41 protein-coding genes (1 of these 41 running past the window's edge) are annotated in these 57671 nt (G+C 52.5%); 22 read left to right on the top strand and 19 right to left on the bottom strand.

Annotation, left to right across the window (positions count from 1 at the left end; translation table 11 throughout):
• The first annotated feature begins 44 nt into the window (after positions 1 to 44).
• The 10 genes from G604_RS0102925 to G604_RS0102970 all read left to right on the top strand — a co-directional run bounded on the left by G604_RS0102925 (position 45) and on the right by G604_RS0102970 (position 18683).
• A complete protein-coding gene (locus G604_RS0102925) occupies positions 45 to 3107 on the top strand; it encodes a SusC/RagA family TonB-linked outer membrane protein (RefSeq protein ID WP_028909243.1) in 3063 nt (1020 codons plus the stop codon).
• 18 nt (positions 3108 to 3125) lie between these two features.
• The gene (locus G604_RS0102930) at positions 3126 to 4790 is read left to right on the top strand and encodes a RagB/SusD family nutrient uptake outer membrane protein (RefSeq protein WP_028909244.1); all 1665 of its coding nucleotides are present in this window, start codon (positions 3126 to 3128) and stop codon (positions 4788 to 4790) included.
• Between the two features lie 117 nt (positions 4791 to 4907).
• Positions 4908 to 6092 carry a SusE domain-containing protein gene (locus G604_RS0102935; RefSeq protein WP_028909245.1) on the top strand — a complete coding sequence of 395 codons (1185 nt, stop codon included), beginning with the start codon at positions 4908 to 4910 and terminating at the stop codon, positions 6090 to 6092.
• Positions 6093 to 6104: 12 nt separating this feature from the next.
• The gene (locus G604_RS0102940) at positions 6105 to 7073 is read left to right on the top strand and encodes a hypothetical protein (RefSeq protein ID WP_028909246.1); all 969 of its coding nucleotides are present in this window, start codon (positions 6105 to 6107) and stop codon (positions 7071 to 7073) included.
• A 194-nt stretch (positions 7074 to 7267) separates the two neighbouring features.
• Positions 7268 to 8293 carry a LacI family DNA-binding transcriptional regulator gene (locus tag G604_RS0102945; protein WP_028909247.1) on the top strand — a complete coding sequence of 342 codons (1026 nt, stop codon included), beginning with the start codon at positions 7268 to 7270 and terminating at the stop codon, positions 8291 to 8293.
• A gap of 99 nt (positions 8294 to 8392) precedes the next feature.
• Positions 8393 to 9718 (top strand): MFS transporter, encoded by a 1326-nt coding sequence (locus tag G604_RS0102950; RefSeq protein ID WP_028909248.1) that lies wholly within the window; start codon positions 8393 to 8395, stop codon positions 9716 to 9718.
• 184 nt (positions 9719 to 9902) lie between these two features.
• Positions 9903 to 12587: a 4-alpha-glucanotransferase gene (locus G604_RS0102955; protein WP_028909249.1), complete on the top strand. Its 2685-nt coding sequence runs from the start codon at positions 9903 to 9905 to the stop codon at positions 12585 to 12587.
• A gap of 15 nt (positions 12588 to 12602) precedes the next feature.
• Complete coding sequence (locus tag G604_RS0102960; RefSeq protein ID WP_028909250.1) at positions 12603 to 14741, top strand: glycoside hydrolase family 97 protein; 2139 nt, start codon at positions 12603 to 12605, stop codon at positions 14739 to 14741.
• A 66-nt stretch (positions 14742 to 14807) separates the two neighbouring features.
• Positions 14808 to 16808 carry a type I pullulanase gene (gene pulA / locus G604_RS0102965; RefSeq protein ID WP_028909251.1) on the top strand — a complete coding sequence of 667 codons (2001 nt, stop codon included), beginning with the start codon at positions 14808 to 14810 and terminating at the stop codon, positions 16806 to 16808.
• A 3-nt stretch (positions 16809 to 16811) separates the two neighbouring features.
• Positions 16812 to 18683: a glycoside hydrolase family 13 protein gene (locus G604_RS0102970; RefSeq protein WP_028909252.1), complete on the top strand. Its 1872-nt coding sequence runs from the start codon at positions 16812 to 16814 to the stop codon at positions 18681 to 18683.
• Between the two features lie 131 nt (positions 18684 to 18814).
• Here the strand turns inward: G604_RS0102970 and G604_RS0102975 are convergent, their stop codons facing one another.
• From G604_RS0102975 to G604_RS0102990, 4 genes are all read right to left on the bottom strand, one after another.
• Positions 18815 to 19771, bottom strand: a complete 957-nt coding sequence (locus G604_RS0102975) for a M23 family metallopeptidase (RefSeq protein ID WP_028909253.1) — start codon at positions 19769 to 19771, stop codon at positions 18815 to 18817.
• Between the two features lie 131 nt (positions 19772 to 19902).
• Positions 19903 to 22002, bottom strand: coding sequence for an ATP-dependent DNA helicase RecG (recG, locus tag G604_RS0102980; RefSeq protein WP_028909254.1), 2100 nt, complete (start codon positions 22000 to 22002; stop codon positions 19903 to 19905).
• Complete coding sequence (locus tag G604_RS0102985) at positions 21999 to 22661, bottom strand: 2-C-methyl-D-erythritol 4-phosphate cytidylyltransferase (protein ID WP_028909255.1); 663 nt, start codon at positions 22659 to 22661, stop codon at positions 21999 to 22001. Before G604_RS0102985 ends, recG begins: the two co-directional genes overlap by 4 nt.
• Positions 22658 to 23227 (bottom strand): DJ-1 family glyoxalase III, encoded by a 570-nt coding sequence (locus G604_RS0102990; RefSeq protein WP_028909256.1) that lies wholly within the window; start codon positions 23225 to 23227, stop codon positions 22658 to 22660. Before G604_RS0102990 ends, G604_RS0102985 begins: the two co-directional genes overlap by 4 nt.
• A gap of 75 nt (positions 23228 to 23302) precedes the next feature.
• Between G604_RS0102990 and G604_RS0102995 the strand changes: the two genes are divergently transcribed.
• Together G604_RS0102995 and G604_RS0103000 are read left to right on the top strand one after the other, a co-directional pair.
• Entirely contained in the window at positions 23303 to 24136 is an 834-nt protein-coding gene (locus G604_RS0102995) for an NAD kinase (protein ID WP_028909257.1), read from the top strand.
• 86 nt (positions 24137 to 24222) lie between these two features.
• Positions 24223 to 26001 carry an ABC transporter ATP-binding protein gene (locus tag G604_RS0103000; RefSeq protein WP_028909258.1) on the top strand — a complete coding sequence of 593 codons (1779 nt, stop codon included), beginning with the start codon at positions 24223 to 24225 and terminating at the stop codon, positions 25999 to 26001.
• A 646-nt stretch (positions 26002 to 26647) separates the two neighbouring features.
• On the opposite strand, the gene G604_RS0103005 is transcribed toward G604_RS0103000, so the two are convergent.
• From G604_RS0103005 to G604_RS0103045, 9 genes are all read right to left on the bottom strand, one after another.
• The gene (locus G604_RS0103005) at positions 26648 to 29053 is read right to left on the bottom strand and encodes an alpha-L-arabinofuranosidase C-terminal domain-containing protein (protein ID WP_155941841.1); all 2406 of its coding nucleotides are present in this window, start codon (positions 29051 to 29053) and stop codon (positions 26648 to 26650) included.
• Between the two features lie 113 nt (positions 29054 to 29166).
• A complete protein-coding gene (locus tag G604_RS0103010) occupies positions 29167 to 30165 on the bottom strand; it encodes a family 43 glycosylhydrolase (RefSeq protein ID WP_410524363.1) in 999 nt (332 codons plus the stop codon).
• A gap of 226 nt (positions 30166 to 30391) precedes the next feature.
• Positions 30392 to 32236 carry a glycoside hydrolase family 43 protein gene (locus tag G604_RS13360; protein ID WP_051220184.1) on the bottom strand — a complete coding sequence of 615 codons (1845 nt, stop codon included), beginning with the start codon at positions 32234 to 32236 and terminating at the stop codon, positions 30392 to 30394.
• A gap of 74 nt (positions 32237 to 32310) precedes the next feature.
• The gene (locus tag G604_RS0103020; protein ID WP_028909261.1) at positions 32311 to 34119 is read right to left on the bottom strand and encodes a bacterial Ig-like domain-containing protein; all 1809 of its coding nucleotides are present in this window, start codon (positions 34117 to 34119) and stop codon (positions 32311 to 32313) included.
• A gap of 18 nt (positions 34120 to 34137) precedes the next feature.
• Positions 34138 to 35904 carry a RagB/SusD family nutrient uptake outer membrane protein gene (locus G604_RS0103025; RefSeq protein ID WP_028909262.1) on the bottom strand — a complete coding sequence of 589 codons (1767 nt, stop codon included), beginning with the start codon at positions 35902 to 35904 and terminating at the stop codon, positions 34138 to 34140.
• A gap of 18 nt (positions 35905 to 35922) precedes the next feature.
• On the bottom strand, positions 35923 to 39123 hold the full coding sequence (locus G604_RS0103030) for a SusC/RagA family TonB-linked outer membrane protein (RefSeq protein ID WP_028909263.1): 3201 nt from the start codon (positions 39121 to 39123) through the stop codon (positions 35923 to 35925).
• 220 nt (positions 39124 to 39343) lie between these two features.
• The gene (locus G604_RS0103035) at positions 39344 to 42304 is read right to left on the bottom strand and encodes a two-component regulator propeller domain-containing protein (RefSeq protein WP_028909264.1); all 2961 of its coding nucleotides are present in this window, start codon (positions 42302 to 42304) and stop codon (positions 39344 to 39346) included.
• A gap of 43 nt (positions 42305 to 42347) precedes the next feature.
• The gene (locus G604_RS0103040; protein WP_028909265.1) at positions 42348 to 43124 is read right to left on the bottom strand and encodes a glycosyltransferase family 2 protein; all 777 of its coding nucleotides are present in this window, start codon (positions 43122 to 43124) and stop codon (positions 42348 to 42350) included.
• An 11-nt stretch (positions 43125 to 43135) separates the two neighbouring features.
• On the bottom strand, positions 43136 to 44410 hold the full coding sequence (locus tag G604_RS0103045; RefSeq protein ID WP_028909266.1) for a glycosyltransferase family 4 protein: 1275 nt from the start codon (positions 44408 to 44410) through the stop codon (positions 43136 to 43138).
• A gap of 232 nt (positions 44411 to 44642) precedes the next feature.
• Here G604_RS0103045 and G604_RS0103050 point away from each other — a divergent pair, with 232 nt between their 5' ends.
• From G604_RS0103050 to G604_RS0103090, 9 genes are all read left to right on the top strand, one after another.
• Positions 44643 to 45131 carry a TlpA family protein disulfide reductase gene (locus G604_RS0103050; RefSeq protein WP_028909267.1) on the top strand — a complete coding sequence of 163 codons (489 nt, stop codon included), beginning with the start codon at positions 44643 to 44645 and terminating at the stop codon, positions 45129 to 45131.
• Positions 45132 to 45136: 5 nt separating this feature from the next.
• Positions 45137 to 46825, top strand: a complete 1689-nt coding sequence (locus G604_RS0103055; protein WP_036904507.1) for a DUF6029 family protein — start codon at positions 45137 to 45139, stop codon at positions 46823 to 46825.
• Positions 46825 to 47607 (top strand): Omp28 family outer membrane lipoprotein, encoded by a 783-nt coding sequence (locus G604_RS0103060; protein ID WP_028909269.1) that lies wholly within the window; start codon positions 46825 to 46827, stop codon positions 47605 to 47607. Before G604_RS0103055 ends, G604_RS0103060 begins: the two co-directional genes overlap by 1 nt.
• A 20-nt stretch (positions 47608 to 47627) precedes the next feature.
• Positions 47628 to 48284: a hypothetical protein gene (locus G604_RS0103065; protein ID WP_155941842.1), complete on the top strand. Its 657-nt coding sequence runs from the start codon at positions 47628 to 47630 to the stop codon at positions 48282 to 48284.
• Positions 48285 to 48539: 255 nt separating this feature from the next.
• Positions 48540 to 48965, top strand: coding sequence for a nucleotidyltransferase substrate binding protein (locus G604_RS0103070; RefSeq protein WP_028909271.1), 426 nt, complete (start codon positions 48540 to 48542; stop codon positions 48963 to 48965).
• Positions 48965 to 49270 (top strand): nucleotidyltransferase family protein, encoded by a 306-nt coding sequence (locus G604_RS0103075; protein WP_036904510.1) that lies wholly within the window; start codon positions 48965 to 48967, stop codon positions 49268 to 49270. The genes G604_RS0103070 and G604_RS0103075 overlap by 1 nt, the downstream gene beginning before the upstream one ends.
• A 1-nt stretch (position 49271) precedes the next feature.
• Positions 49272 to 49880 carry an HAD-IB family hydrolase gene (locus G604_RS0103080; protein WP_028909273.1) on the top strand — a complete coding sequence of 203 codons (609 nt, stop codon included), beginning with the start codon at positions 49272 to 49274 and terminating at the stop codon, positions 49878 to 49880.
• A 33-nt stretch (positions 49881 to 49913) separates the two neighbouring features.
• The gene (locus G604_RS0103085) at positions 49914 to 51791 is read left to right on the top strand and encodes a DUF6080 domain-containing protein (RefSeq protein WP_081657626.1); all 1878 of its coding nucleotides are present in this window, start codon (positions 49914 to 49916) and stop codon (positions 51789 to 51791) included.
• 67 nt (positions 51792 to 51858) lie between these two features.
• Entirely contained in the window at positions 51859 to 52698 is an 840-nt protein-coding gene (locus tag G604_RS0103090) for a phosphorylcholine transferase LicD (protein WP_028909275.1), read from the top strand.
• Between the two features lie 64 nt (positions 52699 to 52762).
• Here G604_RS0103090 and G604_RS0103095 read toward each other — a convergent pair whose 3' ends face one another.
• The 6 genes from G604_RS0103095 to G604_RS0103120 form a co-directional block, all read right to left on the bottom strand.
• Complete coding sequence (locus G604_RS0103095) at positions 52763 to 53797, bottom strand: NAD-dependent epimerase/dehydratase family protein (protein ID WP_081657639.1); 1035 nt, start codon at positions 53795 to 53797, stop codon at positions 52763 to 52765.
• A gap of 107 nt (positions 53798 to 53904) precedes the next feature.
• Positions 53905 to 54624, bottom strand: a complete 720-nt coding sequence (locus G604_RS0103100) for a 2-C-methyl-D-erythritol 4-phosphate cytidylyltransferase (protein ID WP_028909277.1) — start codon at positions 54622 to 54624, stop codon at positions 53905 to 53907.
• Positions 54624 to 55583, bottom strand: a complete 960-nt coding sequence (locus G604_RS0103105; protein WP_028909278.1) for a glycosyltransferase — start codon at positions 55581 to 55583, stop codon at positions 54624 to 54626. The genes G604_RS0103100 and G604_RS0103105 overlap by 1 nt, the downstream gene beginning before the upstream one ends.
• A 34-nt stretch (positions 55584 to 55617) precedes the next feature.
• On the bottom strand, positions 55618 to 55818 hold the full coding sequence (locus G604_RS15620; RefSeq protein WP_028909279.1) for a DUF3791 domain-containing protein: 201 nt from the start codon (positions 55816 to 55818) through the stop codon (positions 55618 to 55620).
• Complete coding sequence (locus G604_RS0103115) at positions 55819 to 56310, bottom strand: DUF3990 domain-containing protein (RefSeq protein ID WP_028909280.1); 492 nt, start codon at positions 56308 to 56310, stop codon at positions 55819 to 55821.
• Complete coding sequence (locus G604_RS0103120; RefSeq protein WP_028909281.1) at positions 56307 to 56537, bottom strand: DUF3791 domain-containing protein; 231 nt, start codon at positions 56535 to 56537, stop codon at positions 56307 to 56309. Before G604_RS0103120 ends, G604_RS0103115 begins: the two co-directional genes overlap by 4 nt.
• 189 nt (positions 56538 to 56726) lie before the next feature.
• Here G604_RS0103120 and G604_RS0103125 point away from each other — a divergent pair, with 189 nt between their 5' ends.
• Positions 56727 to 57671: the 5' portion of a DUF6080 domain-containing protein gene (locus tag G604_RS0103125; protein WP_028909282.1), read on the top strand. The gene runs 420 nt beyond the window's last position; 945 of the gene's 1365 nt are visible here — the first part of the coding sequence; it begins with the start codon at positions 56727 to 56729; the stop codon falls past the right edge of the window.

Genomic DNA, 57671 nt, shown 5'->3' on the forward strand with positions numbered 1-57671 from the left:
TAACTGAAAACAAATATACTAACGTTAACTAAAAGATCAAGCAAATGATGAAGCAGGTAAAATTTAAGATGCCGCTACGAATGCTGACCCTCGCAGGAGGATTGCTTCTGGCAGCAAGTTCCTTTGCACAGTCAGGTGCCATCAAGGGACAAGTCAAGGATGCTTCCGGCGAGCCTGTCATGGGTGCCACGATCACTGCCAATGGCAAGACCGTAGGTATCACGGACATGGACGGTAATTACTCCGTCGATGTGGCTCCGGGAACAAAGCTGACCATCTCCTATCTGGGTATGGCAACGCAGACCGTCACCGCCGGCAGCAATGCCGTCACCGTGATGAAGGCCGATGAGAAGACCTTGAATGATGTCGTCGTCATCGGTTACGGTGTTGCCAAAAAGACCGACCTGACGGGATCTGTCACGGCCATCACGCCGGACAGCAAGAATAAGGGTCTCGTGGTCAACGCCCAGGACATGATCGAGGGTAAGGTGGCTGGTGTGAACGTCACCTCCGCCGGTGGTACTCCTGGTGCAGGCGCAACGATCCGTATCCGTGGCGGTGCCTCTCTGAACGCCTCCAACGACCCGTTGATCGTCATCGATGGTGTCGCTATGGATAACAACGGTGTCAAAGGTTTGGCCAACCCGCTGAGTATGGTCAACCCGCAGGATATCGAGTCCTTCACCGTTTTGAAGGACGCTTCCGCCACTGCTATCTATGGTAGCCGTGGTTCTAACGGTGTCATCATCATCACCACGAAGAAGGGTCATGGCGGTACGAAGGTATCTTATAATGGTAGCTTCACCGTCAGCACGAAACGTAAGACCCTCGATGTTATGAACGGCGATGAGTACCGCGACTATATCGCCAACAAGTTTGGCAAGGACAGTGAGGCCTACAAACTCCTCGGCGATGCCAATACCGACTGGCAGGATGAGATCTACCGTACGGCCCTGAGCCACGATCACGCCATCACCGTCAGCGGTACTATCGGTAAGGTCCTTCCTTACCGTGTCAGCGGTGGTTATACCAACCAGCAGGGTATTCTGAAGACGTCTGACTTCCAGCGTTTCACCGGATCATTGAACTTGAACCCGTCTCTCCTCGACGACCACTTGAAGATCAACTTCAACGCCAAGGGCATGTGGGCCAAGAGCCGTTATGCCAACACGAGTGCCGTCAGTGCTGCCCTCTATATGGACCCGACGCATAGCGTTGTGGATGATACCTTCACCGGGCATGAGAATTTCCACAACTACTTTGCCTGGCTTAACAATACGAGCGTAACGTCTCCCGTCAACTGGTATCTGCAGAACACCAACGCTCCTGAGAACCCGGTAGCCCTGCTCAACGAGAAGGACGACCGCGCCATCAGCCGTGATATGATCCTCAGTGGTGATGTCGACTATAAGATCCACGGCTTCGAGGACCTGCACCTGCATGCCAGCGGCGGTATCGATATCGCTTACGGTGAGCAAAACACCGATATCACTCCGTACAGTCCGGAGGCTTCCTTCTATGGCAGCTATGGCTTCGACCGCGTCCTGAAGCGTAACTATCAGGGTAGTGTCTACGCCCTCTATACCCATGACTTCAACGACAAGGCCAAGAACCACTTCGACATCATGGGTGGTGCCGAGGAGTCTCACTACTGGAGAAACGAGCACAGCCGTTATCTCTCTTACACCGATGCCTACGACGGAACGCGCAGCAATGTATATACGGATACTGGTGTCGATTATGACGGCGACGGCGTCAAGGACGACTACCACTATAAGACTGAGAACTACCTCGTCTCTTACTTCGGTCGTGCCAACTGGAGTCTCATGGACCGCTACTTCCTCACCGCTACGTTCCGTGCCGATGGTTCTTCCCGCTTCAAGGATCACTGGGGCTACTTCCCCTCTACGGCCTTCATGTGGAAGATCAAGGATGAGAACAAGTTCCGTGAGATAAAATGGCTCGACGCCCTGAACCTCCGTCTCGGTTGGGGTCAGACCGGTCAGCAGGAAGGTATTGGCGACTACGGCTATTTTGCCAACTACACCATGAATACAGGTGAAGGTTCTTACTACTATGTGGTAGGTAACGGTAAACTCGTCCGCCCGAACGTCTACAACCCGGAACTGACCTGGGAGACCACAACAACCTACAACATCGGTCTCGACTGGGCTGTCCTGCAGCGCCGCCTCAGCGGTACGTTGGACTGGTACTATCGTAAGACCACGGACCTGATCAACACCGTGGCTATTCCTGCCGGCTCCAACTATCAGAACACCGTTACCTCCAACATCGGTGACATGAGCAACACCGGTTTCGAGGCTTCCGTGAAGTGGGTCGTTCTCGACAACAAGGACTGGAACTGGACCTTGGATTATAACTTCACCTATAATCATAATAAGATCACGAAGTTGATGAGTGACGAGAAGGGCTACTATGTACTCACCGGTGGTATCTCCTCCGGTACGGGTAACAGCTGTCAGGCTCAGAGTGTCGGCCACGCCGCCAACTCCTTCTTCGTCTATCAGCAGGTCTATGACAAGGACGGCAAGCCCATCGAGGGTGCCGTCGTCGACCGCAACGGTGATGGTCAGATCACTACTGCCGACCGTTACTTCTACAAGAGTCCTACGGCTCCTGTTACCATGGGTCTGAGCTCTCGTCTGGAGTATAAGAACTGGGATCTTGGCATGACCTTCCGTGCTTCCCTTGGCAACTACGTCTTCAACGACCTTGCCGCCGGTATGGCCAACTGCAGTACTGATGCTATTATGCAAAACGTCAATGGCGCATTCGTACAGAACCGTCTGCTGAGCGCCGTGAGCGACAACTGGCAGTCCTACGCCGTCACTTCTGTCCTCTCCGACCGTTGGGTACAGAACGCCAGCTTCTTGAAGTGTGACAATATCACGCTGGGTTACTCCTTCGACAATCTGTTCCGTACCGCCGGCTATCATGGCCTCTCCGGCCGTGTCTACGGTTCCGTGAGCAACGTCTTCACCATCACCAACTATGACGGTATTGATCCTGAGGTCTACGGAGGTATCGACAACAACGTCTATCCGCGTCCTATCTCCTTCATCCTGGGTCTTAACTTGAATTTCTAAACTCTAACAGAAGCAACAATGAAAAATTATCTGAAATATATCATACCTTCAGCAGTTGCTGTCGTGGCTATGGGCTTTGCTTCCTGCGCCAACGACCTTGACGTTACGCCAATCGATCCTAACCAGACGACGACCGGTGATAACCTTGCCGACAACCTGCTGAACAAGTGCTACGCCAACATGGCTGTAGCCGGACAGGGTGGTGCCAACGGTGACTGCGATATCACAGGCCTCGACGGCGGTACGACCGGTTTCGTCCGTCAGCTTTTCAACTCCCAGGATCTGACCACAGATATGGCCATCTGCGGATGGGGTGATGATGGTATCAAACAGTACGATTACGATCAGTTCTCCGATTCCCACCCAATGCTGAAAGGTTTATACTATCGTTTGTATGCCGGTATCGAATACTGTAACCGATACATCAACGAATATGGCAGCATCGACGCCGAGAAGACGGCCGAGGCCCGTTTCCTTCGTGCTTACTACTACTCTCTGTTGATGGACGGCTGGGGCAACGTGCCGTTCACCACAAAGACTACCGTAGATGATGAAGCAGCCTTCAAGAGCAAAGAGTATCCAAAACAGATTAGCCGCGCCAACCTCTTCAAGTGGGTCGTCAGCGAGCTGCGCGCCATCGAGAACACGCTGAGCGCGCCGACTTCTGCTCCTAATGAGAACGCTTCCGGCTATGGCCGCGCCAATAAGTACACCGACCAGCTTCTGCTCGCCCGTATGTACCTCAACGCCACGGTCTATGCCAAAGAGGATAAGAATGACTCCGCTGCCTTCTATGCTCAGCAGGTCATCCAGAACTCTCCTTACAAGCTCCACAAGACCGCCAAGACATCCAACTGGACGGCTTATCAGGAGCTCTTCATGGGTGACAACGGCCAGAACGGCGCTGCCGAGGAATGTCTCCTCGCCCTGCCGCAGGATGGAAAGAACACGACCTCTTGGGGTACCACACTCTTCATCATGGCTGGTAGCAACAATGGTAAGGAAGACTGGGGTATCAAGGTCAATGGTACTGAGCTGATTGGTAACGGTACAACCCAGGGCTGGGGCGGTAACCGCATGCGCCCGGATATTGTCCGCAAGTTCTTCCCCAACGACGATGCTCCTGAGAATGCTACCGTCAAGCAGATGTACACCGCTGCCGGTGATGACCGTGCCTTAATGTGCAACATCGACCGTAAGTTGGAAAACAGTGAGGTGGGTACCTTTACCAATGGCTATGCTGCCTGCAAGTTCAACAACTATTATACAGATGGTTCCGCTGGTAAAAATACCACTTTCCCCGACTGCGACTTTTTCCTCTTCCGTATTGCAGAGGCTTATCTGACCTACGCAGAGGCTACGGCTCGCGAGAACAAAGATGTGGCAACGGCACAGGGCGTCGCTTATCTGAATGACCTTCGCGCCCGTGCTCACGCTCAGCAGAAGACCGGTTACTCTCTCAGTGACATCTGCGACGAGTGGGCCCGTGAGTTCTACTTCGAAGGCTACCGTCGTACGACCCTCGTTCGCTTCCAGCGCTTCGCCGGAAACGTTAGTTACAACTGGGCTTGGAAGGGTGGTATCGCTAATGGTTCCAACATTGACGAGCACTACAACCTCTTCGCTATCCCTGCTGACGATATCAACGCCAACAAGAACCTCAAGCAGAACCTAGGTTACTAATCAATCGTAAGATACCGTCTTCCTCTGCAGACCGTGACAAGCGGTTGCCTGAAAGAGGAAGATCGGTATCAACGAGAGAAGTAAGAGTTTTTTATATACAACTAAACGTAAAAGACAATGAAATATACAAAGATAACAGCCGGACTCCTGATGGGTGCTGCCCTGTTGTTGAGTGCTTGTGACAGCGATCTCGACAACAATCCGACCCTGCAGACTCCTACCACGTTCAAACTGAACACACCGGCTTACGCCAATGCGAACTTGGATCTGAAGACTTCTTCAGCTCTCGCCTTCTCCTGGTCACAGCCTGACTACGGATTCCCCGCTGAAGTGAACTACCAAATACAACTTGGCAAGTCCGCCACCGCAGCAGACTGGACGACCTCCACGGATGCTGCCGGCGCAGTGGAAAACGGAACGGCCAACTATTCCAATGTAGGAGACGGAGCCAAAGTTTGCAAGACATCGGTTACCGCCAAGGACGTGGCTACAGCACTGCAGCAATTGTACAAATATGAAGAAGGGAAAGTACCGGCTTCACAGACCTTCTATGCAAGAGTACGTGCTATCTATGCCAACGATACCATTTATTCCAATATCGTTGCGTTGACAGCTACACCTTACTATATGGAACTCTCTGACGCCGAAATCGACGAGTGGTACTTAGTAGGTGGTTGTATCGGTGACGGAGGCTGGAGCAATGATAAGGATCATATCGGATCTTCTATCCTTCCGCTTTACCCGGAGCCCGGCCAGACCTATAATAAGAGAACCGGTGTCGGTATACTTACTTATACCGGTTACTTCCCCAAAGGTGGTGAGTTCAAGATTATTCATAAAGCTGGTGACTGGACAACGCAGGTGGCCGGTGGATGGAAATTCTATGAAGGTGGCAACCCCGCCAACATGTCCATGTCAGAAAGTGGCTACTATAAGATCACGCTCGATCCTACCAAGAAGACATGTACCTATGAGAAAGTCAGCAAGCAGGATCCTGCCGTTTACAACGAGATTGATATCGCCGGTGACTTCAACTCTTGGAGCACGACGACAGCCATGAAGCCGGTCAACACCTACTCTGGTGCCGTTAATCACGACTGGTACTTCGATATCGACGCTTCCGCTGGTGCTACAAAGGCGAAGTTCCTCGCTAACCAAGCTTGGACTGTCAACTGGGGCAACACCGACTTCCCATGGGGCGCTGGCACTCAAGACGGCAGTAACGTTTCCGTGAAAGCAGGTAAGTGGCGCGTCCTCTTCAACGACATCACCGGTCAGTATCACTTTATCGCACTAAAATAAACAGACAAAGAAATGAAAAAGTCAATCATATTAGCACTCGGCGTTGCCGCCCTTACCCTCGCCAGTTGTTCCAACGACGCCTACGAGGGATGGGCTGAGCCGCAGAGCAATGCTCAGGAGGATGCCTACACGGTGACCATGACGGCTGCCAGCGCAGGATCCGTAGACTTCAACAACACAACGGACAGTCAGGTGAAGCTGGTCTCCACGACCGTCAACACCACGGCTACCGTTGCCAGCCAGGCCATCGGTCTGAAAGTTTACAATGCCAACAAGAACCTCAGCTACGACCTCGCTGTCGATGCTGAAGGCAATGTCAGCGCTTCTGATCTCACCAAGTATGTCACAGCCCTCTACGGTGAGCAGGAGAGTCAGCTGAGCGTCCCCGTAGAGGTGGTCGACACGATCACCCTCGCCAGCGGCGACGCTTATATCCGCACCTCTGAGGTGTCTGTTCCCGTAACGCTCGCCAAGGTAGCCGCCAGCAACTTCCTCTATATTGGAAGCAAGCGCCTGCGCGTCAACAGCGACAAGACCAACTATGAGGGCTATGCTTATCTCGCAGCCGGCACTTACGACATCAAGGATGCCGACGGTGCTGCCAAGAGCACGGTGACGATTGCCGCTGACGGCTTCTATCAGATCGACGTCAATGCCTCCGACTTCACGGCTACGACTACACAGGTCACGAAGATTGGCCTCATCGGCAACTTTAACAAGTGGGCCGGTGATACGGAGTTGACTTACGACAAGGCTACCGACAACTTCGTTGCTAAAAACGTCACCTTCAAGGATGCTGCAGAATTCAAGATCCGAATGAATGGTGAGTGGACCACGAGCTGGGGCGGACGTATCGACTCCAACGATTTCGGTGATATGACTGCCAGTCAAATAAACCTCAAAATCGCTGCCGGCACGTATGACTTTGCGTTCAAGTTGAACTACGATGGCACGAACACGCTGACCTTCGTGAAGAAGTAAAGATGCTTCATCAAGCACAATAAAAACACGCTCTGTTTCCGGGCGGTGACATCCTCTAAAATGTCGCCGTCCGTTTTTTTTGATCTACGAATGCAATCGTTTGCACAAACTTTTTGGTGACAATTTCTCTTCCATGCAAACGTTTGAACAATTATTCGTATCTTTGCACAAAAGTATTGATAACAAGATCTATTATGAAAGAACCTGTACAAATCACGATGAAAGATATCGCGCGCGACTTGGGCGTGTCGATCGCAACCGTCTCGCGTGCGCTGAAGGACAGTCCGCGTATCAGCACGCAGCAGAAAGAGCGTATACAGGCTTATGCCCGGGAACATAACTTCTATCCGAGTGTCATCGGAGAAGCACTGCGTCATTCGAAGGTCCGTCCTTCCAAGGTCATCGGTGTCATCGTGCCGCAGCTCACCCACTACTATTTCAGCACCATCCTCGCCGGTATCGAGGAGGAAGCACGGGCCCGCGGCTACCAGATCATGGTCGGACAGAGCGAGGACCGTTACGACCAGGAATACAATCTCTGCAGTAATTTCTATAAGAACCGCGTCTGTGGCGTCATCGTCTCTCAGGCGAAGGATACTTTGAAATACGACCATTTCCAGAATTTGCTCGATACGGGCATCCCTGTCATCTTCTATGATCGTATCTGTACGGGTATCGAATGTTCCCGTGTCGTTGTCGACGATTATATGGGTGCCTATACGGCGGTAACCCATCTCATCGACACCGGGTGCAAGCGCATCGCCTATTACGGTACATCCATGCGACTGGAGATCGCCAAGAACCGATACAACGGCTATAAGGATGCTTTACACAAACATGGCCTGGAAGTCGACGACACCCTCGTGCGTCTCTGTGACAACAGGGCCAGTGCCGAAGCCATCACCCCCGACATCATGGACCTCCCCGATCCTCCCGATGCCTTCTTCGCCGTCAACGACGACACGGCCATCGGTATCCTCTACACTGTCAAGCGCCTCGGTTTCCAAGTCCCCGACGAGATCTCCATCTGCGGCTTTACCAATGGCGTGCGAGCCGTCAGCTGCGACCCGATGCTCACCACGGTAGAGCAGCGCGGCCATGCCGTAGGCCAGGAAGCCGCCGATATCCTCATCGGCAAGGTGGAGGGCACGATCCCCATGGACCGCATCGAGAAGCGCATCGTCCGCACCCGTCTCGTCATCCGCGGCACAACGAGATAGTCCCGCCCTCTTCTATAGCGGTCCGTAAAAGTCTATTGCAAGCTATAGAAATCTATTGCGAGCTATAAAAATAAGGAAAAAAACTAAAAGCAAATAATGATGAAGCAAAAACCTGACATGAGTTTCTGGGGCCTATGGAACCTCAGTTTCGGATTCTTCGGCGTGCAGATCGCCTATGCCCTGCAGAGCGCCAATATCTCGCGAATCTTCGCCACCCTCGGCGCTGATCCGCACAACCTCAGTTATTTCTGGATCCTGCCGCCGCTGATGGGTATCATCGTGCAGCCGATCATCGGTACCTGTTCCGATCACACGTGGTGCCGTTTCGGCCGCCGTATCCCTTACCTCTTCATCGGTGCTGCCATCGCCGTCCTCGTGATGTGTCTGCTGCCGAACTCCGGCTCTCTGGGCATGAGCGTGAGCACGGCCATGATCTTCGGACTCTTCATGCTGATGTTCCTCGACACCTCCATCAACATGGCCATGCAACCGTTTAAGATGCTTGTCGGCGATATGGTCAACGAGAAACAGAAAGGTCTCGCCTACTCCATCCAGTCTTTCCTCTGCAATGCCGGCAGCCTCGTGGGCTATGTCTTCCCGTTCGTCTTCACCTGGTTCGGCATCAGCAACATCGCCCCGAAGGGTGTCGTCCCCGACTCCGTCATCTGGTCATTCTATATCGGCGCCGCCATTCTGATCCTCTGTGTCATCTACACCACGGCGAAAGTCCATGAATGGAATCCGCAGGAATACGCAGAGTATAATGGTGCGTCCGCCGAAGTAAAAAAGGAGGAAGAAGGCAAGGGCGACTGGATCACCCTGCTGAAGAACGCTCCGGCCACCTTCTGGAAAGTCGGTCTCGTACAGTTCTTCTGCTGGTTCGCCTTCATGTATATGTGGACGTATACCAATGGTACCGTTGCTGCCAACTGCTGGGGCGTAGACATGCTTAACGCTAATGCCACACAGACAGAAGGCTATCAGGAAGCCGGCAACTGGGTAGGTATCCTCTTCGCCGTACAGGCCATCGGCTCCGTCATCTGGGCCATGGTTCTCCCGCAGTTCAAGAACCGTAAAGTTGCCTATAGCCTCAGCCTGCTCCTCGGCGCTGTCGGCTTCGCCATGACGGCCTTCGTCACGGATAAGTACATGATGTTCATCCCCTTCCTCCTCATCGGCTGCGCCTGGGCCGCCATGCTCGCCATGCCCTTCACCTTTGTCACGAATGCCCTTCAGGGCTACGGTCACATGGGTGCTTACCTCGGCCTCTTCAACGGTACCATCTGTGTCCCACAGATCGTCGCCGCTGCCATCGGTGGCAGTCTGCTGACCCTCGTAGGCAGTATCCAGAGTAACATGATGATCCTCGCCGGTGTGGCCCTCGTCCTCGGTGCCCTCAGCGTGACGATGATCAAGGAGAAATAATAAAGCCTTACCAACTTCCCCGCCCCAAGAAGGACGGGGAAGTAGAAAATGCAAACGTTTGCATGATTATTCGAACAGTTTGCACAAAATACGAACGACAACCTACGGAATTTTTTCTTACTTTTGAAACATAAAACAAAAAACAGAGAAAAATTTAGAAGATAGGATTAATTACTATCAACCTATGAAGTTAAATGTCAACATCAAATACAACACTGCCTTCGGTGAGGACGTTGTTGTAAACATCTTACAGGAAGATGGAAAAGTCCTGCAATATCGCTTGAAGACTTTGGACGGACATGAGTGGACAGCAGAGCTTGACCTCACGCCCAAGACAAAAGATCTCAACTATTATTATACGATCCAGCGCAACGAGCAGGTTGTCCGCACGGAATGGAAGACCATTCTCCATCGCGTCGAACTGGACACCCTCGGTGATGTCAAGTCGATGCACCTCTATGACCGTTGGAATGACATGCCCGAAGACTCTTATCTCTACAGCAGTGCCTTCACGGAGTGTATCAATCCCCGTCAGCTCTCCCGTCCGGAGAACCGCGGCTATAAGAAGACCGTGCGCCTGATCGTGCGCGCCCCGCAATTGCGTGAGGATGACGTCCTCTATATCGCAGGCGCTGACGAGGTGCTTGGGTCCTGGCAGATCGACAAGGGCATTGCCATGACCCAGCATAACTACAACGAATGGATTGTAGACCTCGACGGAGCCTATTTCGCCGGTCACCACATGGAGTTCAAATTTGCTGCTTGCAACCAGAAGAAAGGCAAGACGTCCGCAATCTGGGAGATTGCCGCCAACCGCTATATCGATGTACCAAAGATGACGGCTGGCCAGGTGGAAGTCTACGACATGGATATGGCTTTCTTCGATATCTGGAACCGCAAGCTCGCCGGAACCCTCGTACCCGTCTTCTCCCTCCGTTCAAAGACTTCTTTCGGCGTCGGTGACTTCGGTGACCTGAAGAAGATGATCGACTTCGTCGCCCTCACCCACCAGCGTGTCCTCCAGGTGCTGCCGATCAACGACACGACGACGACGCACACCTGGACCGACTCCTATCCTTACAGTTGTATCTCGATCTTCGCCCTTCATCCGCAGTATGCCGACTTCACGGCCCTGCCCGCACTGAAAGACGAGAAGAAGCGTGCGCACTATGAGGCGCTGCGCCAGGCGCTCAACGCCCTGAAGCAGATTGACTACGAGAAAGTCAACGATACGAAGATCGCTTATCTCAAGGATCTCTTCGCACAGGAAGGCAAGCAGGTCCTCGCCTCCGCTGCCTTTAAGAAATTCTTCGAGGAGGACAAGCGCTGGCTCGTCCCTTATGCTTACTACTGCGTACTGCGCGACGAGAACGGCACCGCCGACTTCAGTCAGTGGAAAGACCATAACCTCTGGGACGAGAAAGACCGCAAGGCCCTCGAGGATCCCAAGAGTGCTATATATAATAAGGTGGCATTCTGGTATTATGTCCAGTATATCCTCAATACACAGATGGCCGACGCCCATGATTACGCCCGCAAGAAAGGCGTTATCCTCAAGGGTGATATCCCTATCGGCGTCAACCGCTACGGCTGTGACGTATGGATGGAGCCAAACTACTTCAATCTCAACGGCCAGGCCGGCGCTCCGCCCGATGACTTCTCCGTCAACGGCCAGAACTGGGGCTTCCCGACGTACAACTGGGACGCTATGATCGCCGACGGCTGCCAGTGGTGGATCCGTCGCTTCCAGAACATGCAGAAGTTCTTCGACGCTTACCGTATCGACCATGTCCTCGGATTCTTCCGTATCTGGGAGATTCCTATCAATGCCGTCCACGGACTGCTCGGCCAGTTTGCTCCGGCCCTCGGCATGACCGCCGACGAGATCCGCGGCTATGGTCTGAACTTCCAGGAGGAGCGCTTCACGGAGCCCTTCATCACCGACTGGGTGCTTGATCGTATCTTCCACGACCGTGCCGATGAGGTCCGCAAGCAGTATCTCGACCGTATCGACGACGAGCGTTATCAGATGAAGCCCGAATACGACACGCAGAAGAAGATCGAGAAGCTCTTCGCCGGTGTCACCGACCAGAAAGAGCTCGATTTCCGCGATGGCCTCTACAGCCTCATCAGTGATGTGCTCTTCGTCCGTGACCGTAAGGATAAGAACAAGTTCCATCCGCGTATCTCCGCACAGTTCGACTTCATCTACGAGAGTCTCTACGATAATGATAAGGGCGCTTTCAACCGCCTGTACAACGACTACTTCTATCGCCGCAACAACCAGTTCTGGTATAATGAGGCCATGAAGAAGTTGCCGAAGCTCGTTGCTGCCACCCGTATGCTCGTCTGCGCCGAAGACCTCGGTATGGTTCCCGATTGTGTGCCATGGGTGATGAACGAGCTGAAGATCCTCTCCCTCGAGCTGCAGAGCATGCCGAAGGATCCGCACGTACGCTTCGGCCATCTGAGCCGTAATCCCTACCGCTCTGTCTGCACCATCTCCTCCCACGATATGCCGACACTGCGTCAGTGGTGGGACGAAGACTGGGACCGCACGCAGGAATATTACAACACGATGCTCTACCGTGGTGGCGCCGCTCCCCACCCACTGCCGGGTTGGCTGGCCAAGGATATCATCGCCCGTCATCTCACCTGTCCGTCTATGCTCTGTATCTTGAGTATCCAGGACTGGCTGGCTATGGATGAGAGCCTACGTCTCCCCGATGCCAATGCCGAGCGTATCAATATCCCCGCTAATCCGCATCACTACTGGCGTTATCGTGTCCATCTGAACATTGAGGATCTCATCAAGAACAAGCACTTCGTGGAAGAGATCTCCGAACTCATCCAAATGGCCGGAAGATAAAGAAAACAAGAAAAAATGAAAAAACTAACAACCCTCATAGCCCTTGCGCTCCTTCCATTGGCAGCGCTGGCACAGACGGTGAAATCGCCCAATGGCAAGATCGCCGTCACATTCTCCCTCTCTCCGTCGGGACAGCCGACGTATGAGATGACGTATAAAGGCAAAGAGGTGGTGAAACCTTCCCACCTCGGCCTTGAACTCGCCAAGGACAAGCACGCCACGAAAGGTCTCCAGGAGACATCCCTGATGGATGGCTTCTCGGAGACCGACAGCAAGACTTCTACCTTCGACGAGACATGGACGCCCGTGTGGGGCCAGTACGGTAAGATCCGCAACCACTACAACGAGATGGCTGTTGACCTTACGCAGAAAGGCACCACGCGCAAGATGACGATCCGTTTCCGTGTCTACGATATCGGTATGGGCCTGCGCTACGAGTTCCCGCAGCAGGACTCCCTCGTATATTTCGTCATCAAGGACGAGCACACCCAGTTTGCCATGACCGGTGATCACACCGCATGGTGGCTTCCCGGCGATTACGACACGCAGGAGCAGGAGACGCAGGAGAGCAAACTCTCTGAGATCCGCTCCCGTTTCCACGATGCCGTCAACTGGAGCAACTCCTCCGTGGATGTCTTCTCTCCCACGGGTGTACAGACCGCGCTACAGATGAAGACGAAAGACGGACTGTATATCAACATCCATGAGGCCGCCTGCATCAACTACTCCACGATGCATCTGAACCTCGATGATAAGAACATGGTCTTCGAGAGTTGGCTGACACCTGATGCCACGGGCATGAAAGGCTATCTGCAGGCACCGTGCCACACGCCGTGGCGTACCGTTGCCGTCAGCGATGACGCACGTGACATGCTCGGCGAGGCCAACAACATGATCTACAACCTCAATGAGCCGTGTAAGCTCACGGATACCTCCTGGATCCATCCCACAAAATACTGTGGCGTCTGGTGGGAGATGATCGTCGGCAAGAATACATGGAGCTATACCAATGACTTCCCCTCTGTCCAGCTCGGTGTCACCGACTACAGTAAGGCAAAGCCCAACGGCACCCATGGCGCCAACAATGCCGAAGTCCGTAAATATATTGACTTCGCAGCTGCCAACGGCCTCTCTGAGGTCCTCGTAGAAGGCTGGAATGAAGGTTGGGAAGACTGGTTCGGTCACAGCAAGGACTATGTCTTTGATTTCGTCACGCCGTATCCCGACTTCGATATCAAGGCCCTCAACGATTATGCCCACAGCAAGGGCGTGAAGCTGATGATGCATCACGAGACTTCCTCCAGCGTTGTCAACTACGAGCGCCATTTGGAGGATGCCTACAACCTGATGAATAAATACGGTTATGATGCCGTAAAGAGTGGTTATGTCGGCGATATCATCCCTCGTGGCGATCATCATTTCTCTCAGGAGATGAACAACCATTATCTACGTTGCGTCACGGAAGCCGCAAAACATCATATCATGGTCAATGCCCATGAGGCCACGCGTCCTACAGGTATCGCCCGCACCTATCCTAACTGGGTAGGCAACGAGAGCGCCCGCGGTACGGAGTATGAGGCTTTCGGTGGCAGCTATCCCAATCACACCGTCATCCTTCCGTTCACCCGTCTGCAGGGTGGTCCGATGGACTATACGCCGGGAATCCTCGAGACACAGCTGAAGACTTGGAGCAATAACACCTCTTATGTCCACACGACACTCGTTGGTCAGCTCGCTATCTATATGGTGATGTGGGGGCCGCTGCAGATGGCAGCAGACCTGCCCGAGAACTACGAGAAGTACAAGGATGCCTTCCAGTTCATCAAGGATGTCGCCGTAGACTGGTCCGACAGTAAGTATCTCGAGGCCGAACCCGCCCGTTATATCACCGTTGCCCGTAAGGCAAAAGGCACCGACAACTGGTTCGTTGGTGGCAAGTGCGACGAGCACGGACACCAGAGTACGGTGAAGTTCGACTTCCTCGATAAAGGCCGCAAGTACGAGGCTACCATCTATGCTGACGGCAAGGATGCCTCCTACGACAAGAACCCGAAGGCTTACATCATCACCAAGAAAACCATCAAGCGTGGTGATGTGCTGAAGCTCACGGAAGCTCCCGGTGGCGGTTTCGCCATCTCCCTGAAAGCCCTGTAATCATTTTTCTCCACTGTTCGGAACATGATAAATCATGTCCCTACAGTGGAACAAAACATTTATAACATGACGATCAAACAACTAACCTTTGCATGTTTCGCAATGCTCACGACCCATCTGTCTGCTTTGGCACAGGACTTCACGTTCAACGAGATGTCCTATAGTCCGAAGCAGACTGTTTTTTATCTCAACGCCCCCACACGGCCTGTTGTCCGCCTCTATGCCGAAGGACAGGGAGGGAAAGTGCTGAAGACCGTGAAGATGAAAGCCGCCGGGAAAGACCAGTGGACGGCGACCGTCAAGGGCGACCAGAAGGGTAAGTTCTATACTTTCGATGCCGGTCACGGCGAGACACCGGGTGTCTTTGCCAAAGCTGTTGGAGTCAACGGCCGTCGCGGCGCTATCCTCGATCTGAAGACCACCGATCCTGAAGGCTGGAACGACGACCATATCCTCACCGTTCCCGGCACGACAACCTACGGAACAAGCACGACAAATGCAACGAACTTCACCACGCCGAACTTCAGTAACCTCGTAGTCTACGAGATGCATTTCCGTGATTTCTCCATCGCCAGGAATATCAACCTCGACCCGAAGGACTTCCATGTGAAGCGGCAGAGCACGCAATACCCCGGCAAGTTCCTCGCCCTCACGGAGCCGTGGGCTATCAACTATCTGAAGGACCTCGGCGTCAATGCCGTCCATATCCTCCCCTCCTTCGACTATGCCAGCGTCGATGAGACCAAGCTCGACACGCCGCAGTACAACTGGGGCTATGACCCATTAAACTATAATGTGCCCGAAGGCAGTTACAGTACCGATCCTTATACGCCCGCCACACGCATCAAGGAGTTTAAGGAGATGGTTGCCGCGCTCCACAAGGGTGGTATCCGTGTCATCCTCGACGTGGTCTACAACCACACCTCCGATCTCGACCACAGTAATTTCCAGCTCACCTGGCCGAACGCCTACTATCGTTTCACCGCCGACGGCAAGCCGAGCAATGGCAGCGGCTGTGGCAACGAGACAGCCTCTGACCAACAGATCATGCACGACTTCATGCTGCAGAGCGTAAAATACTGGGCAGAGAACTACCACATCGACGGTTTCCGTTTCGATCTGATGGGTGTCCATGACATCAACACGATGAACGACATCCGCAAGGAGCTCACGGACATCAACCCGAATATCTTCATCTACGGCGAAGGCTGGAGTGCCGGCAGCTGCGCCTATCCGCAGGACAAACTCGCCATGAAGGTCAACACGCCACAGATGCCCGGCATCGCCGCCTTCAGCGACGATCTTCGTGACGCCCTCCGTGGGCCTTTCAGCGACGATCATCAGGGCGCTTTCCTTGCGGGCCTCGCCGGCAGTGAGGAGAGTGTGAAAGCCGGTATCGCCGGTATGATCGCCCATCCGCAGGTAGACTACAGCAAAGTCAACTACAGCAAACAGCCGTGGTGCAACGAGCCGACACAGATGATTGCCTATGTCAGCTGTCATGATGATATGTGTCTCGTCGACCGTCTGAAGGCCTCTATCCCGAATATCACCACCGATGAGCTCATCCGTCTCGACGAACTGGCCCAGACGGCCGTCTTCACTTCCCAGGGCGTGCCCTTCATGCTCAGCGGTGAGGAGATGCTGCGGGATAAGAAAGGTGTACACAACAGTTTCAACTCTCCCGACAGTATCAACGAGCTCAACTGGAACAACCCGCTGCGCTATCCGCAGGTCTTCACCTATTATAAAGGCCTCATCGCCCTGCGCAAGAACCACCCCGCTTTCCGTCTCGGCCATGCAGACCTCGTTCGTCAGCATCTCGAGTTCCTTCCGTCACAGAACGCCCTCGTCGCTTTCCGTCTGAAAGACCATGCCGGTGGCGACAGTTGGAAGAATATCATCGTTGTCCTCAACGGCAACAAGGACGCCAAGGAAGTCACTGTTCCCGAAGGACAATACACCGTAGTGGCCTGCGACGGACAGATCGATGAGAATGGCCTTGACACCATCAACGGCGGAAAGGTCGTCGTCGACGGACAGAGTGCGCTGATTATTAAACAATAAAATATGAATAAGAAAATGATTTGCTTAGGGCTGAACCTCCTTCTTGGCTTAGCCTATTGCTCACCGATGGACGCCGTAGGAAAGGCGGCGCCGGTGAACATCAACCGCATTGATCCTACGAACTGGTTCGTAGGCATGAAAGATCCGTCCCTGCAACTGATGGTCTACGGCAAGGACGTGAAGAACGTGAAGAACGTGACCACTGACTATGCCGGTGTAAAGGTCGACTCCGTCGTCCGTCTCGACTCCCCCAATTACCTTCTGATCTATCTGAATGTCAAGGACGCGAAAGCCGGAGAGATGACGCTGAACTTCGACGGCAAGAAAGTAAAGTACACGTTGAAGAACCGTACGATGAAAGGTGAGGATCATAAAGGCTTCAGCAATGCCGATGTCCTCTATCTCCTCATGCCCGACCGCTTCGCCAATGGCAATACGAAGAATGATGTCATCAAGGGACTCCGCGACCAGGCCTGCGACCGCACAAAGCCGAGTCTGCGCCACGGCGGTGACCTCGCGGGTATCGAGAAGCACCTCGATTATTTCCAGCAGCTCGGAGTCACGGCACTGTGGTTTACGCCGATCCTGGAAAACAACTGGCCCAACGACCATGGCGTGAACAGCAGCTATCACGGTTATGCCACCACCGATTATTATAAGGTAGACCCGCGCTTCGGTACGAACGCCGAATATCAGAAGCTCATCGCCGAATGTCATCAGAAAGGCCTGAAGGTCGTGATGGATATGATCTTCAACCACTGCAGCGATTATCATCCCTGGAACCTCGACGCTCCGTCAAAAGACTGGTTCAACAATCCCCATTACGGTCTGCAGACAAGCTATAAGCTCACGCCCGTCCTCGATCCCTATGCCTCACAGGTCGACAAGCGTGAGACCGTTGACGGTTGGTTCGTGCCCTCCATGCCCGATCTCAACCAGCGGAATCCCCATGTCATCAAATATCTTATCCAGAACAGTGAATGGTGGATTGAGACGGCCAATATCGACGGCATCCGCATGGATACCTATCCCTACGCCGACCGCCAGGCCATGAGTCTATGGATGAAGACCCTCGACACGGAATATCCCAACTTCAATACTGTCGGTGAGACTTGGGTCACCGAGCCCGCCTACACTGCTGCCTGGCAGAAAGACTCCAAGCTCAGCGAAACGAACAGCTATCTGAAGACCGTCATGGACTTCTCTTTCTTCGACAAGCTCAACCAGGCCAAGCACGAGGAGACCGATGACTGGTGGAAAGGTCTGAACCGCATCTACAACTCCGTCTGTTACGATTACCTCTATCCTAACCCGTCGAGCGTCCTCGCGTTCATTGAGAACCACGATACCGACCGCTTCCTCGGCAATGGCAAAGACTCCACGGCCCTGAAGCAGGCCCTCGCCCTGTTGCTGACGATGAACCGCATCCCTCAGCTCTACTACGGTACGGAAGTACTCATGAACGGCACGAAAGAGGTTACCGACGGTAATGTCCGTAAAGACTTCCCCGGTGGCTTCCCCGGTGATACCCATAACTGCTTCACCGCTGCCGGCCGTACGAAAGCCGAGAACGAGATGTTCAATTGGGTCAGCAAGCTCCTCCACTGGCGTCAGGGCAATGAGGTCATCAGCAAAGGCAAACAGACACAGTTCATCCCTTGGAAGGGCGTCTATGTCCTCTGCCGTCAGTATAACGGCAAGACGGTCATGACGATCCTCAACGGCAAGCGCAGTGACAACGAGCTGCAGGTCGCCCGTTATGCCGAAGTCATCGGTGACCACCAGGAAGCCACGGATGTCGAGACCGGCGAGAAGGTTGACTTAACGAAGAATGTCAAGCTCAGCCAACGCCAGGCATTGATATTGGAATTTTAAACAAAAAAGCCGCCCGCCGAGACTCACGTTCCGGCGGACGGTTATTTTTGAAATTGGATTTAAACTTTCTATTGTTATCCCTACAACATCTTGAAATAATAACTCAGAGAGTATCTAAAAAAATATATAGGTTATGAGAATTTAATCACTTGTCCGGGTTTCAGCTTCGTGTCCTTAGAGAAACCATTCAGCTGACAGAGACGGGCCACAGAGACCCCACGCTTGCGGGCGATGCTCTCCAACGTCTCTCCACGCTTGACGAAGTGGATACCACCCTCGCTCGGCGTACCGATCATGATCGGCTCATCCTCCTTGGCCTCAGCAACCTCGCCGCGCACTTCAGCACGACTGTAGCCACCGTTGCCCACCTTACCACGCAGACGCGTAGCCTCAGCGCTCATATCGTCAATCTTGTCCTCATCATAGGTGAAGAAGTTGCTGACGATATCCTGATGACGGAAGTCAAAGATAATGGCGGGATTGATAGCCACACCACACAGACGTGTCTCGAAATGAAGATGGGAACCTGTGCTGCGGCCCGTGTTACCACCGAGGCCGATGACTTCACCAGCCTTCACTTCCTGTCCCTCATGCACGAGCTGTGCGGAGAGATGGCCGTAAATCGTCTCCAGGCCATTATAATGACGGACAACGATATACTTACCATAACCTGCGCCCTCGTAACGCACGATGCGGACCTTGCCGTCCCATGCGCAGCGGATGCTGTCGCCGATATATACCTTAATGTCAAGTCCTTTATGCTGACGACCCCAACGGTAACCGAAATTGGACGTTACCACACGGGAAGGCGTCGGCATACAGAAATGGCGACAATCAATTTTAATATGATTGGGAATAGGAGTGGCTTTATGAACGTATTTGTTATCGAAATCTCCGTAAAGGTCAGCAGCCGGATTTTCATGCTCTTCTTTTACCTTCAAATCCTGAAGTTCTATAGGGTCTACCACCTTAGCTCGTCGGTCTACGGGAGCCTGGCGTGCCAACAGATCCTGGGCAAAGGAAGGAGCTGCTGATAACGCAAACAGCAATACTACGGAGATTTTCTTTATATTCTTTTCTAAACGCATAAGCTTCTTTTTAGGTTCATCGTCAATCAACATGATTGCCAAAAGACTTGACAAAGATAGCAAAAAAATTTCATATTTATGTTGTTTGCGTTACCATATTAACATTATTTTTTGCCGTTTAACAAAAAACGTCAAGAAATTGCCGACCAATTCTCATTTGTTCTCCTCAGTTCGCGCAAACGGTCCCAAAGCATCTGATATTCGGCCATTTGTCCCTGAGGATCTTCCCGGAGTACTTTTTCCGCCTCTTCACGGGCCAGGGCGATGAGTTGTCCGTCTTGTGCGAGATTGGCAATTTTCAGGTCGAAAGCGATACCGCTCTGTTGCGTTCCCTCGAGATCCCCGGGGCCGCGGAGCTTCAGATCAGCCTCCGCAATACGGAAGCCATCATTGGTCTCACACATAATATCAATACGTTTCCTCGTTTCGGAAGAGAGTTTATATCCCGTGACGAGGATACAGAAACTCTGGTCGGCCCCACGGCCCACACGTCCGCGGAGCTGATGCAGCTGACTCAGTCCGAAGCGGTCAGCGTCGAGGATGACCATGACGGAGGCATTGGGGACATTGACGCCGACCTCGATGACCGTCGTGGCCACGAGGATCTGTGTCTCACCCTTGACGAATTTCTCCATCTCCGCCTCTTTCTCCGCTGCCTTCATCTTTCCGTGGACCTTACTGAGTTGAAACTCGGGAAAGATATCCTTCAGCGCCTCATAGCCCTCTTCGAGATTCTTCAGATCACTCTTCTCGCTCTCCTTGATCAGTGGGAAGACGATATAGGCCTGCCGACCGAGTTTGATCTGCTGACGGATACCATTATATAAAGAGGTGGTCTGGTTGTCATACTTGTGGAGGGTGACGATAGGCTTACGGCCCGGCGGCAGTTCGTCGATGACGCTCACCTCCAGGTCACCATAGATTGTCATGGCGAGGGTCCGCGGGATCGGCGTCGCCGTCATGACGAGGATATGGGGCGGATTCTCATTCTTATGCCACAGGCGGGCACGCTGGGCCACGCCGAAGCGGTGCTGTTCGTCGATGACGGCGACACCGAGGTTCTGAAACACCACATTATCCTCTATGAGGGCATGGGTACCGACGAGGATCTGTATCGTGCCGTCGGCAATGCCGTCGAGGACTTTCTGCCGCCGTTTGCCTTTCACGATTCCCGTGAGGAGTTCCACGCGGATCGGCATACCGTCGAGGAATTCGCGGATGGTCTGCAGATGTTGTTCGGCGAGAATCTCCGTCGGTGCCATGATACACGCCTGGAAACCGTTGTCGAGGGCGATGAGCATCGTCATCAGGGCCACGAGGGTCTTTCCCGAGCCGACATCGCCCTGCAGCAGACGGTTCATCTGTGCCCCGCTGCGCATGTCATCGCGGATCTCGTGCATCACCCGTTTCTGTGCCCCTGTGAGTTCAAAGGGCAGATGATGGGCATAGAAGTCGTTGAAGAGGGCCCCGACATGCCGGAAGATATAGCCGCGGTATTTGTGCTGCCGGTCACTGGCATAACGCAGGATATTGAGTTGTACGAAGAAGAGTTCCTCAAACTTCAGTCGCAGCCGGGCCTTGCTCGTCTCGTCGGCATTCTTCGGATAATGGATCCACGTGAGGGCGGTCTTACGGTCGACCAAGTGGAAATGGGTGATGACGGACTGTGGCAGAGTCTCCGGCACATCAATATTCTGCAACTTCTCCACGAGGGTCTTCGTGAGCTTGTCAATCGACCGGGACGACCACCCGAGTTTCTTCATCCGCTCGGTGGTGTTGTAATAGGGTTGCATGCCCATCTTCGAGAGTTCGATCTTCGAGGCATCCTCGATATCGGGATGGGCAAACTGATATCGTCCGCTATAGACACCCGGTTTTCCAAAAATGATATAGTCTTCACCGACATGATACGTCTTATAGACATATTTAGCGCCGGAGAACCAAACGAGGTCGACGACACCCGTTCCATCGGAGAAATGGGCGACGACCCGTTTCTTACCACCCTGTCCTTGAAACTCATCAAAGGAAAGGATGCGTCCGCGCACCTGTACATAGGGCATCTCACCATTCAGCGAGGAGATCGGATAGATCTTGCTGCGGTCTACATATTTATAAGGGTAGTCTTCGAGCAGGTCACCAAAAGTGTTGATGCCGAGCTCACGGCTCAGCACCTCTTTCTTCCGTGGTCCGACACCGGGAAGATACATGATGTCCTGTTCGAAAAATGTCATGACAGAATAGCTTCAGCGATTTTCAGGTCAAAGGGGGTAGTCAATTTGATATTCTCGCGGTTGCCGTCGACCATCGTCACCGTTTCGCCAAGGGCCTCGACGACGCTGGCATCATCGGTGAACCGCGGACTGTCGGGCTGCGCATAGGCACGCTTGAGGAGCGGGATATCAAAGCACTGCGGCGTCTGAACGAGGCGGTAGTCACTGCGCAGCACATTGCAGTGCCCGGAGACCGAACGAAGGGTCTCAACGACAGGCGTCACGGGAATGACGGCGCGGGCCGAGCGTGCGGTCTCAAAGCAACGGGCGATGACGTCCACGCTCACGAAAGGCCTCACGCCGTCATGGACGGCGACGATGCCTTGGGCGTCCTCGGGGATGAGCCGGAGGCCGTTGCGGATCGAGGCGAAACGAGTATCGCCACCATCAGCGAGCAGGTATTCCTCCCGGAAATCAAACGCCTCACAGAGCTGCTGCCAGTAATCACGTTGGTCATGGGGCAGCACGAGGATGATCTGCAGCTTCCCGGAATATTCCCGGAAGCGGCGTATCGTCCGCATGAGGACAGGGAGGCCGCCAACAGACAGAAACTGCTTCGGGATATCCCCACCCATGCGCAGTCCCTTCCCTCCGGCGGTAATGATCACATAGTCACTCATCGGCGGGCTTCCATGAGATGGGCATATTGCATTTTCTTCTCCAGGGCTTTCACGGCCTCATCACCGACGAAATAGCTCAGGATCTTGTAAGCATAAGGCAGTGTGGCGGCAGGACCCTCACCGGTGATGATCTTGCCGTCTTCCTGGAACAGTTCTCCGGTATATTCGGCACCCGTGAGATATTCCTGGAAACCCGGGGAACAGGTAGCCTTACGGCCTTTCAACAGACCGAGGGAGCCGAGGACCATCGGGGCGGCACAGATGGCACCGATGCGCTTGCCGGCAGCAGCCTGCTTCTGCAGGGCCGCACGGACGCCCTCATGGGCGTTGAGATTCTTCGAGCCGGGCATGCCTCCGGGCAACAGGAGCATGTCGGCATCACTGAGATCAGCGTCCTCAAACTTCAGATCAGCTTTCACAGTGATGCCGTGAGAGGTCTCGACAAACTCGGAACCGGTGACACTCACTGTCTTCACGTCCACGCCTCCGCGACGGAGGATATCTACGGGAGCCAAGCCTTCTATCTCTTCGAAGCCATTGGCCAAAAATTCATACACTTTTGCCATTTGTTCTTGATTATTTTCAAATAAAATTACTACTTTTGCAAAAGTAATGATTTTTTTCGGAAAAAACAAGAGCCGATGGCAGAACGGAAATTGAAATTTGCTATTTTTGGCAATCAGTATAACGAGCAGGAGGTGATCCCTTATCTTGAGCGTATCCTCCAGTATCTCCATGAGCGTGGCGCCGAGGCCAACGTCGAGCCCGATGACTTCGGTAATGCCGACTTCGTCATCTCCATGGGTGGCGACGGTACCTTGCTGCGCGCCGCCAGCCGCATTGGCGACCGGGAGATCCCGATCATCGGCATCAACATGGGCCGTCTCGGCTTCCTCGCCGATGTCCTGCCACAGGAGATCGAGCCGACGCTGGAGAAGGTCTTCGCCGGCGACTACGACGTGGAAGACCATACCGTCATCGAGTGTGAGGCCGACGGCCAGCAGATCGACACCGTTCCCTTCGCCCTCAACGACATCGCCATCCTCAAGCGGGACACGGCGGCCATGATCTCTATCCGCACGTATATCGACGGTGACTTCCTCGTGACCTATCAGGCCGACGGCCTCGTCATCAGTACGCCGACGGGCTCCACAGCCTATAACCTCAGCAATGGTGGTCCGATCATCGTTCCCACGAGCAACAGTCTCTGTATCACACCCGTGGCTCCCCATAGTCTGAATATCCGGCCGATTGTCATCAACGACAACATGGTCATTACCCTCAATGTCGAGAGCCGCAGTCATAACTTCCTCGTGGCGATCGACGGCCGCAGCGTGAAGATGGCGGAGGGCACACAGCTCACGATCCGCAAGGCGCCCTACGTGGTGAAGATGGTGAAGCAGCGTAACCGCCGCTATTTCTCCACGCTGCATGAGAAGCTCATGTGGGGCGCGGACTACAGACCACTGAAATAAATAACGGAGGACGGAGAATGGACAATGGACAATGGCTATTCGCCAAACGGAGAACGGAGAATAGATAATAGATAATTAGATAAGCGATGTTCCATCAATTAAAGGCTTTATTACAGATGCCGGCAACCCACTACGGATCGAAGGAAATCTTCCGGTGGCTGTGGGCGGCATGGCGCGGCAACAGGCTTCAGGCCGTCCTCAACGCGGCCATCGGTCTGGTGGACGTCGTCGTGAGCCTCCTGCAGGTCAGTGCCGTGAAGCATGCCATCGATGTCGCCTCAGGCACGGAGCATGGCAACCTCTATGTCGCCGTGGGCATCATGGGCGCGCTCATCCTCTCCGATTTCGCCTTGAACATCGCTGCCGTCTGGGTACGGAACCTCCTCGGCATCAAAGCCCAGAACCGCATGCAACAAGCCATGCTCGACCGTATCCTTCGTTCGGAATGGCGGGGCCGGGAACGGATGCACAGTGGTGACGTGCTCAACCGCCTGGAGTTTGACGTCAACAATGTCGTCACGTTCCTCACGGAGACGATTCCCTCAGCCCTCAGCGTGCTGGCGATGTTTATCGGTGCCTTCTTCTATCTCTTCTCCATGGACTGGCTGTTGTCCATCGTCACCGTTGCCATTCTCCCGATCTTTCTCGCCATGAGCAAGATCTATGTCCGACAGATGCGCAACCTCACCCGTATGGTACGTGACTGGGACAGTAAGGTACAGAGCACGCTGCAGGAGACCATCCAGCACCGTATGCTCATCAAGACGCTGGAGAGTGACCAGGTGATGGTAGACCGGTTGGAGGACACCCAGAGTGAGCTGCGCCGCCGTGTCGTCAACCGCACAAAATTCAGCGTCTTCAGTAATCTGATGGTTAACTTCGGTTTCGCCCTCGGCTATCTCATTGCCTTCCTCTGGGCTGCCGTACGGATGTCGATGCACACCCTTTCTTTCGGTGGCATGACGGCCTTCCTGCAACTCGTCAACAAGATTCAGAATCCGGCACGGAACCTTGCCAAACTCATCCCGGCCTTCGTGAGTGTCTTCACGGCGGCAGAACGACTCATGGAACTCGAGGAGGATCCGCTGGAGGAACAAGGCGATCCGATCTGGGTCAAGGCGCCATGCGGCCTTCGCCTTTCCCACGTCAGCTATGCCTATGACAAGGTAGGCGGAAATGTCATCGATGACCTCAGCTTTGACTTCCGCCCCGGCACCTGCACGGCTGTCCTCGGTGAGACGGGCGCGGGAAAGACCACGATCATCCGGTTGCTGCTCGCCCTCGTCAAACCACAGAAAGGGGAGATCAAAATATACGAAGCCTCACCACAAAACCTTCAGGCCTCACCACAACCCCTCCCCGAAAGGGAGGGGCTTTCCAACAGCCATTCTTATGCTCAGATTCTCACGCCACTTCACCGTTGCAACTTCGTGTATGTTCCACAGGGCAATACACTGCTCAGCGGAACGATCCGGGATAATCTGTTGCTCGGAAAACTGGACGCGACGGAGGAAGAGATGAAGACGGTGCTCCATCTCAGTTGCGCCGACTTCGTCTTTGAGCTCCCCGACGGCCTCGATACTGTCTGCAGCGAACAGGGCGGCGGCCTCAGTGAGGGCCAGGCACAGCGCATCGCCATCGCCCGCAGCCTCCTCCGTGCCTATCCGTCGGAACAGCTCGGCCGCCCCGGCAGCAGCATCCTCGTCTTCGACGAGGCGACGAGTGCCCTCGATCCCGACACCGAACAGCAGTTGTTGCAGAATATCCTCTCCCGGCATGACAAGACCGTGATCTTCATCACCCATCGCATGGCCGTCACCAAATACTGTGACCAAGTGCTGAAGATCGAAAAGATCCATCACTAGGTTGTAGGGACATGATTTATCATGTTCCGCAACAAAGGAATATGTCTCCTCCACGGAAAATATATGGAATAATGATCAAAACTGGACCCATTCCGTCCACACAAACCATTGTGGCCATCCACAAAAAATCCTCGAAAAATCACGATTTTCCATTTTTTTTGACATTATTCACTTCCAAACTAGAGCGATGGAACAAGAAAAAACAGAGAAAATTCCGAAAATTCGTGAAAGAGCGAGCTAAACATCGTGCAGAATTTTCTCTCTTTCGAAGAAAAAAAATTCTGCACGATGTTTACGACCGCTATTTAACGTCTTTTCCTCCGTATAAATATAAAATACAAGGTTGATTATGTTTGTTTTATGCGTATATTTATACTACAAGAAATTACGCAATATTACAATGAATTGATTTTCAATGATATACAAAATCCTCCAAAATTCGCGTATTTCTGAGCAACAACCCAAGTGCTGAAAAATTCGCGAATTTTGGAGGCGTTAAAACGGAGGGTAATTCGTCGATAGAATTTTACCGATTAAAAGTAGGTGGTCGCCCTGTTGCGGCCACGCAAAGAACATGATTCATCATGTCCCTACAACTTTACTTTTTTACTTCCTTAATTTTTTAATTTTTTACTTATTTACTTTTTTACTTGATCACAACGATATTCAGTGACGCGGCAGGGATATCGAGGGCTTTCAGCGACTCTGGGGCGATCTTGAAGGTCTGCGGCACCACATTCGTCGGATGATCGATGTTGTTCTCCTCCTCACCGTTACGGGCCGTGAGACGGGTCATCACTGCCGTCTGCGGTTTCATGCCGTTGAGGGAGAGGTTGACGGTCGTGCGCTCCTTACTCGAATTAGCGATCTTCACGATGACCTGGCCCGTCTTACTGTCCTTCGTAGCCGAGGCGAAGACACCCGGCGTGGTATTCGCCTGCAGTTTCGTAGCGAAGATCTGCTTACCATCCAGGCGTGCGTAGATACTGTCGCCCTTCACCTGTAGGTCGATATCATACCAGCGGCCCGTCTCCACACTGCCGGGAGCCGTCGCCACCTGTCCTTTGCCGCCCCGGATGATCTGTTCGATACCATGCTGTGTGTTGCCCCAGCCACCGATATTCAGCCAGCAGTAGTTCTGCGGATCGACATAGTTGAAGAGGATGAGGAAACCTTCCTTTCCACTGTTCTTGCGGGCTTTCAGATGATAGGTATAGTTATTACTGCTGAAACGAACAGGATTCAGACGGATGCAACTCTCGCCGTCAGAGGTCTGGGAGATGACGCCGTCGGACACGGTCCATTTGCCGGCGATATCCACCTGATCCACCTGCTGGCCCGTCAGTGCCTTACCGTTATCGGTCAGCGTGATATCCTTATACGACACCTGCGTATCCCAGGAGCCAACGCCGACCATACAGGTATCGGGCTTCACGCGCTCCGACTGCTCGTAAGAATAAGGATTCTGCGTCGTCGTTTTCAGCACACGGTCACCGATATGATCGGCCATCATCTTCTGTACATAGTAAGACGGTGTACCGAAGGCACGGTCACTCGTAAACTGGATCATGTCGGGCGCCCACATGCGGTTGTTGAGATTAGCGAAGATCGGCGCGTAGGAAGCCATGCGCACGACGTCGGAGTTGTTCTCCATACCCATCATATAGACGGCCTCACCGAGGGCAGCGTCGAGGGAGCCCATATTGCCGAAGCCCTGCGTGACGGCATACTCGCCGACATAGACCTGATGTTTCGTGCGGTCATAGCTATCGTATTTATGGAAAGCATCGGCAAACCAAGCGGGATTACGATAGTAATGCTCATCAACGAGTTCCACGGGCTCCTGACTGTCCCATACGGGATGGTCATTGCCCCACGCCTCGACATTGCCGATGCAGTGCATCTTCGGATATTTGGCGAGGATGGCATCGCGGAACAGCTTATAGCGCTCATAGTAATGATCGCTCTGGAAGGCTACGTTCGGCTGGTTGTTCTCGTTGCCGATCTCTACATATTTAATATTGTACGGCTCCGGATGCCCGTTCTTCGCACGCAGGGCGCCGTACTTGCTTGTCACGGGGCCGTTGGCGTACTCCAAAGCATTCATACACTCATCGATCCACGGCTGGATGCTGTCGACGGGCGTGAAACCGCCATGCCAGATGCCGACATTGACAACATAGAGTGGCTCGGCGCCAAAGTCCTCAGCCATCTGCAGATATTCATCGAAGCCCATACCGTCACTCGTACGGTAACGCCAGTTGACATTCTGATGTCCCGGACGACTCTCGATAGGACCGATGGTCTTCTCCCAGTGGAACGCATTCTCCGGGCGCTCCTGGCCCTCTACGAAACAGCCACCGGGGAAACGCAGGAATTTCGGATGGAGGTTGTCCAACATCTGCGCGAGATCGGGGCGCAGGCCGTTGGCGCGACCTTTAAAGGTCGGCGGGAAGAGACTGACAACATCGAGCGTGAGGGTTCCCTTGCCGGTCATCACGAGTTGGAACTTTGCCTTCGGATCATCGGCGTTGGACTTCAGCTCTGCAGTCACCTTGGCCCATTTTCCTTTCACGACACCGGCGACAGGGGCCTCAGCATAGACCTTCTTGCCATCGGCAGAGACGAGGCGGGCGGTCAGCGAGCCCTTATAGTTGCCTTTCGTCCATAACGACAGACGATAGCTGCGGCCCTGCACGGCATGGATGCCCCAGAAGCCGTCATTCGTCAGCGTGGCATGTTTGCTGACCTTGAGTTGCAGAGCCTGGCCTTGTGCCTTGTTGAGAAGGCCTTTGCGGATCAGCTGGCCCTTGGCGCCGTCAAGGGTCCAGGAGTCCGCCATCTTGGCATCGTCCTCGAAGGAACGGTTCCGGATCAGTTCGGCATAGAGGCCGCCGTCGGCGGCATGGTTGATATCCTCGAAGAAGATACCATATAGATTGGGAGACACGGCATGCAGCGGCTGCGCCACGTCAACATTTACGGAGACTTGCGCCCCGGCGGGTGCCGCGAGGGTCGCCAGGAGGAGGGTTGAGAAAAGGAAATGTTTCATATTGATAGTGATATATAGATAAAAGGCAGCGGAGGCTTCCTTGTGCTTGCAAAGCACAAGCACACAACGGCAGGCCCGAACACTGCGCTTGATATTTTTATTTTTTTACTTCTTTACTTTTTTACTTTTACTTCGGGCCAGCCGTCCTTCCACGTGATGCGGCGCTGGATGAGCAGCGGAGCACCATAGTGCGGGATACTGTACCCATGACAAAGGAAGATGTCACCTTCCGACGTATGACAGACGGCACAATGACCAGCGGCTTCGTAGACTTTCCCATCGCCGCTGATCACGGCCTTACCGCCGCCATCGAGCATCCGCCGTCCATGGTCGTCCACATAGGGTCCGGTGACCTGACGGCTGCGACCTACGACGACACGGTAGTTGCTCTGTGTTCCACGACAGCAGTAGTCCCAACTGACGAAGAGATAATACCAGCCATCATGGTGGAAGATGAACGGTGCCTCAATGGCGTTGGGACCGGCGAACTTCGACGTGGGATTCGGCACCGTGTCCTTACAACCCACGGCATAACGCCGTGCGACCGTTACTGGCGTCTGTCCCTTCGCGACATGGAGCGAATTGTCGAGTTTAACCATTTGAATACCATCCCAGAAAGAGCCGAAGACGAGCCACGGCTGATCCTTCTCGTCAATGACGAAATTGGGATCGATAGCATTCCACTGGTCACGGCCGGCCTTGGAAGTGATGATGCAACCTTCGTCTTTCCACTGGCTGCGATGGGCCAAAACATCGTTGGACAACAGTCCGATGGCGGAGGTATTCTTTCCGAAGGTAGAACAGCTATAAGCCAGATACCAACGGCCCTGCCAGCGGAGGATGTCCGGCGCCCAGATATGAGTTTTGAAACCGGGTACGGAGTCATGCGTCCACGCGGGGATGCGCCCCGTGAGCACGCCGGTGGTATCGACGTGCCAGTGCTGCCTGTCCGTAGAAGTCATGGAAGAGATGCCGTGACCCGTGGAGAAGACATAATAGGTGCCATTCTCCTCGGCCATCACGGGGTCATGGACCATCGGCGTGTCCACGACAAGATCCTGAGGGGGATAAAAAGCCATGGCAGCGGCAGCACAGAGACTGCCAGCTGCCATGAGAAACCATTTCAACAAATACATCTAATAACTTAAAAGCAGGTGATATTCTTCATCCATTCATTACGCATACCGCCCATTGCAGGGGCCGTCCCTTGTGGCGGCCCGTCGGCGGTTACGCCAAATGAATCCTCGATGTAGGGATATTATTGATTATGTCCAACATATGGAATGCCATACCGGCATCGGGCCGCCACAAGGGACGGCCCCTGCATGTGGATCAAGGTTACAAGCAAATTTTCTTACCATTGCGGATGACCATGCCGTGATAACCTTTGCCGACACGTTGACCGGCAAGATTGTAAATGTTTTTCTTTGCCTTGACAGCTTCCGAAGAGATGGAACGGATAGCGGTGGTGGCGCCTTCCTTATAGAGCCATACGGGGACACCATCGAAACTCGTGGCCGTGATACATGTTGCGGGATCATCCTTGTAGCCATCAACATTCTGGACAATCTTCACGCCTTTATAATCCCAGCCATCGAGGGTCAGCGTGATATACGACTTTCCGTCCTGACTGTAGCTCCACGAGCCACTGACATCGCCGGTGATCGTACCATCGGCAGCGAGCGTCACGGTTTGCGGCTTCTGCTCGTGCGACTGGCTCCAGGACGCGTCAACCTTATCATTATAAGCACAACTCTGCTGGTAGGGATGCATGAGGAGCTGATACGTTCCCGCAAGCTCATCAGCGGTGAAGAGGCGCTGGTTATCTATTTGATGTTGTGTAGTTTGTTTTCCTGTATAGCGGAACGGCGCTGCCACAAGCCAGCCATCCTCATTGACAAAGAGGGGATGCACGCGTACCTGATGGCCGTAGGTGCCGTCATCGAATTTCGTATGATAGACCAGGAAAGCATCGCCGTCGCTATCGACGTAAACACTGTTATGGCCTTGCGCACGCTCGCCCGTCGCCATCGAGCCCCAGGAGCCATAAGCCCCCATGAGTTTCATACCGCGGTTCGTGGCGGATTTATCACCGTAGTTGAGCTGATAACTGCTGTATACGGCACTCACATCCTGACCATCAACAAACGGCCCCTCGGGATTCTTACTGCGGAAGACACGCATGACATAACCGGCGTTGGGGGTCAGACCGCCATAGCTGAGGAAGAGATAATAGTAGTCGCCGATATGACGGACGAAAGAGCCTTCGCCGGAGACATAGTAGCCACCGGCAATCTTCTTACCGAAATAGGGATCACTCGTCGTGTTGGCATCGGCAGCGCCTTCCTCGGCATCCTTGCCATTAATCTGATAGGCGTAAGTATGGGTGTAGTCACGAAGACCCGTAGCCTCATCGAGCTGAATCTCCCAGATACCGCCGGACCACGAGCCGTAAGTCATGCGCAGCACGCCGTTCTCGTCGTAGAAGACACAGGGATCGATGCAGTTCGGCCAATACGATCCCCAGGCATTCGTGTTATAACGCTCTGGCAAAGAGGTAGCTCCGGTAGCTATAGCCAAGTCTGTATGTTTCCAGTCATCTTTCTTCGTATAGCCTACATGATCGTAACGACCCTGGAAACCGGAGCAGACGACAGGACCCTGATAGACGTATGGTCCTTCGATATGGTCAGCGGCGAGGCAGACGATGGCGCTGGCCCAGTGATCAGCGTTGATGGACATATACATGAACCACTTACCCGCCTTCTTACTGTAGACGACATCGGGAGCCCACTGGTTGCCGAGAATGGTACTGCCGGCGCACTGCCAGTCGTGGGCGTTGAAATTGTTGAAGGTGACGGTCTCGCCCTTGTAGTTCTTCACGCTCTTCACGACCTGGGAGTTGTAGGCATCGGCATAGCCGACCTGTTTCCCGGCGGAATTGGCGAAGAGGGTGCAGGCATCCGTCTGCGCGCCACCAAACGTTGTCCAGTTGAGCATATCGGTAGACTTCGCGGCATCGAGATGGGAGCCGAAGATATAATAGGTGTTGCCGTCGACGACGATAGAGGGATCATGGACGCTGACCTCCTGATAGCTGACCTTTGTCTTGTCGGCGGCGGTGGCTGTCGTCAGGGCCGCCAGCAGCAGGCCGCAGGTAGAGAGTAATATTTTCTTTTTCATACTTTTGTTGAATGGTCTTCGTTTGATCCTTTTGCAGGGGCCGTCCCTTGTGGCGGCCCTGCAAGAGGTTAAGTTTATCTCCGGTGTGCGTAATGCCGCTTGGCGGCACTGTTGCCGAAGACGAGATGACAGTTGTCTACCGTGAAGGCGAAGTTCAGATCACTCGGATCAACGGTATTCAAGCCGAGGTAATACTGATAGTACGTCTTGCCGTCAGTACCGTGCATCACGGCCTGCACATCACAGGCACCGTTGTTGCAGTTGGTGACATAGACGGTAACCTTCGATCCGTTCATGGCTGCGAGCCAGGAAGCCCAGTCGCTCTGACCGCCACTCAGCGTAGCGGCAGCGTAACCATTGCCCCAACCATAGTTGTCGGCACGCACGACACCATATTCAGACAGAGCACTGTTGCGCAGGATAACGACGAAGTTGTTCCAGTTGCTGGCGCCACAGTAGTTCGTGAACGTCACACTTCTCGTCTCACCGGCGGGAACCTTCATGTCATTCGTGAAGGCGGTCCACCAAGCGGTCGTATTGTCCGTACTGCCCAGCGTCGTCGGTGTCGGCGTGACAGCGGTGCAGGAAGAGGCTTTCAGCGTCACGGAGACCTTGGCGGTCTTACCGTTCTCCGTCGAGATCGTCACGGCCTTCGTACCGGCAGAGACAGGGATGGCAGAGAACTTCAGCTTACTGTTGTCGACGACGCCCGTCTCACCATTATTATAGGTGGCAGTGACGACCATGCCCGTTGGATCGAAGGCCATCGTGCGGTCACCCATTCCTTCCGTGGCAGCAGAAGTATAATAATAATAGGTCTTGCGCGTCGGCTGCGTCGTCACCTTGATGCTCTTGATAGCCTGGACGACCTTGAACTTCACATAGGCGACGATCGGCGTGGCCGCATTCTCGCCCTTGAAGGTCTTATTGTAGATGACCGTCAGCGTCTTCTCGCCCGGAACATTCATGTCGTTGATGGCAGAGAAGTAGAGTTCGGAAGCCGGGATCGTCTTCGTCACGCCTTCATCATAGGTGACGGTAGCGGAGACATTCTCCATAGCCTTGTTGAGATCAGTACCGAGATCGACTTCCTCAGGCACATTGTTCAGCACCATGGAAACGGGGTTCTTGTCCTTAGCAGACGTACGGCCGCCGATCGGATCGATGTTCGTCTGGAGGAAGTCGATGTAAGAGCCTTCCGGTACGAGGAAGCAACGGATATTCGTATCCGAAGCGTCCTTGTTGAGGTTGGCAAGCTTGAACGGCTGCGTGTAGGTCTTCGTCACCGTACCATTCGTCAACTTGATGTAGAAGGTATCCTTACGCGAGCGGTCTACGGTCAGCGTGATCTTACCGCCGAGCTTCTGGACATTGGCATCCTTGTTGTCGGCATCGGGGTTCAGCAGCAGATTACTGTTGGTATACTTGAACCACAGATGGTTGCCCCACTGGGAGTTATACTTCGCGCTATCACCCGTAGCATCGAAACGGAAAGCGCCATACTCCTGGTAATCGGTTGCGCCGCGGTCGTTGTCATTAGTGATGATAAGGGCAAAGTTCTTATAATAGACATTGTCCGACGGATTCAGGTTGAGGTTGAAGACCGCATTCCACTTCTTGCCGTCAGGAACGACATAGTATTTGGAGAAGGCCGTCCAGAAACCGGTCGTATAGTCGGTCTTGCCGATGGTGTAGACATCCTCCTGCATACCCACGAGGACATCTTCCTGCGGCTTGTTGGCATTATTGATGGAGTCTATCTTCGATTGAATCCAGTCGGGGGAGTCGACACCATAGAGGTCGCTGCCCTCACAACTCGAGAGTGCCAGCAAGCCAGCGGCGGCCGTGCAACAGGCGAGTACGATATTTTTGAGACTTTTCATTGTTATAGGCTTGTTGAATTATTTGGATAAGTTAACCACGGGATGGATCGTCCAGCCGTTGGCCTTGAAATACTCGGCATTGTCCGTGGAGTTATTGGCGGAGTTGCCGGTGAGATAGGGGTTCTTGTTCGTCAGCGTCACCTGGATAGGAATGAACTCGTGACCAGCGACATAAGTGTCGAAAGAACACTTCAGGCTCTTGTCGGTATTGATGTCGGCATAGCTGACAGGCAACATCACCTCGTTGCGCTTAGAGGTCAGGCGGAAAGTCTCATGTTCCTTGAGCTGCTGCTGACGGTCACTGCTGCAGAAGAAGCCCCAGCGCAGAAGGTCAAAGCCACGGCCAAACTCACAACCAAACTCCTTCGGACGCTCCACATTGGCAATCTGCTCGAAGAGCTTGTCCTTCGTGGGGAAGTCGGAGAGCTTCAGGTCTGCCAGATGGGCACGCTCACGGACCTCGTTGATCCAGTCGATAGCCTGCTGATCCGGGCCGTTGACCTCGTTCTCGCACTCTGCGGCACGGAGGAGGACATCGGAATAACGCATCAGGCGCAGGTTGATACCGTCGTGCAGACCGGTGGTGACGGAAGAATAGAGACCCGTACGCATATTCGTCCATTTGGCGATGGGGATGCCACCGTAGTTGTTGTTCGTACGGAGGGTGTCGTTGGCGGTGATGGTCTTCGTATAAGCGACATTGCCGAGCGTGCCATGAGCCTTCGTATCCCAGTCTGACTCATAGGTGCCGAGGGTCCAATAGAGACGGGGATCAAGATGGCCGTCGGTCGTCTTCTCTTCCTTGAAGATCTTATACAACCACGGTGTTGCGCTGAGGTCGGCCCAACCGCCGAAGTCGCCGGGACAGTAGTTACTCTCGATGGCCGAGCCCTGCGTGGCGTTCTTACTGGTATTGACCGGCGTCCATTCATCATCGGAACCCTGGGAGCCATAGTCGAGGAACTGTACCTCGAAGAGGCTCTCGGCGTTGTTCTCGTACTGTGAACCCTCACGGAAGTTGTCACCGTAGTCAGCCATCAGCTTATAGGTGCCATATTTCTTGTTGATGATATCTTTCAGGATAGCCAGCGCCTCACTGTACTTATGACGCTGCATGAGGGCACGGGCATAGTAGCCGGCGGCAGCGCCACAGGTGGCACGGCCCTTGGCCCACTCGCCACCCTTGTCGCGGGACGGCAGAATTTCCATAGCCTCCTTGAAGTCCTTCTCCACCTGGTCCATGACCTCATCGAAGGTGTTGCACTTGCCATAGAGGCCGTCCATCGTGGAGTAAGTGCTGTAGTCCGTGATCAACGGCACATTCTGATAATAGCCGGCGAGGTTGTAGTAAGCCAGGCCACGGAGGAAGAGCAACTGGCCCTTGATATCCTTGTAGCTATCGGAGAGGGAAGCGTCATCGCCAGAGACACGGGAGAGACCGAAGTTGCAGACGTTGATGGTGTAATACCACTCGCGCCACGGCCACCAGCCAATGTCGCCGTTGACATCGCAATCATAATCATCGAAAGGCATATACCATACCTGGGAGGAGTTCCATACCTCATCGCCACGGGTAACATCAATGGTATAGCCTACACGGGCGTAGGAGCCCTCCATACGGATGTGGTTGTAGGCAGCGACCACACTCTCCTCAAGATCATTGGCGTTGAAGCCGAATGTTCCTGAAGTCTGCTGGTTCGGATTCACCAGATCCAGCTTGTCATCGCAGGCACTCAGCGTGCCCAAGCCCAGCATGAGTGCCAGAGCTATCTTATAGGTTTTCATAAACTGTTTCTTTAATAGTTAGAATGTGAAATGGATACCGCACATGAACGTACGCGGTGTCGGGAACGAGCAGTAGTTATAGCCCGGGGTGAACGTGCCACCGGCATAGTCGACGTTATAACCGTGATAGCCTGTGAAGGTATACAGGTTCTGTGCGGAGATATAGACGCGGACACCATTGACGACACCACCGAACCACTTGTCGGGCATCGTGTAACCGAGCTCTACATTGGCGATCTTCCAGTAAGCGGCATTCTGAATCTTACGGCTGCTGAAGAGATCGTTCCAAGCCATGGCGGCATTGTTGCTGGCGTAAGTACGCGGCACACTGGAGAGGTAGGTCTTTCCATCCTCGCTCCACTGGTTGGCACCGAGCAGGGCGACATCCTTGTTGCCATAGCCGTAGCAGGAGTTCAGACTGTTGTAGATATCATCGGCGACATGGTAGTTGAAGACACCGAAAGTAGAGATACTAAAGTCGAAACGGCCATACTCGAGATGAGCGCTGAGACCGAAGTTGACTTTCGGCATACCACTGCCGAGGACAACGCGGTCGTAGGTATCGATCTTGCCATCGGGCACACCGTCAGGACCGCTGACATCCTCATAGAGACAGTCACCAACCTGAGCGCCCTGCTGCGTGGCGTGGTTGTCGAGGTCTTCCTGCGTGCGGGCAATGCCCTGGTACTTGTAACCATAGAACTGGCCGATCTCCTGACCGACGAACGTAGCGTAGTCACCCGTAATATAAGAGGTGGTACCGATACCGAGACTCTTCACGCGGTTGCGAAGGGTGCTGAGGTTGCCACTGATATCATATTTCAACTTATGATCGTGATTGCGGTAAGTAGCGGAGAACTCGAAACCACTGTTGTCCATCGTGGCGGCATTCATTGTCACCGTTGTGTTGGAGACACCGGCCTGCTCGGGAACGGGGACGCCATAGAGCAGATCTTTCGAACGGTTGTTATACCAGTCGGCAGTAAACTCCAAGCGGTTGTTGAACATAGCCAGGTCGAGACCGATGTTCGTGCTCTGCTTCTTCTCCCAGGCAATATTCTGGTTGACGAAGGTAGAGATGGCGGAACCATAGACAGGGCTGTTGCCGAAACTGTAGCTCATATTGTTGCGGACCATCGTGGCCTGATACTGATACTCACCGATGTTCTCGTTACCGAGCTCACCATAGCTGGCGCGGAACTTGAACAGGCTGAAGAGGTCATGGCTGAACGGGAAGAACTTCTCCTTGTCAAAGCGCCAACCGACGGAGACAGAGGGGAAGGTGCACCAGCGGATGTCTTTCGACAGACGGGAACTGCCATCACGACGGAGCGTGACAGAGAGGAGGTATTTCTCGTCGTAGTTGTAGTTCAGACGACCGATATAGGAAGCCAGCGCATGCTTATACTCGTAGGAAGAGCCGTCACGTGTGGCGCCATTCTGAATCTGCAGGAAATACGGCTCCGCGAAATCGTTGGCCCATGCCGTGAGGGTATGCGTGTTCTCTTCCTCATAGGTCTGACCGAGCAAGAGGTTGATGTTATGCTTACCGATATGACCGTCGTAAGTCAGCGTATTCTCAATCAGTGCGTCGGAATAGTTGCGGTAGCCTTCGGTCAGCTTCTCATTACTCTTGGCCAAGTAAACACGGTTGCTCTGAATCCAGGAAGGAATCCACGTGAAATCTTTAGCGTATGTCTTACTGTAAGAGAGGTTCAGACGATAGGTAAGATGATGGTTCTTACTCTTCAGACCGATCATAGACAACAGATCAACGTCTGCGGAACCGGTACCGACGAAACGGTCGACAACGGTATTACGCTTCAACAGGTTGTTGACGAGCAGCGGGTTGGAAGCGGAGATATCACCGTGGATATTATCGTAGTAAACGCCATAGCCATAAGCATCGTAAGCATAGTTATTGGCGGAACCAACCTTATCATCAAGCACCCATGTCAACGGATCATAGGCTTTGATGGTCGGCTGCATGAGGAGCGTAGAACGGAGGACGTTGGACACATCGCCGTAAAGACCCTGAACATACTCGCCGGCATTACTCAGACTCATGTTGTCCTGGTTGCTGTGAGAGTAGACGATACTCGTGCGGAACTTGATGAACTTCGTATCCATCGTGTTGTTCACGCGGGCGGTATAACGCTCATAGTTAGGACCGGCACCCTCAATGACACCTTTCTGATTGAAATAGTCGAGGGCTATATTATAAGTATTGTGGGAACCACCACCACTGAGGTTGACATTATGGTTCGTACGGATTCCCGTCTTGAAGACTTCATCAAACCAGTTGGTGTTTGTGGCATCCATAAAGTGATACTTACCATCTTCACCAAGCGTGTAGCCACCGGGGATCGGCGTATTGGAGTTTGCGCAGGCCTGACCGAGATACTGACTGTATTGATCGGCATTCATGATGTCGTAGACACCACTGCTGACATTATCGATACCGACATAACCATTATAGTCAACTTTCAGCGGCTGGTCTTTCTTACCATTCTTCGTCGTGATGATGATCACACCGTTAGCGGCACGGGAACCGTAGATAGCACCGGCGGAGGCATCCTTCAACACCTGAATGGTAGCAATATCGTTAGGAGAGAAATCACGGATCGTCGTTCCCATGGGCACACCATCAACGACATACAACGGGGCCGTTGAACCGAAAGATCCGATACCACGGATACGGACGGAAGGATCTGCACCCGGCTGACCGTCGGAGGTGATCTGAACGCCGGAGACCTTACCTTCCAACAACGTAGACATGTTGGAGTTCGACTGACGCTTCATCTCGTCGGCATTGACGATAGCCACAGAGCCCGTCAAGTCGGCCTTCTTCTGCGTACCATAACCGACAACGACGACTTGGTCGAGAACATGATTGTCAGCCTCCAGCTGAATCCGGTCAATGACGGCACGGTTGCGGATGGCTACCTCGCGGTCCTTATAACCGACATAACTGATGACGAGGACGCCATTGGCGGGAGCGGAGAGTTGGAACTTACCATCAAGGTCGGTAACAGTACCGCCCTGCTGGCCTTTGATCTTGACGGTGGCACCGACAAGGGGCTCACCCTGATCATCCACCACCACACCACTGACCGAAATGGTCTGTGCTTGTACGGATGCTACAGCAGGAACAGGATAGGCAGTAAGGCTTGTCATGCCCCCAAAAAGAAGCATCACAGAGATGATTTGCTTTCTCATTTGCTTTGTTTTTAGGTTTTATATTTTTTCTGTTAGGTTGTCGCTTATACCTTTTTAGGTTATTGCTTGTACCTTTGTGAGATTGTTGTTTGTCCTTTGTTTGGACGCTGCAAAGATAGTAATAGTGTAAAAATACACGGTGGAAAAAATAAAAAAAGAGGTGGAAAAATGCATAAAACAGGCATTTTTCCACTTCTCTCCACTCCAACGATGGCGATCGTCATCTAAAGGAAGATGGCGACACACCGAATTTCTTCGAGAAGCAACGTGTGAAATATTTCGGGTCATTGAAACCCACACGATAGGCGATCTCCGTAATGTTCCGCTCGGCGACATTCTCCTGCAACAACCGTTTGGCAATGTCGAGACGATAGTCACGCATGAACTGTGAGGTGGAGCAACCCACTTCCGACTGCAGATTATGGCTCAGCGTGGCACGACTGCAACCGAGGGTATCCGCAAGTTCCTGTACGCCGAAGGCACTGTCACCATAGCGCTGTTCCATCACGGCCATCACCTTTTCCATAAAAGGAATACGTTTCTCTACCACTTCTTTCTTATCCGCAGCCACCGTCTTCTGCTGACTCTGCTGGTAACGCTCCTGCGTTTTAAGGATCTCCTGGATGCGAACTTGCAATTTCCCGGCATCCTCACTGTCGCGCAGGGCGGCCTCGATAGGCCGGTAGAGTTCCTCCACCTCCCGGTTGCGCATCTCCTCCAAACGGCGGAGATAAATATAGCGGCTCAGGATGATCAGAGCGAGGACGACGAGGGAGATAAACCACCAGCTCTTCCAGAAATAGGGACGTACATAGACATCAATAGATTCCTCCTGCACCTGTGTAGAACCTACAGAGGGGGTATAACGCACTTCAAAGGTATAATGACCGGCGGGAAGCGTGGAATAACGCACGCTGTGCTCACCGGGAGGCAATGGCATCCAGTCATCCTCGTAGCCTTTCATCCGATAGCTGTAGACGCCCTGCGTCTCGCTGCCGTAGTTCATGGCAGAGAACTCAAAGGTAAAACTGCGGTCACTTTCATGGAACTGTACCTCCTTTGCCTCGGATATCGTGGTCTGGGTATGTCCGTCTGTAGGCAACACATACTGGTCGTTGACCATCAGCGCCGTAAAACAGAGATGTCCGGGATAGACACTCTGCCGGTTATGGCCGTAGACAGCCGTCAAGCCGCGGTCACTGCCCAGCCATATCGTGCCACGGCGGTCGATGATGGCGCCATTGAAATAGAACTGATTGCTTAACAAGCCATCATCAGTGGTGAAAGTACTGAACTTCTCCGCCTTCGGATCAAAACACGACAGGCCATTGACGGTGGCCAGCCATAACTTTCCGCTGCGGTCCTCAACGATGCCCTTCACGGAGTTGTTGGGAAGACCGTCTGCAGAAGTGTAGTTCTTCACCATGAGATGTCCGTTTCGCTCCGTGAGCCGATAGAGACCATAGCCGTTGCTGCCGATCCACAACGAGCCATCACGGCTCTGACAGAACGACTGCGCTTTCTCTACGGCATGGGTCTCGGGATGATCGAGCTTGTAAATCTGATGGTGCATGGGGAAGAAGCCATGACGATCCCGTCGGGCCTTCAAATTGACGGAGATCAGTCCTGTAAGACAGCCCATCAGCATTTGTCCGTCCTTTGTCACGATACTGCCGATACAACCATTAATATCACGGTTGCCGGCGAAGGGGTCACGGATGCGGCCCGTCTTCATGTCATAAAAGAACACACCACTGTTGGCCCCGATCCACATACCTTTGTTATAAGGATCATAGACAAGGGCGCCAATAAAGGTGATCAGGTTCTGATAAGGCTGGGGCACACGGAGGAAATGGATCTGATGGTCTTTCGCGGAGCGTACACAGATACCGCCGCCCCAGGTACCGATCCACAGATTGCCTTTGCCGTCGGCAGTAAGGTCGGAGACACTGTTATGCGTCAGTCCACTATTGGCCGTCGTGAAATGAATGAAGTTGTCAGAGCCAGCTTGCTTCATATTGAGCCCGCCTTCCACAGTACCAACCCACAGATTGCCCTCATGGTCGGCATACATCGCATTGACGGCATTGGGCGAAATAGATTGAGGATTGTCATCCATATGGGCAAAGTTCTGCAAGAGCAACGGCCGCGGCGACAATTTCGTGATGCCGCCCGTCTCCGTGCCTACCCAGATCTGTCCGTGGGTGACAAGGATATTATTGACAAAATTGCTGGACAACGGATTGAGCGAGCTCTGCTCATTCCAGTGATAGAGTTCCCCACGCTTACTATCCATGATGTCTATGCCGCAGAGCGTACCGATGAGCAGATAACGGTTGTCAGTACTCACAGCCAGAGACGTGACAATATTATGCTGAAGTCCGCGGGGCGTGCCGTCGGCATGCCAGCCGCTATTGCGGGGATCACTGTTGTAAAGGCCAATATTCGTTCCCCACCACAACTGTCCATGGAAACGGACGACAGCACCGATGATGGCGCCTTTCAACTGCGGATAGCGGGCACAGAGATCACGGGCGACGAGGCGGCCGCCACGGACTTCCACCTTCGTGGGACGAAAGTTAATACCGGTATAGACACTGCCGTCATGATCAAGATCCTCAAGGGCCAGCTCCGGCACTTTCGTCTGATGGCGTAGCGAGAGCAAGGAACAGACGCGACCGTCACCATCAAAGGCTATTCTGCTGATCTCATCGAACGTCAGCACCCAGATACAGCCTTTCGTATCACAGTAGACACGCATACAGGGCTTGTTGAACAGCCGCCGCAAAGCCTTCGAGAGCCGGTCGCCTGTCGTTACGGGCGTCCATGTCTGACCGGCGCGCAGATCGACGACCTGCAAGCCTTCCACCAATGCCACCCAGAGCCGTCCCTGACGGTCCTGCGTAACATTCTTGCAGAAATTGGAGCGTAGCCGGAGCCCATTCATCCCGCTCAGACCGAAATTGACAAAGGAATAGCCGTCATAGCGCAGCAGACCGCCACCATTGGTGGAGATCCACATGAAGCCATCAGTATCCTGGAAGATATCATCGACATAATCACTCGACATCCCGGCGAAGAGATCGAGCTGCGTCATGTTATATCGCTCCCAAGGTAAGTTCTGGGCCTGTGAGGGGAGTATATATATAAGGTATAGTAATAGTAATAATAGTCTTCTCATTGCAGTATCCTTGCATTTTGATGATGCAAAGATACAAAAAAAATCAGGATTTCAGCCATTGCCGAATAAAAAACCACACGTGGAGAAAGAAAGTTTCCACATAACCGTAATGGTGTGCCATCACACGGAAACGCTCTTTCAGGGAATCACGATGATGGGTGTTGGTCATACCGCCATCCAGAAAATTCGTAAGGACGGCATGGACATCTTTCAATCGGCGGTGCTGCTGCTTGCAGGCTTTCATGATACGGATGCACCAGTCGACATCGGCGCTGTAGCGATAGCGCGTGTCATAATGGATATCCTTGGCGATCTCCGTAAGGGCATAGAAACTCTGATGACAGACAAGCATGCCCCAGCGGAAACTCTTCCACGACAGATGTTCGGGAGGAGCGAGACGGCGGTGACGGAGAAAGACGCCATCATCATTGACGATATCCGTATCGCCATAGAGCACGCCGGGCAGCCGCTCGGCCTCGCCGACGCTCTGCGCCACCATCTCCAACGTATCGTCGGAGGCGAAGACATCACCGGCATTAAGAAAGACGAGATACTGCCCTGTTGCCTGGTCGATACCCTTATTCATGGCATAATAAAGTCCTTTGTCAGGCTCGGAAGTAACCTTGATCTCATGACCATTCTCTTCAGCGTCCGACTTCTGCCGATAAGCCTCGACCATGACCAACGTTCCGTCCTTCGACGCTCCATCTATAATAAGGTGTTCCACATGGGCCCAAGACTGGCGGCGAACACTATCAAGGGTACGCTGAAGAACTTTCTCGGCATTGTAGGTCGCCGTGATGACCGTGAATGTGATCATATCCTGAATATTTACAATCGATAATTTCTGAATGCCATCGCCTGCTGATAGATCTCACTATATTTCATGGCGACAGCATGTTGGGAATATTGTTGAGCAACGTGATGGACGGCAGCCTGCGAAAGAGCAGCATAATCGGGATTGGAAAGCACCCAGTGAATACCCTCGGCAAGATCGTCAGCATCCTTATAAGCAGCGACATAACCGTTCTGCCGGTCGTTGATCATCTCGGGTACGCCGCCCTCACGGAAAGCGACGCAGGGAACGCCGCAAGCCATGGCCTCCATGATCGTGTTTGGCAGATTATCCTCCAGAGACGGAAGGACAAATACATCAGCAGAATTATATATGCTCACTTTCTGAAGGGGATCAGAGACATATCCCAGCGGATAACTCCGCAGCGGCAGTTGAGAAGCCTCTTCCTCAGCATTACCGCCAAGGATGACAATACCCGTACGCTCACGCTCCTCGGGATGGGCCTCAACATAGCGTTGCACGGCCTTCATGAAATAATCCATTCCCTTACGGGGATCCGTCACCCTCTGAGAGACAAAGAGGATGAGTTTCTTATCCAACGGGAGATTAGCACGCAGACGGGCATCCCGCTTGTCGTGGGGCCGATAGAGCCGAGAGTCGATAGGATTAGGAATGGCGGTGATACGCTGGCTCTCAAAGAGACCGCTCTTCCGCGCTTCACCCAAAAGCCAGTGACTACAGGCGACGAAATAGATATTACCGTCACGCAGCAGTTCCTGCTTGTGGCGATAGACATGTGCACTGAGATCATTTTTGCTGCCTCCGCCGGGAAGAAGAGGACAGTTGCCACAGCCATGGACATTATTCACACAGCCATGGGTATAATGGCAGATACCCGTTGCCATCCAAAGGTCATGCATCGTCCATACCACGGGTTTGCCACTGGCCAGTATCTTCCGGATATCTTTCAACGAGAGCATGCCTTGATTGATCCACGACAGATGGATAACGTCTGCTTCCTGAAATTCACGCAGTTTCGTAACATCATTGCCGTCGGAAGCCGTGTCTATCTCCCAGAGATGATCTTTCTTGAAATGGAGATGGACGAAAATCTTCCAACGCTCCCAGAGAAAATGCCAGCGTGTATGCCAGGAGTGTGGCAGGCCGACAACGGTGATGTCGTCGCTCTCCTTGTCACGCACCAGCATCTTTGCCTTCACGCCATTATTGTTGAGGGCATCCATGAGCCGGTTGGCAGCAACGGCCGCTCCACCGGTTCGTTCACTTGTATTGATGATTAACACTCGCATATCGGCTACAAAAGTATAAAAAAAATCGTTTCCATCATCAAAGAAGCCATTAATTTTTTATCCGCCCAGTGATTACAAGAGTAGGTGGCCGCCATGTTGCGGCCACGCGGCCACCTACAAAAGGATCTGTGAATGATATAAACTAGAAAAATGAAATATTTTCCATATTTTTTGCAGTCAATCAAAAAATATTATGTAATTTTGCGGTGTAATTATAACAAAGAGAAAGAGTATGAGAAATTTTTTAATCAGCTTGGCTGTCGCCCTCTGTGCATTTGTAACGACAGCCCAGGCACAACTGCCGAAAGTAACCCTTCGCGACATCAGTGGAAAGACCGTATCTACGGATACCCTCAACAATGGCGGCAAACCTTTCATCATTGACTTCTTCGCTACCTGGTGCAAGCCGTGCAACCGCGAGCTCGACGCCATCAAGGATGTCTATGAGGACTGGCAGAAAGAGACGGGTGTGAAGATCTTCGCCGTTTCCATCGATCAGGGACAGAATATCAATAAGGTGAAGCCGCTCGTGGATCAGAAAGGTTGGGACTATGATGTTCTCCTCGATCCCAACTCCGATCTGCGCCGTGCCTTCGGTATTCAGATGATTCCCTACACACTCATCTGCGACGGAAAGGGAAATGTCGTCTACAAGCATAACGGCTATACCGACGGTGCAGAGAACGAACTGATTGAGAAAGTAAGAGAATTAGAGAAATAGAGCCCATGAGTCTTTACAGGAATATCCTCCTTCTGTCGATGCTGCTGGCTGCCACAGCTTCAGCATCGGCACAGGAGACAACTAATACCGGCCATACCGACGACCGCGATCATGTGACGTTCTCCGGTAGTGTCCAGAGCGACATGCTCGTGCCACAGGGCACGCAGGAAGACGGCAGCAACGAGGACTTCCGCACAAATACCTACGTCGATCTCAACATGCAGAGCCAGTATCTCGACGCCGGTCTGCGCTATGAATACCTCGAGCATCCATTGCCGGGCTTTGAGAAAGACTTCAAAGGCAACGGCCTGCCCTTCTTCTATCTGAAAGGAAAGTTCAAGAATGTAGAGGTCACGGGCGGTACATTCTATGAGCAGTTCGGCTCCGGCTTTATCCTCCGCAGTTACGAGGAGCGCTCACTGGGCATTGACAACTCCATTCTCGGCGGCCGTATCGTCATGACACCGTTGAAGGGCGTGCAGCTGAAAGCCCTCGCCGGTGTCCACCGCCGTTACTGGACGTGGAACTGGAGCAGTCCTCTCGTCGGCACAGACCTGACGCTGAGCCTCGATCAGTGGTTTCATAAGCTGCAGCGCACAGGCACCTATCTGTCGCTCGGCGGCTCCTGGGTGAACAAGCGTGAGGCCGATGACGGCAGTGTCTACCGCGACGCCACGCACCGCCTCCGCCTTCCGGAGAATGTCAACTCCTGGGATGCCCGCGTAAATCTGGCGAAAGGCGGCTTCAACGTGTTGGCCGAATATGCGCAGAAGACGCAGGACCCGTCGTTCGACAACAACTACATCTACCGCAAGGGCTACACGGCCATGCTCTCCACGTCCTATTCACAGAAAGGCATGAGTATCTTGCTGCAGGCCAAGCGCACGGATAACATGAGCAGTCGCTCGAAGCGCGGCCTGTCGGGCACGTCTTCTTATATCAACCACATGCCCCCGTTCTCCTACGAGCATACCTACACGCTCGCGGCTCTCTATCCCTATGCCACACAGCTGGCACTCGGCGAATGGGCTTATCAAGGACAGCTGGCTTACACCTTCCGTAAGCATACCGCCCTCGGCGGCCGTTACGGCACGCTGGTACAGGTGAACTTCTCCCATATCCACAGTCTCAACAAGAACTACCGCGATATCGACGGCACGCCCGCCAACGGCCCGATGAAAGGCTCCGACGGCTATGGCTCTGCGTTCTGGAAATGGGGCGACCAGACCTATTACCAGGATTTGAACATCCAACTCGACAAACGTGTGACGCGTGACTTTCATCTTCACTTGATGTACATGAATCAGTTCTACAACAAGAGTGTCATTGAGGGCGAAGGCGGTATGATCCACAGCAATATCTATGTTGCGGAAGGCAAATACCAGTTCTCGCCGAAGACGACACTGCGCGGTGAGCTGCAGTATCTCACCACGTCGAGTGATGACCGCGACTGGGCTTTCGCGCTCTTGGAACTGAGCCTCGTGCCGCACTGGATGTTCACCGTCAGTGATGAATATAATGTAGGACGCACGGAGAAACATTACTGGAATCTCCTGGCTACCTATAATATCGGCAGTCACCGCATCCAAGCGGGTTATGTCCGCACGCGTGCCGGCTACAACTGTTCCGGCGGCGTCTGTCGTTATGTTCCCTCTTATCAGGGTTTCACCGTATCATATAACTATAATTTCTAATGAAGAAAATATTTTTTATACTCGCTTCCGTCATCCTGCTCCTCTCTTCCTGCGGCACGGAGATCGATCCCAGTGACCGCTTGATCTACGAGAAACCGGAGCTGACGGGAAAGAATATGCTCATCGAGGACTTCACAGGGCAGAACTGCATCAACTGTCCGCGTGCCGCCGGTGTCATCAGCGATCTGATGAAAACCTACGGCGAGGACAAGATCATTGCCGTCGCCATCCACTCCAAGCCACTCGGCATCGCCGCGCCCGAAGGTCTGATGACCGACTTCACGAATGCCTATGCCACGCACTACGGCGTGGAATACCAGCCCGTGGGAATGGTCAACCGTGAATATGGTCTGCAGACCGACGACCAATGGACGGGAATGGTGAAATACTTCATGCAGGATACGGCGAAGATCAACATCACCGTCGAGCCTACTTATGATGACGCCACTCGACAGTCCACAGCTAACGTGCAAGTCGTGAGCCTCGAAGGCACAGCAACGGGCAAGTTGCAGGTATGGCTCGTCGAAGACAGTATCATCGCCAAGCAGATGATGCCCGACGGAATGCTCAACAAGTCGTATGTCCACAACCATGTGCTCCGTGCCTCGTACAACGGACAGTGGGGCGAGGACATCACGGCCGCAGAGGGTCAGACGGTAACAAAGTCCTATTCGCTCACTATCGACAAGGACTACGATGCCAAACAGTGTGCCATCGTCGCCTTCATCTATAACGACAGCGGCGTGCTGCAGGCAGTTAGAAGTAAAAAATTAAAAAAGTAAAAAATTAAACGTAGGAACAAATGAAAAAGATATTTACATTATTGATGCTCGGCTGTCTGTTCATGACGCCGGCATTCGCACAGGATGATGAGGATCTTGACGAGACCTTCGAGTTTGTTGATGCCAATGGCAAGGTCGTGCCTAACGGCAGTGAGCTGACGTGCAGTACGCTGAACGACCTCGGTCAGATTTCCACCGGCCTAAGTGTCAGAAATACCAACAACAGTAAAGAAGCCGTCCAGGTTGCCGTGAATATTTCCAAGATCGCCAACGGTCAGATCAGCGTCTGCTTCCCTACAACCTGTCAGAATTTCAGTACTATCGGTACCGCGACGGCAGCAGCAGGCACCATGGCTGCAGAAGAAACCAAGGACTTTGCTACGGAATGGGTTCCGACGAAGGACAGCTACGGTGAAACAGACGCTACGTTTCAACTCATTCATAAAGACTTCTCTACTACTAAGGGCTTCATCTCCTATGGTGAGACGCTCGGCTATGGTCCGAAGATCACCGTACATTTCGTCTACGCTGATCCCACTGCGATCAAGAGCGTTGATGCTGCCAAGCAGAAGTCAGTTGCCGCACGTTATAACCTCCTTGGCCAGCGTGTCAGCAATGCCAACGGCCTGACAATCGTCAAACTCGCCAATGGCAAGACCGTGAAAGTGATGAAATAACATCTCTCCCTCTGTTAGGGCGGAACATGATGAATCATGTCCCTACTTCTTCCCGGTTAGGGCGGCCACAAGTACCGCCCCTACGGAGAAAAATATCTATGTTGTTTACGCCTCGTAAATAGCATAGATATTTTTTTATCTACGTTATTTACGAGTCGTAAATAACATCCCCATTTTCACGCCATGCAAACACTTGTCGCCCTTTTATTTGCAGACTTCAAAAATTATCCGTAATTTTGCCGAAAAGAAATGGATATGGAACATCAATCAACAGCAATACGTTGGAAACAACGGCTAGAAACATATCGCAAAGCCCTTAACCGGCTTCAGGAGGTCATTGAGTTGGAGAATACCCGTCCTTTGTCTGCATTGGAAAAAGACGGGATGATCCAGCGCTTTGAGTATACTCAGGAACTGGCGTGGAAAGTGTTGAAAAACTATATAGAATTTCAAGGCGGTGAACATCTCATGGGCTCCCGTGACACCATTCGGCAGGCTTTTGCCATGGGATTGATTATTAATCCGGATCCGTGGTTTGACATGCTGGAAAGTAGAAATGAAACCGCCCATGTCTATGATGAAGAGACGGAGATAGATGTAATCGATAAAATTACAAAAACCTATTACCCTATTCTCTGTGACTTACAAAATAAATTAAGCGAATTAGCAATCAAAGAATAATGATGAAATATGGCCTTGAAGATCGTTATCTTTCGGAACTCAGAGAAATATTAGCATCCATCCCTGAAATAGAAGAGGCAATCCTATTTGGATCTCGAGCTCGAGGAGATTATAGACGTAATTCAGATATTGATTTATCTTTAACAGGTGAACAATTAGAACAACATCATATTGTTGAATTAAGGAATAAATTATATGAATCCAGAATTCCTTACTTCTTCGATATCAATATATTTCGGGGTCTCAAGAGTAAGACTTTTATTGAAAATATTCTTCATGACGGGGTCATAATTTACAAGAAATAATATGCCAAAGGAAAAGATTTATTGTTTCGATTTCGACGGAACGATCACGAATAAGGATACACTCCTGGAGTTCATCCGCTACGCACGGGGCAATGCGAAATTCTTCTGGGGATTTCTGCTCTTCTCTCCCCTCCTCGTGTTGATGAAGCTCCACCTCTATCCCAACTACCGGGCGAAGCAACAGCTCTTCAGCTGGTATTTCAAGGGTATGACCGAAGACGAGTTCAACGAGCTCTGCCGCCATTTCGCCCGCGATAACCAAGACTTGCTGCGCCAGCCCGCCATCAGTCGGTTGAAACAGATCGACAACGCCGGCGACCGTATTCTCGTCGTCTCGGCAAGTATCGACAACTGGGTACGGCCGTTCTTCGACGATCTCGAGCTCCAGCACGTCACCGTCGTCGGCACGCAGATTGAGATCAGCGACGGCAGGGTGACGGGCCGCTTCCTCACGCATAACTGCTACGGGCCGGAGAAAGTATACCGCATCGCCGCCCTCCTCGACAAAGGCCGAAACCTCTATGACATCACGGCTTTCGGCGACAGCCGCGGCGACAAGGAACTGCTCGCTTATGCTGACCACAGCTTCTATAAACCCTTCAGAAGATAAAACCGTTATCCCTATACAGTCCATAAGACGACAATGAATTTCAATACGAATAAGAAAGGCCAATGGGGCGAGATCCTGCGCTTCGGCATCGTCGGTGTCTCTGCCGTGACAATACAGTATCTTGTCTATCTCCTGCTTGTACATCTCGCCGGATGGGGTGCGAGTCTGAGCAATACCGTGGCCTATATCGTCTCTTTCTGCTTCAACTTCATCGCCTCCACACGCTATACGTTCCGCGTGAAGGCCAGTACAGGCCGTGGCATCGGCTTCGCCCTCTGCCATCTCTTCAACTATCTCCTGCAGCTGCTCATCCTCAACGTCGCCATCTCGCTCGGCATGGGCAAGAGTTGGGCACCGATACCGATGTTCCTTATCTCCGTACCGACGAACTTCATCCTCGTGCGTTACACGTTGAAGCAGGCCCATCTGCAGAATCCCTTCTTCATCTTCCGCGTAAAGAAAGAGGAGCGGTGGCTGGCTCTCTGCGCCATGGTCTACACGCTCTTCTTCAACACCCTCGTCGTCTTGAAATACTGGGACCGACTGCATCTGTTGGCCAAGCATTATTTCAAGCTCTTCGTCGATACCTTCCATATCTCCGGCTTCGACCCGCTCAGCGACGTTGTGATCTCAGAATGGGGCACTACCTATAATATATACAGACATCCGCTGTTGGCTTACTTCATGTGGATCCCGTGCCAGCTCAACCAGGGGCTGATGTGGCTGACGCATAAGAACTGCGCGACGATTATCATGGCCGCCATCCTCGTGTTCTGCACCTTTTATAGCATTATCTTTCTCTACCGCATACTCCGTGAGGTACTGCGTTTAAAACAAGCAGACAGTCTGTTGCTGACGGCCCTGTTCATGAGTTTCAGCTTCGTGATGGTGGCGACGAGCGTTCCTGACCATTTCTGTCTGTCGATGTTCATGCTGATCCTTACGCTCTATGTGTCGGGAAAGAAGTTGCAAGCGAAACATCCATTCACGAAATGGCAGACCATCCTCTTTTTCTTGGTCACCGCGGGCATCAGTCTCAGCAATGGCATTAAGATCTTCCTGGCCAACCTCTTCGTCAACGGCAAGCGCTTCTGGCGCCCCGCCAATCTTATCCTCGCCATTATCCTCCCCGCCGGAGTCCTCTGGGGCTTAGCCAACTGGGAATGGGATTATTATGAGCAGCCGCATCAGATCAGGCGCATCAAGAACCGGAAGAAAGCCGCGATGAAGGAGCGTACGGCACTCTTCGCCCAAGTGCGCGACACGATGAAGATTAACGGTGCCCCCGTTGCCCCGGTATTCACTGTCTCCACAGACAGTGCCGTCCGCCATGCCGACTCGCTGAAGATTATGGTCCGCGTAGACACGCTCCTGGCACAGAAGAGGCGGGCGCAGAAGATCAAGGACAGCAAGAAGGCTGTTGTCGCCCACGCCGGAAAGCCGATGGGAAAGGGAGAGTTTGAACAATGGACGGATATCTCCACACCACGATTTTGGAGTTTTGTAGAGAATATCTTCGGTGAACCCGTACAGCTCCACCAGGATCATCTGTTGGAGGATGTCCTCGTGAAACGGCCCGTCATCGTTCATTACCGTTGGGCGTGGAGCTATGTTGTGGAAGGGATGATCTTTCTCCTCTTCCTCTGTGGCATCTGGCAGGGCCGCCGCAGCCATTTCCTTTGGCTGACGCTGAGTTTCTTCGGCTTCGACCTCGTCATCCATGTCGTTCTCGGCTTCGGCCTCAACGAAGTATATATCATGAGCGCTCACTGGCTGATGGCCTATCCCATCGCCATCGGATATCTGTTGCTCCATCGTCCGCAGCGCTGGCTCCGCTACGTCCTTGCCGCCCTGGCCCTATACCTTATTATATATAATGGGTGGCTGTATGTCAGCTATCTGATTGGGTGATAAAAAAACGATACGTGAAAGATGATATTCCATAGATTTGTTATAATTTTGCGGGAAAACAAACGATATGAAAGAAAATAGAGTATACAATACGGGTGAAACCGATGAGGATCTCCGTAAGAAATATAACCCCGACGGATCGGCACTGCGCCGCGCTCAACTGCGGCTCCTCGACATGGCCGTCTATCTCCAGGATACTGCCCGGAAAATCGATGTTCCCTGCCGCCTCGATGGTGGAAACATTCTCGGCGCGCTGCGTCACGGCGGTTTCATTCCTTGGGATGATGACATCGACTTCGTCGTGGAACGTAAGGACTTCAAACGCCTCTGCCGTTATCTGAAAGACCATCCCCATCCGCAGTATGTCCTTCAGGATAATGAGACGGATAAGGGATTCTATAAGGAGTGGGCTGTGCTGAGAGACTTAAAAAGCCGTGAGGTAAGCCATGACGATGTCGACAGCAAGGACCGCCGCAGCGCCGAGGCCCTTACTTTCCAAGGTCTTCACGTTGATATCTTTCCTTATGAAGGTTATATGATACCCTGGTTACAGCGACTGGCCGCGAAACTATCGGTGAATGTCAACCTCCGTTTCGCCGGTGTTCATCCGCGTCTCGCTCAGGCAGGCTATAACATTCTTCACTATTTTGTCTTCCCCGTTTTCCGTGCTTTCGGCCGCCTCTTCGGCAATAAGCGTTGCTGTATGCACAGTTACGGCGCCTGGTTCTACGAGCATTTCGACAGGGATGTTCTCGTTCCCCACAAAGATATCGTCTTCGAAGGAGAGACTTTCGAAGGTCCCGCTGATCCCGTGAAACTCTGTACCATTATCTATGGCAACTACATGGATCTGCCACCCGTTGACAAACGTGACCGACATAAAATGGAAACGGTTGTGGAAGACTAACCTATAAAAGTCCTATTGTAGGTGGCCGCCATGTTGCGGCCACGCACAATAGGTTAATGACCATTTAGCCTTTCAACGCGTGGGCAGCCTCATTGATCGTTGCGCTCATCTTTTCCTCCATCGTTCCCGTAATCTGCCAGCCGAGACTACGAAGGCGGGAAGTGTCGAAGACAGCCTTTGTAATCGGCGTACCCCCCGTGGCGGCAGCATCCTTCGGCAATTCTATGCGAACCTTTCTGCCACCGATGGCTGCTATCATCTCCGCCAAATCACGGATAGAACGGTTGGAAGACTCATCGGCAATGTTATAGGCCTTGCCATTCTCCCCTTTCAGAAGAATAAAGAGTAAGGCCAAGGCACAGTCGACCACATAGCACCACGAGCGGAACTTCTTGCCGTCGCTCTTCATCACGATGTCCTCACCACGCAGGACATTGCGGATAAACTCAGCATAGACGCGGTTGTCACTCTCCGTAAAATAAGGACCATAAACATGTGAGGGACGGGCCACACTGACATCCAAGCCATACTCTTGTCCATAGGCCACACAGAGCGTTTCGGCTGCCCGCTTCGATGACGGATAACAGGACCGGACACTCATCGGATCGACATAACCGCTATAGTCTTCCGTAAACGGACGTCCGTCGCCCTCACCATAAACCTCACCCGAAGAGACATAAACGAATTTCTCCAAATGTCGCTTCCGTCCCTCATCCAGCAGTCGGTCGACACCAAGAATATTAGCGCGGATGATGCCCACGGGATCAGAGGTATACAGCTGAGGAGAAGCACCACTTGCGGCATCAATGATGAAATGGAAATCGGCAGGCCACTCCCATGGCTGCGTGACATCATGCCGGAGAAAATGAAAACGGGGATTCGTCCACCATGCAGCGAAGCGCTGCTGAGCCCGCTGTTCATTGCGGCCGCAGGCATAGACATCGAAATCCAAGGACACGCAGTTCATCAGCACATCGACGACAGTGCTGCCGATAAGTCCCGTTGCTCCCAATACCAAAATATTTTTTCCGCTCAGACGTTCCCACGGCAGGGAGACCTCCGCCGCCTTTTCTATCGTTTGCTGATAACTTTCCATCATCATTATTTATTTTCCCATCGTAAGGGCGGCCCTTGTGGCCGTCCTAACAATTCTTTGGTCCTTTTGTAGGTGGCCGCCATGTTGCGGCCACGCAAGGAAAATGGCACTTATTTAATCCACGACTCTTTCTCCGTATGGATCAAAGCCTTGAAGAGCTCTATATCTTCCGTCTGCGTCAGTTTCAGACCGTTCTTCTCAGAGCCCATCACGAGATGCTGGTCCTCGATGCCGAGGGCGGACATCAGCGTACAAGAAGCTACCGTATTCTCAATATGCTTCTCCTCTGCCTCTTGATGCGCCTTCAGCAAATCGCCCAAATGATAAGTGTGGGGCGTCTGTGTACGGATCAGGCGCTCACGGGGAATGGAGATATTTCTCACACAGTCATCGACCTTTTCCATAATGGCTTCCTTACAGACCAAGCCTGTGACGGCATAACCGTATTTCTGACATTTCTCGATATTCTCCGTAATAATCCGCTCGCCTACCAACGGGCGAACGCCATCTTGTACAAGAACAATATCATCGTCAGCACAGCCAGCCTCGCGTAAGCCTTCCAGACCATTACGGATAGAATGCTGATTACTGTCGCCGCCTTCAAAGATCCATTTCAGTTTGGTGATATTAAACTGATTGGCATAGGCCTGCAACGCCACTTCCCATCCTTTCAGACAGACCACACAGATAGCGTCCACCAATGGATGCCGCTGAAACGCCTGCATCGTATAGATGATGACGGGGATATTGTCAATGGTCATAAACTGTTTGGGGATATCCTGCCCCATTCTGTTGCCGACACCGCCGGCAGTAAGCAATGCTATATTCATTAGCCTTTATAAAATTTTTTATTGTTATACGCGAAGATCAGCGGATAAAAGAAGCTGCGGACAGCCCCCATGAATCCCTTGGCGCCGTCATTCCAATAGATTGTGGAACGATGACGGCAGCAAAGACTGCCCAAACGAAGCAAAGCGATAATACCGGGCTTCAACATCAGACTGCTCATCTTGTGGGCCAACGGCTGGAAGTCCTGTGAAGCATGATCCCGAATCTGTATATACAAATATCGATATTCCGGTCTCCGTTGCATACGCCGGTATTCGTGCAGCCCATGCAGATAAGGAACATAAGCTGCTACATGCTGATCCTTCTTCAACTCTTGCGCAATGGCCGATGAAGGATTATAACGATGAAGATTCAGCGCTTCTTCAAGACGAATGATGCCATGTCCCAGTTGGGCATAGATGGCAAGACTCCAGTCATAATGCATGAAGGGAATGCGCCGCGCCATAGCCCAATGGTCGTGTGTTCGGGCGAAATCACCGCGCAGCAGCATCGTATGTCCCGCAAAACCGGCGAAGAGAAGAGCCTCCAGCTGATACTGCTGACGGACAAAGACGGAATGTTCACGGTCGGGGCCACGGTCATAACAGGAAAAGCAGATATCATGCTCACCGATAGCGGCCACTTGTTTACTGATTTTCTCCGGATACCAGATATCATCCTGATCGGAGAGAGCCACAAAGTCGCCCGTCGTCCGCATCGTCGCCGATTCAAAATTCTCATCAAGTCCTTTATTCTGCTCATTTACATAAACCTGAATAAAAGGATAACGAGTAGCATATTCCTTACAAATATCCACAGTATGGTCAGTAGAACCATCATCCTGAATGATCAGTTCCTTCAACGGGTAAGTCTGGGCGATAATCGAGTCTAACTGTTCCCGGATATATCGCTCCCCGTTATACGTACACATCACTATCGATACACTTTTCGTGGCTTCCATCACTGTATTCTTTTTGGCAAAGTTACGAGATTGACTACGCTTGCATCTCTCGACAGAAATCTTCAAAAATATATTGATCACTCAATAGTTGAAGTCCACTGTCGGGGTTATTTAATAATTCGAAGGTCCTTGAACGATAGAACAAGTCCATCGCCTTTTCCGCTGAGATATCCAGCCGGTCCCGAATCATTTCTATTATTCTGGCTGTTTTACGCCATAATACTTGATCTCGCATTTATATTAACTGTTTGGATTCAATAAAAATAAGATTACGGTCTACAACCTCTTGGTTCAATATACACATCTGATGAGTAGGTCTTGCAAATCGCAATAATCCCAAGGCTTGCTCTACCGTAATACGGCCAGCATAGAAATCTTCAACCGTATCAATCACTTGGTCATTGGCAACACCGCCTTCTACAATATCATAGTCCTTCCATGGCTCTTCACCTCTTCTGCTCGCCACAATAAACTCCAACCACTCTTGATTATAATTTGGCAAAGATAGAACCCTAGCTTGGCCTTGATGTAGAATACGCTCATCAAACTGATAAACATTAAGAGTCGGTGTATGTAGGTTACGAATCACACACACTCGTTTCGCCCATTTCTCTGCCTGCTCTTTCAAAGAAGTAACATAAAAGCCTGGACCGAAATCTAATGCTCTCCGCCCTACACGAACCAACGGTTCTCTCACTTCCGTATATGAACCATGATATAGTTTCATTGTTCTCTTGCTTTTAAAGCCTCTTCAACACTCCATGCCACACCATCAATACTCTCTGTATGAAGAGTATCATAGCAGTCAAAAAGGAGTTGCTTGATCAGGTCGTATTTTTTTAACCGCAAATAGATATCCCTTGGACTGGTCTTCAACCGACGGGCAGCCGCCCCAATGGCAAGTACAGCGAAATGAATCTCCCGATCTTGCATCATCTGGTTATTTGCATTCATAGACTTATTCTTTTCCGGCAAAGTTACGAGAAAAAACGGAAAGGTGCAAACTTTCGGCAAGGAATAGGAAAAAAATTCGTAATTTTGCAACCCATAAGAAATATGTTCATGATACGAAGACGGTAAGACGTTATATATAATAAGGTGTAACATTCTATATTAATTAAGGTAAAACATTTCATTTCTACAATGCGAAATCCATTTCATATATTTGCCATCCGCAAAGACGAGCGGTGGCTCACGATTATAGCGACCCTTATCCTTATAGCTTTGAATGGTCTGCTGATTTACAATCACAGTCCGAAGTTTCTTGAGGCCAAATGGGGCCGCATCGGCGGCTGGAGTCTGTTCAACAACCAACTGCATCTCTCCGGCTACGATCCTTACGCGTACATGACCCTGACGAAGTTCAATGTCTACTACAGCATTGACCGCCATCCCGTACTGACGCTGTTGCTCTATCCCTTTTCCGTGCTCAACCATTGGATCATGACGACATGGAATGTCAATGCCGCCATGTACATCATGGCTGCTCTCGTCATCATCGCCGGACTCTACGCCGCCATTTTCATGTACCGCACGCTCCATGAGCTGATGAATGTGCAACGAAGCGGCAGCATCTGGCTGACCGCCCTGCTCTTCTCCTTTGCCTCCATCATGACGACGACCATGTCGCCCGACCATTTTGTTTTCTCTTTCTCCATCCTCGTCTTCACACTCTATGTCTTCGGAAGATATATCCGAAAAGGGAAACCAATCGCCTGGTATAAAGGAGCTATCCTCTATTATTTCACGACGGGCATCACACTGACCAACGGCGCCAAGACGCTCCTCGGTGCCCTCTTCGTTGACAAGAAGAAGGCTTTCTCCTGGAAAAATATACTCTTGGGATTTCTTCTACCGACAGTATTGCTCGTCGGCACCTATGTGATACAAAACGAGACGCTCATCGCACAACGGGACAATAATGCAGCCGTGATGAGAGCGAAGATGGCTGCCAAGGATCCCGTGAAATTCCGCCAGGACTCTATCCGCGACGCACAGAATGCCATCGCCATGACAAAGATCAACGGGCACAGTGTCAGCGACAAGCCGTTTCTGCGCTGGATCAATGCCGACGCGTCACGATGGAAC

It is taken from the genome of Prevotella sp. AGR2160 (genome assembly GCF_000424185.1).
In the GTDB taxonomy this organism is placed as follows: Bacteria; Bacteroidota; Bacteroidia; order Bacteroidales; family Bacteroidaceae; genus Prevotella.

What these genes read in the sequence shown, in the direction of transcription:
- G604_RS0102925 (WP_028909243.1), top strand. Translation starts at nt 45, where the DNA reads ATGATGAAGCAGGTAAAATTTAAGATGCCGCTACGAATGCTGACCCTC.
- G604_RS0102930 (WP_028909244.1), top strand. Translation starts at nt 3,126, where the DNA reads ATGAAAAATTATCTGAAATATATCATACCTTCAGCAGTTGCTGTCGTG.
- G604_RS0102935 (WP_028909245.1), top strand. Translation starts at nt 4,908, where the DNA reads ATGAAATATACAAAGATAACAGCCGGACTCCTGATGGGTGCTGCCCTG.
- G604_RS0102940 (WP_028909246.1), top strand. Translation starts at nt 6,105, where the DNA reads ATGAAAAAGTCAATCATATTAGCACTCGGCGTTGCCGCCCTTACCCTC.
- G604_RS0102945 (WP_028909247.1), top strand. Translation starts at nt 7,268, where the DNA reads ATGAAAGAACCTGTACAAATCACGATGAAAGATATCGCGCGCGACTTG.
- G604_RS0102950 (WP_028909248.1), top strand. Translation starts at nt 8,393, where the DNA reads ATGAAGCAAAAACCTGACATGAGTTTCTGGGGCCTATGGAACCTCAGT.
- G604_RS0102955 (WP_028909249.1), top strand. Translation starts at nt 9,903, where the DNA reads ATGAAGTTAAATGTCAACATCAAATACAACACTGCCTTCGGTGAGGAC.
- G604_RS0102960 (WP_028909250.1), top strand. Translation starts at nt 12,603, where the DNA reads ATGAAAAAACTAACAACCCTCATAGCCCTTGCGCTCCTTCCATTGGCA.
- pulA (WP_028909251.1), top strand. Translation starts at nt 14,808, where the DNA reads ATGACGATCAAACAACTAACCTTTGCATGTTTCGCAATGCTCACGACC.
- G604_RS0102970 (WP_028909252.1), top strand. Translation starts at nt 16,812, where the DNA reads ATGAATAAGAAAATGATTTGCTTAGGGCTGAACCTCCTTCTTGGCTTA.
- G604_RS0102975 (WP_028909253.1), bottom strand. Translation starts at nt 19,771, where the DNA reads ATGCGTTTAGAAAAGAATATAAAGAAAATCTCCGTAGTATTGCTGTTT.
- recG (WP_028909254.1), bottom strand. Translation starts at nt 22,002, where the DNA reads ATGACATTTTTCGAACAGGACATCATGTATCTTCCCGGTGTCGGACCA.
- G604_RS0102985 (WP_028909255.1), bottom strand. Translation starts at nt 22,661, where the DNA reads ATGAGTGACTATGTGATCATTACCGCCGGAGGGAAGGGACTGCGCATG.
- G604_RS0102990 (WP_028909256.1), bottom strand. Translation starts at nt 23,227, where the DNA reads ATGGCAAAAGTGTATGAATTTTTGGCCAATGGCTTCGAAGAGATAGAA.
- G604_RS0102995 (WP_028909257.1), top strand. Translation starts at nt 23,303, where the DNA reads ATGGCAGAACGGAAATTGAAATTTGCTATTTTTGGCAATCAGTATAAC.
- G604_RS0103000 (WP_028909258.1), top strand. Translation starts at nt 24,223, where the DNA reads ATGTTCCATCAATTAAAGGCTTTATTACAGATGCCGGCAACCCACTAC.
- G604_RS0103005 (WP_155941841.1), bottom strand. Translation starts at nt 29,053, where the DNA reads ATGAAACATTTCCTTTTCTCAACCCTCCTCCTGGCGACCCTCGCGGCA.
- G604_RS0103010 (WP_410524363.1), bottom strand. Translation starts at nt 30,165, where the DNA reads ATGGCAGCTGGCAGTCTCTGTGCTGCCGCTGCCATGGCTTTTTATCCC.
- G604_RS13360 (WP_051220184.1), bottom strand. Translation starts at nt 32,236, where the DNA reads ATGAAAAAGAAAATATTACTCTCTACCTGCGGCCTGCTGCTGGCGGCC.
- G604_RS0103020 (WP_028909261.1), bottom strand. Translation starts at nt 34,119, where the DNA reads ATGAAAAGTCTCAAAAATATCGTACTCGCCTGTTGCACGGCCGCCGCT.
- G604_RS0103025 (WP_028909262.1), bottom strand. Translation starts at nt 35,904, where the DNA reads ATGAAAACCTATAAGATAGCTCTGGCACTCATGCTGGGCTTGGGCACG.
- G604_RS0103030 (WP_028909263.1), bottom strand. Translation starts at nt 39,123, where the DNA reads ATGAGAAAGCAAATCATCTCTGTGATGCTTCTTTTTGGGGGCATGACA.
- G604_RS0103035 (WP_028909264.1), bottom strand. Translation starts at nt 42,304, where the DNA reads ATGAGAAGACTATTATTACTATTACTATACCTTATATATATACTCCCC.
- G604_RS0103040 (WP_028909265.1), bottom strand. Translation starts at nt 43,124, where the DNA reads ATGATCACATTCACGGTCATCACGGCGACCTACAATGCCGAGAAAGTT.
- G604_RS0103045 (WP_028909266.1), bottom strand. Translation starts at nt 44,410, where the DNA reads ATGCGAGTGTTAATCATCAATACAAGTGAACGAACCGGTGGAGCGGCC.
- G604_RS0103050 (WP_028909267.1), top strand. Translation starts at nt 44,643, where the DNA reads ATGAGAAATTTTTTAATCAGCTTGGCTGTCGCCCTCTGTGCATTTGTA.
- G604_RS0103055 (WP_036904507.1), top strand. Translation starts at nt 45,137, where the DNA reads ATGAGTCTTTACAGGAATATCCTCCTTCTGTCGATGCTGCTGGCTGCC.
- G604_RS0103060 (WP_028909269.1), top strand. Translation starts at nt 46,825, where the DNA reads ATGAAGAAAATATTTTTTATACTCGCTTCCGTCATCCTGCTCCTCTCT.
- G604_RS0103065 (WP_155941842.1), top strand. Translation starts at nt 47,628, where the DNA reads ATGAAAAAGATATTTACATTATTGATGCTCGGCTGTCTGTTCATGACG.
- G604_RS0103070 (WP_028909271.1), top strand. Translation starts at nt 48,540, where the DNA reads ATGGAACATCAATCAACAGCAATACGTTGGAAACAACGGCTAGAAACA.
- G604_RS0103075 (WP_036904510.1), top strand. Translation starts at nt 48,965, where the DNA reads ATGATGAAATATGGCCTTGAAGATCGTTATCTTTCGGAACTCAGAGAA.
- G604_RS0103080 (WP_028909273.1), top strand. Translation starts at nt 49,272, where the DNA reads ATGCCAAAGGAAAAGATTTATTGTTTCGATTTCGACGGAACGATCACG.
- G604_RS0103085 (WP_081657626.1), top strand. Translation starts at nt 49,914, where the DNA reads ATGAATTTCAATACGAATAAGAAAGGCCAATGGGGCGAGATCCTGCGC.
- G604_RS0103090 (WP_028909275.1), top strand. Translation starts at nt 51,859, where the DNA reads ATGAAAGAAAATAGAGTATACAATACGGGTGAAACCGATGAGGATCTC.
- G604_RS0103095 (WP_081657639.1), bottom strand. Translation starts at nt 53,797, where the DNA reads ATGATGGAAAGTTATCAGCAAACGATAGAAAAGGCGGCGGAGGTCTCC.
- G604_RS0103100 (WP_028909277.1), bottom strand. Translation starts at nt 54,624, where the DNA reads ATGAATATAGCATTGCTTACTGCCGGCGGTGTCGGCAACAGAATGGGG.
- G604_RS0103105 (WP_028909278.1), bottom strand. Translation starts at nt 55,583, where the DNA reads ATGGAAGCCACGAAAAGTGTATCGATAGTGATGTGTACGTATAACGGG.
- G604_RS15620 (WP_028909279.1), bottom strand. Translation starts at nt 55,818, where the DNA reads ATGCGAGATCAAGTATTATGGCGTAAAACAGCCAGAATAATAGAAATG.
- G604_RS0103115 (WP_028909280.1), bottom strand. Translation starts at nt 56,310, where the DNA reads ATGAAACTATATCATGGTTCATATACGGAAGTGAGAGAACCGTTGGTT.
- G604_RS0103120 (WP_028909281.1), bottom strand. Translation starts at nt 56,537, where the DNA reads ATGAATGCAAATAACCAGATGATGCAAGATCGGGAGATTCATTTCGCT.